At 69.6% G+C, this 49,588-nt stretch carries 40 protein-coding genes; 20 read left to right on the forward strand and 20 right to left on the reverse strand.

What is annotated here, in order from left to right:
- Nucleotides 1-92: 92 nt before the first annotated feature.
- The gene (locus ADL01_RS30360; protein ID WP_053745209.1) at nt 93-695 is read right to left on the reverse strand and encodes a hypothetical protein; all 603 of its coding nucleotides are present in this window, start codon (nt 693-695) and stop codon (nt 93-95) included.
- 133 nt (nt 696-828) lie between these two features.
- Between ADL01_RS30360 and ADL01_RS30365 the strand changes: the two genes are divergently transcribed.
- Genes ADL01_RS30365 through ADL01_RS30375 form a run of 3 tightly spaced genes read left to right on the forward strand, consistent with a single transcriptional unit; the run spans nt 829 to nt 2,929 of the window.
- Nucleotides 829-1,902 (forward strand): sialidase family protein, encoded by a 1,074-nt coding sequence (locus ADL01_RS30365; protein ID WP_053745210.1) that lies wholly within the window; start codon nt 829-831, stop codon nt 1,900-1,902.
- A gap of 37 nt (nt 1,903-1,939) precedes the next feature.
- Entirely contained in the window at nt 1,940-2,665 is a 726-nt protein-coding gene (gene npdG, locus ADL01_RS30370) for an NADPH-dependent F420 reductase (RefSeq protein ID WP_053745211.1), read from the forward strand.
- Nucleotides 2,666-2,722: 57 nt separating this feature from the next.
- Nucleotides 2,723-2,929 carry a hypothetical protein gene (locus ADL01_RS30375; protein WP_053745212.1) on the forward strand — a complete coding sequence of 69 codons (207 nt, stop codon included), beginning with the start codon at nt 2,723-2,725 and terminating at the stop codon, nt 2,927-2,929.
- Here the strand turns inward: ADL01_RS30375 and ADL01_RS30380 are convergent.
- Nucleotides 2,919-3,719 (reverse strand): site-2 protease family protein, encoded by an 801-nt coding sequence (locus tag ADL01_RS30380; protein ID WP_053745213.1) that lies wholly within the window; start codon nt 3,717-3,719, stop codon nt 2,919-2,921. The genes ADL01_RS30375 and ADL01_RS30380 overlap by 11 nt on opposite strands.
- Before the next feature lie 198 nt (nt 3,720-3,917).
- Between ADL01_RS30380 and ADL01_RS30385 the strand changes: the two genes are divergently transcribed.
- Nucleotides 3,918-7,307: an AfsR/SARP family transcriptional regulator gene (locus tag ADL01_RS30385; protein ID WP_053745214.1), complete on the forward strand. Its 3,390-nt coding sequence runs from the start codon at nt 3,918-3,920 to the stop codon at nt 7,305-7,307.
- Between the two features lie 10 nt (nt 7,308-7,317).
- On the opposite strand, the gene ADL01_RS30390 is transcribed toward ADL01_RS30385, so the two are convergent.
- From ADL01_RS30390 to panB, 3 genes are all read right to left on the reverse strand, one after another.
- Complete coding sequence (locus tag ADL01_RS30390; protein ID WP_053745215.1) at nt 7,318-8,145, reverse strand: ABC transporter permease; 828 nt, start codon at nt 8,143-8,145, stop codon at nt 7,318-7,320.
- The gene (locus tag ADL01_RS30395; protein WP_053745216.1) at nt 8,142-9,173 is read right to left on the reverse strand and encodes an ATP-binding cassette domain-containing protein; all 1,032 of its coding nucleotides are present in this window, start codon (nt 9,171-9,173) and stop codon (nt 8,142-8,144) included. Before ADL01_RS30395 ends, ADL01_RS30390 begins: the two co-directional genes overlap by 4 nt.
- A 252-nt stretch (nt 9,174-9,425) precedes the next feature.
- Nucleotides 9,426-10,301 carry a 3-methyl-2-oxobutanoate hydroxymethyltransferase gene (gene panB / locus ADL01_RS30400; protein ID WP_053745217.1) on the reverse strand — a complete coding sequence of 292 codons (876 nt, stop codon included), beginning with the start codon at nt 10,299-10,301 and terminating at the stop codon, nt 9,426-9,428.
- A gap of 201 nt (nt 10,302-10,502) precedes the next feature.
- Between panB and ADL01_RS30405 the strand changes: the two genes are divergently transcribed.
- From ADL01_RS30405 to ADL01_RS30420, 4 genes are all read left to right on the forward strand, one after another.
- Complete coding sequence (locus ADL01_RS30405; RefSeq protein WP_078960833.1) at nt 10,503-12,101, forward strand: MFS transporter; 1,599 nt, start codon at nt 10,503-10,505, stop codon at nt 12,099-12,101.
- Nucleotides 12,102-12,221: 120 nt separating this feature from the next.
- Entirely contained in the window at nt 12,222-12,869 is a 648-nt protein-coding gene (locus ADL01_RS30410) for a TetR/AcrR family transcriptional regulator (RefSeq protein WP_420719751.1), read from the forward strand.
- A gap of 217 nt (nt 12,870-13,086) precedes the next feature.
- Nucleotides 13,087-14,136 (forward strand): endonuclease/exonuclease/phosphatase family protein, encoded by a 1,050-nt coding sequence (locus tag ADL01_RS30415; RefSeq protein WP_053745219.1) that lies wholly within the window; start codon nt 13,087-13,089, stop codon nt 14,134-14,136.
- 120 nt (nt 14,137-14,256) lie between these two features.
- Nucleotides 14,257-15,525, forward strand: a complete 1,269-nt coding sequence (locus ADL01_RS30420; RefSeq protein ID WP_053745220.1) for an MFS transporter — start codon at nt 14,257-14,259, stop codon at nt 15,523-15,525.
- A 63-nt stretch (nt 15,526-15,588) separates the two neighbouring features.
- Here the strand turns inward: ADL01_RS30420 and ADL01_RS30425 are convergent, their stop codons facing one another.
- The 4 genes from ADL01_RS30425 to ADL01_RS30440 all read right to left on the reverse strand — a co-directional run bounded on the left by ADL01_RS30425 (nt 15,589) and on the right by ADL01_RS30440 (nt 20,763).
- Complete coding sequence (locus ADL01_RS30425) at nt 15,589-16,239, reverse strand: tetratricopeptide repeat protein (protein WP_053745221.1); 651 nt, start codon at nt 16,237-16,239, stop codon at nt 15,589-15,591.
- Between the two features lie 82 nt (nt 16,240-16,321).
- Nucleotides 16,322-17,821, reverse strand: coding sequence for an arabinofuranosidase catalytic domain-containing protein (locus ADL01_RS30430; RefSeq protein ID WP_053745222.1), 1,500 nt, complete (start codon nt 17,819-17,821; stop codon nt 16,322-16,324).
- Between the two features lie 439 nt (nt 17,822-18,260).
- The gene (locus ADL01_RS30435) at nt 18,261-18,854 is read right to left on the reverse strand and encodes a DinB family protein (protein WP_053745223.1); all 594 of its coding nucleotides are present in this window, start codon (nt 18,852-18,854) and stop codon (nt 18,261-18,263) included.
- A gap of 154 nt (nt 18,855-19,008) precedes the next feature.
- Nucleotides 19,009-20,763, reverse strand: coding sequence for an NAD+ synthase (locus ADL01_RS30440; protein ID WP_053745224.1), 1,755 nt, complete (start codon nt 20,761-20,763; stop codon nt 19,009-19,011).
- A 213-nt stretch (nt 20,764-20,976) separates the two neighbouring features.
- On the opposite strand from ADL01_RS30440, the gene ADL01_RS30445 reads away from it, so the two are divergent.
- On the forward strand, nt 20,977-21,393 hold the full coding sequence (locus ADL01_RS30445) for a hypothetical protein (protein ID WP_053745225.1): 417 nt from the start codon (nt 20,977-20,979) through the stop codon (nt 21,391-21,393).
- Between the two features lie 643 nt (nt 21,394-22,036).
- On the opposite strand, the gene ADL01_RS30450 is transcribed toward ADL01_RS30445, so the two are convergent.
- Nucleotides 22,037-22,867 carry a hypothetical protein gene (locus ADL01_RS30450; protein WP_053745226.1) on the reverse strand — a complete coding sequence of 277 codons (831 nt, stop codon included), beginning with the start codon at nt 22,865-22,867 and terminating at the stop codon, nt 22,037-22,039.
- Between ADL01_RS30450 and ADL01_RS30455 the strand changes: the two genes are divergently transcribed.
- A complete protein-coding gene (locus ADL01_RS30455; protein WP_053745227.1) occupies nt 22,866-23,087 on the forward strand; it encodes a hypothetical protein in 222 nt (73 codons plus the stop codon). The two genes, ADL01_RS30450 and ADL01_RS30455, sit on opposite strands and share 2 nt — an antisense overlap.
- Before the next feature lie 203 nt (nt 23,088-23,290).
- Here ADL01_RS30455 and ADL01_RS30460 read toward each other — a convergent pair whose 3' ends face one another.
- The 3 genes from ADL01_RS30460 to ADL01_RS30470 all read right to left on the reverse strand — a co-directional run bounded on the left by ADL01_RS30460 (nt 23,291) and on the right by ADL01_RS30470 (nt 26,738).
- Nucleotides 23,291-25,231: a S53 family peptidase gene (locus ADL01_RS30460; RefSeq protein WP_053745228.1), complete on the reverse strand. Its 1,941-nt coding sequence runs from the start codon at nt 25,229-25,231 to the stop codon at nt 23,291-23,293.
- Between the two features lie 209 nt (nt 25,232-25,440).
- Nucleotides 25,441-26,064, reverse strand: coding sequence for a DUF305 domain-containing protein (locus tag ADL01_RS30465; RefSeq protein WP_053745229.1), 624 nt, complete (start codon nt 26,062-26,064; stop codon nt 25,441-25,443).
- Entirely contained in the window at nt 26,061-26,738 is a 678-nt protein-coding gene (locus tag ADL01_RS30470) for a DUF3105 domain-containing protein (RefSeq protein ID WP_053745230.1), read from the reverse strand. The genes ADL01_RS30465 and ADL01_RS30470 overlap by 4 nt, the downstream gene beginning before the upstream one ends.
- Nucleotides 26,739-27,067: 329 nt before the next feature.
- Here ADL01_RS30470 and ADL01_RS30475 point away from each other — a divergent pair, with 329 nt between their 5' ends.
- On the forward strand, nt 27,068-28,429 hold the full coding sequence (locus ADL01_RS30475; RefSeq protein ID WP_053745245.1) for a glutamine synthetase family protein: 1,362 nt from the start codon (nt 27,068-27,070) through the stop codon (nt 28,427-28,429).
- Between the two features lie 199 nt (nt 28,430-28,628).
- Here the strand turns inward: ADL01_RS30475 and ADL01_RS30480 are convergent, their stop codons facing one another.
- A complete protein-coding gene (locus tag ADL01_RS30480; RefSeq protein ID WP_053745231.1) occupies nt 28,629-29,075 on the reverse strand; it encodes a VOC family protein in 447 nt (148 codons plus the stop codon).
- A 256-nt stretch (nt 29,076-29,331) separates the two neighbouring features.
- Here ADL01_RS30480 and ADL01_RS30485 point away from each other — a divergent pair, with 256 nt between their 5' ends.
- Nucleotides 29,332-32,340 carry a bifunctional [glutamine synthetase] adenylyltransferase/[glutamine synthetase]-adenylyl-L-tyrosine phosphorylase gene (locus ADL01_RS30485; protein ID WP_053745232.1) on the forward strand — a complete coding sequence of 1,003 codons (3,009 nt, stop codon included), beginning with the start codon at nt 29,332-29,334 and terminating at the stop codon, nt 32,338-32,340.
- Between the two features lie 19 nt (nt 32,341-32,359).
- Here ADL01_RS30485 and ADL01_RS30490 read toward each other — a convergent pair whose 3' ends face one another.
- Both ADL01_RS30490 and ADL01_RS30495 read right to left on the reverse strand, forming a co-directional pair.
- On the reverse strand, nt 32,360-33,241 hold the full coding sequence (locus tag ADL01_RS30490) for a phosphatase PAP2 family protein (protein ID WP_063783604.1): 882 nt from the start codon (nt 33,239-33,241) through the stop codon (nt 32,360-32,362).
- Between the two features lie 179 nt (nt 33,242-33,420).
- Nucleotides 33,421-34,455 carry a LacI family DNA-binding transcriptional regulator gene (locus tag ADL01_RS30495; protein ID WP_053745234.1) on the reverse strand — a complete coding sequence of 345 codons (1,035 nt, stop codon included), beginning with the start codon at nt 34,453-34,455 and terminating at the stop codon, nt 33,421-33,423.
- Between the two features lie 497 nt (nt 34,456-34,952).
- Here ADL01_RS30495 and ADL01_RS30500 point away from each other — a divergent pair, with 497 nt between their 5' ends.
- The 4 genes from ADL01_RS30500 to ADL01_RS30515 all read left to right on the forward strand — a co-directional run bounded on the left by ADL01_RS30500 (nt 34,953) and on the right by ADL01_RS30515 (nt 40,109).
- Nucleotides 34,953-36,227 (forward strand): extracellular solute-binding protein, encoded by a 1,275-nt coding sequence (locus ADL01_RS30500; protein WP_053745235.1) that lies wholly within the window; start codon nt 34,953-34,955, stop codon nt 36,225-36,227.
- Between the two features lie 112 nt (nt 36,228-36,339).
- The gene (locus ADL01_RS30505) at nt 36,340-37,344 is read left to right on the forward strand and encodes a carbohydrate ABC transporter permease (protein WP_053745236.1); all 1,005 of its coding nucleotides are present in this window, start codon (nt 36,340-36,342) and stop codon (nt 37,342-37,344) included.
- Between the two features lie 19 nt (nt 37,345-37,363).
- Complete coding sequence (locus ADL01_RS30510; RefSeq protein ID WP_053745237.1) at nt 37,364-38,278, forward strand: sugar ABC transporter permease; 915 nt, start codon at nt 37,364-37,366, stop codon at nt 38,276-38,278.
- Between the two features lie 157 nt (nt 38,279-38,435).
- On the forward strand, nt 38,436-40,109 hold the full coding sequence (locus ADL01_RS30515; protein ID WP_053745238.1) for a glycoside hydrolase family 13 protein: 1,674 nt from the start codon (nt 38,436-38,438) through the stop codon (nt 40,107-40,109).
- A gap of 67 nt (nt 40,110-40,176) precedes the next feature.
- Here ADL01_RS30515 and ADL01_RS30520 read toward each other — a convergent pair whose 3' ends face one another.
- From ADL01_RS30520 to ADL01_RS30535, 4 genes are read right to left on the reverse strand one after another with little or no spacing between them, the layout of a single operon-like run.
- Complete coding sequence (locus tag ADL01_RS30520) at nt 40,177-40,557, reverse strand: YrdB family protein (protein ID WP_053745239.1); 381 nt, start codon at nt 40,555-40,557, stop codon at nt 40,177-40,179.
- Between the two features lie 58 nt (nt 40,558-40,615).
- Entirely contained in the window at nt 40,616-41,470 is an 855-nt protein-coding gene (locus ADL01_RS30525; RefSeq protein ID WP_053745240.1) for a hypothetical protein, read from the reverse strand.
- Between the two features lie 31 nt (nt 41,471-41,501).
- Nucleotides 41,502-43,325 carry a GMC family oxidoreductase gene (locus ADL01_RS30530; protein ID WP_053745241.1) on the reverse strand — a complete coding sequence of 608 codons (1,824 nt, stop codon included), beginning with the start codon at nt 43,323-43,325 and terminating at the stop codon, nt 41,502-41,504.
- The gene (locus ADL01_RS30535) at nt 43,322-43,720 is read right to left on the reverse strand and encodes a hypothetical protein (protein WP_053745246.1); all 399 of its coding nucleotides are present in this window, start codon (nt 43,718-43,720) and stop codon (nt 43,322-43,324) included. Before ADL01_RS30535 ends, ADL01_RS30530 begins: the two co-directional genes overlap by 4 nt.
- 788 nt (nt 43,721-44,508) lie before the next feature.
- On the opposite strand from ADL01_RS30535, the gene ADL01_RS30540 reads away from it, so the two are divergent.
- The 4 genes from ADL01_RS30540 to ADL01_RS30555 all read left to right on the forward strand — a co-directional run.
- Nucleotides 44,509-45,525: a trypsin-like serine peptidase gene (locus ADL01_RS30540; protein WP_053745247.1), complete on the forward strand. Its 1,017-nt coding sequence runs from the start codon at nt 44,509-44,511 to the stop codon at nt 45,523-45,525.
- A gap of 31 nt (nt 45,526-45,556) precedes the next feature.
- Nucleotides 45,557-45,784, forward strand: a complete 228-nt coding sequence (locus ADL01_RS30545; RefSeq protein ID WP_053745242.1) for a hypothetical protein — start codon at nt 45,557-45,559, stop codon at nt 45,782-45,784.
- 383 nt (nt 45,785-46,167) lie between these two features.
- The gene (locus ADL01_RS30550; RefSeq protein WP_053745243.1) at nt 46,168-47,553 is read left to right on the forward strand and encodes an alpha-amylase; all 1,386 of its coding nucleotides are present in this window, start codon (nt 46,168-46,170) and stop codon (nt 47,551-47,553) included.
- Nucleotides 47,554-47,659: 106 nt separating this feature from the next.
- On the forward strand, nt 47,660-49,588 hold a 1,929-nt coding region (locus ADL01_RS30555), incomplete at its 3' end, for an alpha-amylase family glycosyl hydrolase (RefSeq protein WP_267889948.1).

The following is a 49,588-nucleotide window of genomic DNA, read 5'->3' on the forward strand; positions in this document are numbered from 1 at the left end:
GGGGCAACCGGTTTTCGCGGGGTGCCCTGTGTCGGGGGGTTCCGCCGGAGGCGGCGGAGATGCCGAGACGGGTGGGTTGGTGGGAAATGTTTCTACCAGCGGGAAGGGGGCGGCGCCGTCAGAACGTCCGCCAGCCTGGCCAGACGGTCACGGAAACGCCGGCGCCCCCGGGCAACAGGGACCCCGTTCTCGCCGGCCGCCGCGCTGACCAAGTGCTGGACGGTGTCCAGGTCCAGCTCCAACCCCTCCGGCACCGCCAGCGACTCATGCGCCATCGACACCAACTCCCCCTCACCCGACCCCAGCAGCAGCACCTTCGCCCCACCCCGCCGAGCGTCATGAACCCGCTCCAGCAGTGGCCCGCTCACCTCCTCCGGCGTCACCACCAGCAACGTCTCACCCCGGCGCGCCGCCTCGAGCCGGCCGAGACCGACCGGCAGCCGCCCGGGACCGGACGCCCGCGTGTCATGCCGTACGAGAGTTGGGGCCAGTTCCGGCGTCCCCGACCACGCCGCCTCGTCCACCAGATGCGCCGCCAGGTGCCACGGCTCGTACGCCGGCGTACCGACCAACAGCAAGCCGCCCCCGTACGACACCACGGACCCCCGTAACGCCCCCGCGAACCTCCGGGTCGCCCCCAACCACTCGGTCCCTGCGAGCACTTCGCGCAACAACGCGACCCGTACGGCGTCCATGACCGCGCATCCTGCCGCAACCGGCAACTCAGGGCGCTCCCTTCACCATGTTTTCGCCCAACATGGGTAAGGACACGAACCACTGCCCGTACGTGCAGTCCCCCCACTCACCGTTCTCGCCAAGGAGCCGTTCATGGCAGAGACAAGCATCCCCTTCAGGTCCGGCAAAGAGGGCTACGCCAGCTACCGCATCCCGGCCGTCGTCGCCACCCGCACCGGCACCCTGCTCGCCCTCTGCGAGGGCCGGCGCGCGTCGGCCTCGGACCACGGGCACATCGACATCGTGCTGAAACGGTCCACGGACGGCGGCCGCACCTGGGGCCCGCTCATCGTCGCCGCCGACAACGGCGTCAATCTCGCCGGCAACCCCGCCCCGGTCGTCCTCGACACCGGCCGCATCCTCCTCGTGCACATCCGCGCCGCGGCCACCGCCACCGAGAAGGACATCCTGTTGGGCAAGGTGCCGGCGGCCAAGGGGCGCCGCGTCTGGGTCAGCCACAGCGACGACGACGGCCTCACCTGGTCGTCCCTCGTGGAGATCACCGGGCAGGTGAAGAAACCGAACTGGCGCTGGTACGCCACCACCCCCGGCCACGCCGTCCAGCTGAGCACCGGCCGGGTCGTCGTCGCCGCCAACCACACGATCCCGCCCACCGGGAAAGACCTGGGCAACGAGGGCCAGTACAACAGCGGCCACTGCCTGCTCAGCGACGACCGCGGCAAGACCTGGCGCATCGGGTACATCGACGAGAACACCAACGGCTACATCAACGTCAACGAGACCACCGCCGCCGAACTCCCCGACGGGCGCGTCTACTTCAACACCCGCAACGACTCCCCGTCCCCCGGCAACCGCGCCGACGCCCACTCCACGGACGGCGGCCAGACCCTCACCAAGCCCTTCCGCCCCCAGGCCGGCCTGACCGCCCCCATCTGCCAGGGCAGCGTGCTCCAGCTCCGCGACCCCGACGTGCTCCTCTACTCCGGCCCCGCCGACCCGGAATTCCGCGCCCTGATGACCATCCGCGTCTCCACCGACGCCGGCACCACCTGGCGCCCGGCGCACACGGTGAACGGCCTGCCCGCCGCCTACTCCGACCTGGTCCGCGTCGACGCCGACACCGTCGGACTCCTGTACGAGACCGGCGACTTCAGTGCCTACGAGACGATCAGCTTCCGGCGGGTGCCCGTGACGGACCTCACCTGAGCCCATGGGTGCCCGGGCACGGACGTAAAGTCGGCCCATGACCTCTACCGACAGTGCACAGACCCCCGCCGAGACACCCGCGAAGGCTCCCGCCAAGGACCCCTGGGACCTTCCCGACGTCTCCGGGCTCGTCGTCGGCGTGCTCGGCGGGACCGGGCCGCAGGGCAAGGGCCTCGCCTACCGGCTCGCCAGGGCCGGACAGAAGGTGATCATCGGGTCGCGCGCCGCCGACCGCGCCCAGGCCGCCGCCGACGAACTCGGCCACGGTGTCGAGGGCGCCGACAACGCCGAGACCGCGCGCCGCAGCGACATCGTGATCGTCGCCGTGCCCTGGGACGGACACGGCAAGACCCTCGAATCGCTGCGCGAGGAACTGGCCGGCAAGCTCGTCGTCGACTGCGTGAACCCGCTCGGCTTCGACAAGAAGGGCGCGTACGCGCTGAAGCCGGAGGAGGGCAGCGCCGCCGAACAGGCCGCCGCCCTGCTGCCGGACTCCCGGGTCACGGCCGCCTTCCACCACCTGTCGGCCGTACTGCTCCAGGACCCGGCGATCGAGGAGATCGACACGGACGTGATGGTCCTCGGCGAGGAGCGCGCGGACGTGGAGATCGTGCAGGCCCTCGCCGGCCGCATCCCCGGCATGCGCGGCGTCTTCTCGGGCCGGCTGCGCAACGCCCACCAGGTCGAGTCGCTGGTCGCCAACCTGATCTCCGTGAACCGCCGCTACAAGGCCCACGCGGGCCTGCGCGTCACCGACATCTGAGCGGATGGGGGACACTGAACGGGTTTCCGGCAGTGTCCCCCGACAGGAGCCCACCCCATGCCCCGCCTTGCCGTCTATGCCCTGATCGTCTGCGTACTCGCCGTGGCCGCAGCCGTCGTGTCCTTCGTCCAGGGCAACTGGCTGGGGATCGTGTGGGTACTGCTGGCGGGCCTGGCGTCCAACATGGCCTGGTACTACCTCAAGCGGGGCAAGCAGGCCAAACGGGACGAGCGGGACGGGGCCCGGAACTCCGTCACCGGCTGATGGAGCAGAACTCGTTCGACCCCTGCCAGAAGCGGAACAGCTCCTGACCGCAGTACGTGTCGAACGAACCGATCCCCAGACCGCGCAGAATCGTGTCGATCACGTCGAAGAACACACTGTTCACCGGCCCGAGCCACAGCAGCGCGAACACGAACAGCAGCCCGAACGGCGCGAACGGCTCCACCTGACGCTTGATCTTGTACGACAGCCAGGGCTCGATGACCCCGTAACCGTCGAGGCCGGGCACCGGCAGGAAGTTCAGGATCGCCGCCGTGACCTGGAGCAGGGCCAGGAAAGCGAGCGCGAACCGGAAATCGCTGGGTACGCCGTCCAGCGCGTCCAGCCAGAACGGCGCCGTGCACACCGCCGCGAACAGGACGTTCGTCAACGGACCGGCGGCCGAGACCAGACTGTGCTTCCAGCGCCCCCGGATCCGGTCCCGCTCGATGAAGACGGCACCGCCGGGAAGCCCGATCCCGCCCATGATCACGAAGATCACCGGCAGCACGATGCTGAGCAGCGCGTGCGTGTAGGCGAGCGGGTTGAGGCTCAGATACCCCTTGGCCCCCACCGTGATGTCGCCCCCGTGCAACGCCGTGCGCGCGTGCGCGTACTCGTGCAGACACAGCGACACGATCCACGCGGCCGTCACGAACAGGAACACGGCGACACCGGGTTGCGCGGCGAACCCGGTCCAGGTGGCCCAGCCCGTGACCGCCGTGACGGCCAGGATCCCGACGAAGACGGGGCTGATCCGCCGGTCGCTGTTGCGGGTGGTGGCGGTGGTCATGGGGCAGGGCTCCTGAGGACTCGGCGGACAGTGCCGTATGCGACTGCGCGGGCGGGTCGACGCTACCCGTGCTCCGGAAAGAACGTCCCATCGAGGTCCGGAGGTTCCTGGAGGTTCCCGGAGATCCTGGACTTCTTCCAGTTCACACGCATGTAAACCCGCGCGCGCTCGGCGACCCTCGCCGGAGAGAATGGACCCGTGCGCTACCGCATCCTCGGCACCACCCAGGCACTCCGTCCCGACGGCACCTCCGTCCCGGTCGGCGGGGCGCGGCTGCGCGCCCTGTTGACCGTGTTCGCCCAGCGACCCGGCCGGAGCGTGCCCACGGGCGTCCTGGTGGAGGAGGTGTGGAACGGTGACGCGCCCGCCGACGCGCCGGCCGCGCTCCAGGCGCTGGTCGGCCGTTTGCGCCGGGCGCTCGGCCCCGACGCCATCGCCTCCGCCGACGGCGGCTACCGGCTGTGCGCCGTGCCCGACGACGTCGACCTGCACCGTTTCGAGCGGCTGGCCGGCGAGGGCACGCGCGCGCTGGCCGACGGTGACCCCGCCAAGGCCGCCGCCGTCCTCGACGACGCCCTGGCCCTCTGGCACGGCCCGGCCCTCGCCGACCTCCCCGACCGCACGGCGGAGGCCGCCCGCTGGGAGACCCGCCGGCTGGACGCGCGCCGCACCCGCCTCACCGCCGCCCTGGCCCTGGGCGCCGCGGAACAGTCGCTGCCCGAACTGACCGCCCTGTGCGACAGCCACCCCCTGGACGAACCCCTCCAGGCCCTCCGGCTGCGCGCCCTGCGCGACACGGGCCGCCCGGCCCAGGCGCTGGCCGCGTACGAGGACGTACGGCTGCTGCTGGCGGACCGGCTCGGCGTGGACCCGGGACCCGAACTGCGGGCACTGCACGCGGAGTTGCTGAGACCGGACGGCATACCCGAAGGCGCGCGGAGCACGGCCGCCGGCGCTGCGGGCGTGGCTTCCGCACGGGGTGGCCCGGCGCTCCGTGCGCACCGGCCCGTCGCGGCCTCCAGCACGTCCCGCACCCCACCCCAGACTCCGTCTCCACCTCCGCCCCCGGGCAACCTGCGGGCCCGCCTCACCTCCTTCGTCGGCCGGGAGGCGGACATCGAGGCCATCCGGGGTGACCTCGCGACGGCCCGGCTCGTGACGCTGCTCGGGCCCGGCGGGGCCGGGAAGACGCGCCTGTCCCAGGAGGCCGCCGAAGCCGTACGGGACGGGACGAGGGGCGTGGCACCGGACGGGGTGTGGCTGGCCGAACTCGCGCCCGTCGTCGACCCGGACGCCGTACCGGAGGCCGTGCTCACCGCCGTCGGCGCGCGCGAGACCGTGCTGCGCGGGGCGGGCGCCGAGGAGATGCGCGTCGCCTCCGCCGACCGCCACGACGACCCCCTCGTACGCCTCGCCGAGCACTGCGCGAACCGGCGGATGCTGATCCTCCTCGACAACTGCGAGCACGTCGTCGACGCCGCCGCGCATCTCGTCGCGGAGCTGCTGGTGCGCTGCCCGGGAGTCACCGTGCTCGCCACCAGCCGTGAACCCCTGGGCGTACCGGGGGAGTTGGTCCGTCCCGTCGAACCGCTGCCCGAGCCCGTCGCGCTACGCCTGCTCGCCGACCGGGGGGCCGCCGCCCGGCCCGGGTTCCGGGTCGAGGACGATCCGGAGGCCGCCGCCGAGATCTGCCGGCGGCTCGACGGGCTGCCGCTCGGCATCGAACTGGCCGCCGCCCGGCTGCGGATGCTGTCGCTGCGGCAGATCGCCGACCGGCTCGACGACCGGTTCCGGCTGCTCACCTCCGGCAGCCGTACCGTCCTGCCCCGCCAGCAGACCCTTCGAGCCGTCGTCGACTGGTCCTGGGACCTGCTCGACGCGGACGAACGGGACGTCCTGCGGCGGCTGTCCGTCTTCGCGGGCGGCTGCGACCTCGCCGCCGCCGAAGCGGTGTGCGGCCCCCTCGCGCTCGAAGTGCTCGGCTCCCTCGTCGACAAGTCCCTTGTCGTGGCGGCCCCTTCGGACGACGAGAACGGTGCGATGCGCTACCGCCTCCTGGAGACCGTCGCCGAGTACGCCGGTGAGCGCCTCGACGAGGCGGGCGTCCGCCCCGAAGCCGAGCGCGCGCACCTCACGTACTTCCGTGAACTCGCCCGGACCACCGACCCGTTGCTGCGCGGCCCCGGCCAACTCGCCGCGCTCGACGTGTTCCAGCGGGAGAGCGAGAACATCCGGGCCGCACTCCGGCACGCCGTCACCGCACGCCAGGAACAGGAAGCGCTCTGCCTCGTCCTGTCGAGCTCCTGGTACTGGCAGATGCGCGATCTGCGGCTCGCCGGCCGCAACTGGGCCCGCGAGGTCATGAACCTCGGCCCCGACCCCTTCGCCCTCCCGATCCGCCCCGCCCAGCCTGTGTGGGAGCGCTGCACGGACACCCCGCCGCCCTGGAGCGGAGAGCTCCTCGAAGAGGCCCGGCGTGGCGTCCACCTCATCCATCTCGCCTCCATGGACATGGAGTTGGAGGCCTGGCAGACACCCGAGGCCCGGCAGAAGCTGCGCGCCATCACCGAGGTCTACGAACCCGGCGCCCCGCAGACCTGCCGCTACCCCGGCCTCCTCTGGTTCTACGCCGTCATGCTCACCCGCGACATGGAGCGGCTCAGCGTCATCGTCGGTGAGTCCGTGCGCACCTGCCGCGAGGCGCAACCCGCCTACGAGTGGGAGCTCGCCGCCTGTCTCCAGATGCGCGCCAACGTCCTCGCCAACCGCAGTGACTGGGCCGGCGACGCGACCCGCGACGCCGACGAGGCGCTGGAGATCTTCCGCCGCCTCGGGGACGCCTGGGGCGCCGCCGAGGCGCTCTCCGCACGCGGCGAGGCCCATGAACGCAGGGCCGAGTACGACAGCGCCGCCGCCGACTTCCGGGACGCGATGGAACTGGCCGACCAACTCGGCGCCCGCGCCCAGAAGACCGTCCTCGCCGCCCGCCTCGGCAACGTGTTCCTGGAGGCGGGCCGCGTCGACGAGGGCGAACAGATGCTGCGCGACGTGATCGAGAAGGCCGCCGGGATGGTCAACGAAGCCATGCCCGCCGCCCGGCTCTTCCTCTCGGCCTGGCTCGGCATCACCGACCGGGTCCCCGAGGCGCGCGAGCAACTCCGGCTGCTGCGCGCGGAGTTCAGAGCCGCCTCGTTCGTCGTCTTCGACGCCTTCATCCTCGGCGCGCAGTCCTGGCTGGACGTCGCGGAAGGACGGTACGAGGACGCCCTCGGCACGACGCGACAGGCGGTGGCCCGCGCGGACGACGAGCTGTCCCGCGCCATCGCCCCCCATCTGCACTCCACCCTGCTGACCACCGGCGCCGCCGCCATCGTCGGCTTCGACCCCGTCCGTGCCCTCGACGCCGCCCGCTGCCTGGGCGCCGCCGACGGGCTGCTGCCGCCCGGCCATGTCTCCGGACGCGTGGAGCGCGAGGTCCGCACGCGTGCCGTCCGCGCGGTCCGTGCGGTGCTCGGCGACGAGGCGTACGAGGCCGCGTACGCCGAGGGCGGTCGCCTCTCCCCCGGGGAGGCGACCGCCCTCATCTGACAACCCACCGTCAGCTCTTCGTACGGAACTTGTGGATGGCGACCGGCGCCATCACCGCCGTGATGGCCACCGACCAGCCGATGGTCACCCACAGGGCGTGCGCCACCGGACCGCCCACCATCAGTCCGCGCGCCGCGTCCGCGAGCGTGGACAGCGGGTTGTAGTCGGTGAAGGTCTGGAGCCAGCCCGGCATCGACTGCGGCGGGGCGAAGATCGACGAACCGAACTGGAGCGGGAACAGCACCAGGAAGCCCATCGCCTGCACGGACTGCGCGCTCTTCATGATCACGCCCAGGGTGAGGAACACCCACATGATCGACGAGGCGAACAGCGTGGACAGGCCCACGGCCGCGAACAGGCCGACCCAGTGATGGATCTCGAAGCCGACCAGCACGGCGACGATCATCAGCACGGTGGTCGCCAGCAGCATCCGGATCAGCTCGACCGAGATCTTCGCGAACAGCACCGAGCCGCGCCCGATCGGCAGGGACCGGAAACGGTCCATGACACCGGAGTTGAAGTCCTGGCAGAACCCGGTGCCGACGCCCTGGGACAGCGTCATGCTCATCATCGCGATCATGCCGGGGATCACGTACTGCACATACCCGTCCTGCCCGCCGCCCAGAGCCTGCCCGATCGAGCCGCCGAAGACGAACACGAACAGCAGGGTGAAGATGATCGGCATCAGCAGGGCGTCGGCCATCGACTCCGGGTCCTGCCTGATCCACAGCAGGTTGCGGCGGACGAGGGCGCCGGTGTGGCGCAGATGCCCGCGCAGCGGGATACGTCCGTCGTCCTGGATGTCCTTCACGGGCGCGGTCACGGTCGCGGCGCTCATACGGCGACCTCCTCTCGGGTGTCGGTGGGCGCGGTGTCTTCCTGCGGGGCACTGGCGCGGTGGCCGGTGAGGGACAGGAACACCTCGTCCAGGCTGGGCAGTTCGGTGGAGATCGAGGCGATCGTGATTCCGCGCGCGATGACCGCGCCGGTCACGGCGGTGAGCTGCTCGTCGCTCAGGATCGGCACCAGGACGCTGCCCGTCTCGGCGTCCACGGCCGTGGTGGCGAGACCGGTGATGCCGAGGTCGTCCAAGTCCCGGGCCAGCGGACGCAGTTGCAGCGGATCGGCCGGGCGGATCCGCAGGGTACGGCCGCCGACCCTCGCCTTCAGCTCGTCGATCGCGCCGCCGGCGACGACCTTCCCCCGGTCGATCACGGCCAGCTCGGAGGCGAGTTGCTCGGCCTCCTCCATGTACTGGGTGGTGAGCAGCACCGTCACGCCGTCGCCGACCATGCGCTTGACCTCGCTCCACACCTCGTTGCGGGTGCGGGGGTCGAGACCGGTGGTGGGCTCGTCGAGAAAGAGGACGAGGGGCCGGCCGATCATCGAGGCCGCCAGGTCCAGCCGCCGCCGCATACCGCCGGAGTACGTGCTCGCCGGCCGCTTGGCCGCGTCGGTGAGCGAGAAGCGCTCCAGCAGCTCGTCGGCCCGGGCGCGGGCGTCCTTACGGGGCAGGTCGAGGAGCCGCCCGATCATGTACAGGTTCTCCCAGCCCGGGAGCTTCTCGTCCACGGAGGCGTACTGACCGGTGAGACCGATCACCCGGCGCAGCTGCCGGGGCTGGCGCAGTACGTCGTACCCGGCGACGGTCGCCTGCCCCGAGGTGGGCTGGATCAGGGTGGACAGGATGCGTACGAGGGTGGTCTTGCCGGCGCCATTGGGCCCGAGCACCCCGAGTACGGTGCCTTCCCGGACGTCCAGGTCGACGCCGTCCAGCGCCTTGGTCTCGCCGTAGTGCTTGACCAGCCCCCGCACGGAAACGGCACTCGTGGCCCCGGGTACGGGGTGGTTGTCGATTCGCGTCATGCCCCGACCCTGACACCCCCCACCGACAAACCACCGACAGCCCACCTACACCGGCACCCCCAGCCCGTCTGGCGTTTGAGGACGAGCGCTTTCGGCGCGAAGGGGGGTCTGGGGGCACAGCCCCCAGAAACAGGATGGGACGGGTAGGGGCGGCGGGGGCGAGAAACAAAGGCCGCAGCCCGCCGATGGGGGAGTCGACGGGCTGCTCTCGTGCCGCAGTGGCTCAGTGGGCTCCGTAAACCCAGTGGAACGTCAGTGCACCGAGTGCTCCTCCAGCGGGAACGCCCCGCTGGTCACATCCTCCGCGAACGCCTTCGCCGCGTTCCCCATGACCTCACGCAGATCCACGTACTGCTTGACGAACTTCGGCACCCGCCCCCCGGTGAGCCCCATCATGTCCGTCCACACCAACACCTGCGCGTCCGTCGACGCCCCCGCCCCGATCCCCACCGTGGGAATCTGCAGCGTCCGCGTGACCTCGGCTGCCAGCTCCGCCGGAACCAGCTCCAGCACCACCGCGAACGCCCCCGCGTCCTGCACGGCCTTCGCGTCCCGCAGCAACTGCTGGGCGGCCTCCTCGCCGCGCCCCTGCACGCGGTAGCCCATGGCGTTCACGGACTGGGGGGTCAGCCCGATGTGGGCCATCACGGGGATGCCGGACTCGACCAGCAGCTCGATCTGGCGGTGCGAACGCTCCCCGCCCTCCAACTTGACGGCCCCGACCCCGGCCTCCTTCACCAGCCGCGTCGCGGAGCGCAACGCCTGCACCGGACCCTCCTGGTAGGAACCGAAGGGCAGGTCGCCGACGATCAGCGCCCGGCTCGTACCCCGGACGACCGCCGCCGACAGCATGGTCATCTCGTCGAGGGTGACGGGTACGGTCGACTCGTAGCCCAGGTGGCAGTTGCCCGCCGAGTCGCCGACCAGCATGACCGGGATACCGGCCTCGTCGAAGACGGACGCGGTCATCGCGTCGTACGCGGTGAGCATGGGCCACTTCTCGCCGCGTTCCTTGGCGGCGGTGATGTCCCGGACGGTGATGCGGCGTGTGCCCTTGCCTCCGTACAGCGCGTTCGTCGCGTGGGTGCTGCCGGCGGAGGTCTGCTGGGCAGGCTGAAGCTGCGTCATCGCAACTGCTCCTTCACGTCATCTCGAGGCACCCTGACGGCGTCCCCGGATCACGTCCATGGTGGCACCTCTCGTCCGGGGACGGCTAGTGGACGGCCGTGGAGGGCTCCCTGTGTGCTGAAGATCTCCCGACCGTAAGGTCTGGGTAAAGAGATTCGATACGAGACGGTCTCGTATCGAAATAGGCTTAGGCTTGCCGGCATGACTACTCCTGCCGGCCCATCCACCCCCGGCCCCCGGATCCCCGAGGCCGTGCATCGGCGCCGCTGGGCGATCCTCGGTGTGCTCATGCTCAGCCTGCTGATCGTGGTGCTCGACAACTCCATCCTCAACGTCGCCATCAAGACCATCTCCACCCCCGCCCCGACCGGCCTGGGCGCCACCCAGAGCGAGCTGGAGTGGGCGATCAACGCCTACACCCTGGTCTTCGCCGGCCTGCTGTTCACCGCCGGCATCCTCGGCGACCGGCTCGGCCGCAAGAAGGTGCTGCTCGGCGGCCTCGCCGTGTTCGGCATCGGCTCCGCCCTCGCCGCCTCCGCCGGTTCGCCCACCGAGCTCATCGTCTTCCGGGCGCTGATGGGCCTCGGCTCCGCCTTCGTGATGCCCGCCACCCTCGCCGTCCTCATGAACGTCTTCGAGCGCGAGGAGCAGCCCAAGGCCATCGGCATCTGGGCCGGCGGTGTCGGCCTGGCCATCGCCATCGGACCGATCACCGGAGGCGTCCTCCTCGCCCACTTCTGGTGGGGCTCCGTCTTCCTCATCAACGTCCCGATCGTGATCATCGCGCTCGTGCTGATGACGGTCCTGGTGCCCGACTCCCGCGACCCGAGGCCCGGCCGTATCGACCCCGTGGGGGTCCTGCTGTCCGTCGTCGGGCTCGTGCTGCTGGTCTACGGCATCATCAGGGGCGGCCAGCTCGCCGACTTCACCGACCCGCAGGTGCTGGGGACCATCGGCGCCGGTCTCGCCGTACTCGTCGGCTTCGTGCTGTTCGAGAAGCGCAGCGACCATCCGTCGATCGACGTGACGTACTTCCGCGACAAGACCTTCTCGGCGGCGATGTCCGTCATCGCGCTCGTCTTCTTCGCGCTGATGGGCGTGACCTTCTTCTCGGTCTTCTACACCCAGAGCGTGCGCGGCTACTCGCCCCTCCAGACCGGTCTGCTGATGCTGCCGCTGGCCGCCGCCCAGCTGATCTTCGCGCCGCGCGCCCGGCTGGCCGTCGACCGTTTCGGCAACCGGGCCACGACCACCGCCGCCATGCTCCTGATCGCCGCGACGCTCGCCTCGTTCGCCTCGTTCGAGACCGACACCCCGATCTGGCTGCTGGAAGTCGTCTTCTTCCTCATGGGCACCGGCATGGCGCACATCATGACGCCGACCAGCGTCGTCATCATGCAGGCCCTGCCCCGCGAGAAGGCCGGCTCCGCCTCCGCGCTCAGCAACACCTTCCGCCAGGTCGGCGGCGCGCTCGGCATCGCCGTACTCGGCTCGGTCCTCTCGGCGGCCTACCGCAGCGACATCGAGGACAAGCTCGGCGCGCTGCCCGCCGACGTACGGCACACGGCGGGCGAGTCCATCGAGGCCACGCTCGGTGTCGCCGCCAGGCTCGGCCCCCGGGGCGACGCCCTGGTCGCCCCGGCCAACGACGCGTTCCTGCACGCGATGCACCTCACCGCGCTGTGCGGCGCGGGCGTCGCCGTCGTGGGCGCCCTGGTCGTCGCCCTGTGCCTCCCGGGCCGCCCGCCCGCACCCCAGGAGGGCGAGGAGAAGCCGCAGTTGGCGTCGGCCGACCGCTGAACGAAGGGGAGAATCGAGGCAGTAGGCAGTAAGCGTCGAGCAGCGCGTAGTACGCAGTACGAAGTACCCGACGCGTGGTACGTAGTACGCCGTACGTAGGACACGAGAGGAGCAGGTCGCGTGAACCTCGCGGACGACCTGGCCGACGGGACCGCCGTCGATCGGCCCGCCACCGATCGCGGCAGCGCCCGTGGCCGCCCCCGGAGCGAAGCCGTGGAGCGCTCCATCATCGAGGGCGTGATGCAACTCCTCGAGGAGGGCGTGCCGTTCGCGGACGTCTCCATCGAGCGGGTGGCCCGTACCGCCGGTGTCGGCAAGGCCACCATCTACCGCCGGTGGCCGGGCAAGGAGGAGCTCTTCGTCGACGTCATGCGCGTCATGGAGCCCGCCGACCCCGAGCTGCCCGGCACCTCGGTCCGCGACGACCTGGTCGTCCTGCTGGAGGCGCTGCGCCGGCGCGGGCTGGCCCACCGATCCTCGGCGTTCCTGCACAACGTCCAGGCCCAGATGAAGAGCAGCCCCAGGCTCTGGGCCGCCTACCACGCCACCGTCATCGAGCCGCGCCGGCTGCTCGGCGCGGAGATCCTGCGGCGCGGCCAGCGCAACGGCGAGGTGCGCCCGGACATCGACGTCACGATGATGTACGACCTCTTCCTCGGCCCCATGCTCCTGCGCGCCGTACTGCGCACCGACGCGGATCTGCCGGAGGGCCTCGCGGAGCAGATCGTCGACACGCTGCTGCAAGGTCTGCGGCCACTCGCCCCATAAGCGGGAATTCGTACGCCTGTCTGGTCGATTGGCGCGCGACTGTGCGTGTTTCGTCACAGAGGACCGTCTGCGGAGAACAACCGGAACTGGTCGCGCCGACTTGTTCGTCATCGTCCCCGTACGGCCGTCATGGGACGGCGAGATCGGAACCGATCATCCCCTAGGGTCTTAGGCGCGGGGGACGGACGGTGAGCACGGCAGGTTGTGAGGCGGCGGTATGGCCCAGCAGGCGTACATGACGGATTCGGACAACGGAGGCTCGGGACCCGAGCGCCGGGGACCCCGGCTCCGGCGCCTGACGAACCGACTGGCCGCGGGCTGGCGGGGTGATCCGAGAATCTGGCGGCGAGGCCTGATCACGGCGGCGCTGGCCATACTCCTCGCCCTGGTGATGGCGCTGCACGCGCAGATCCCCAACCGGATCGGCAACCTCGGCAGCCTCAGTGAGACGTTCCTGCCGTGGTTCGGCATCGTCGCCGTACCGCTGCTGCTGATCGTCGCGCTGGTCCGGCGCTCGGCGACCGCGCTGATCGCGGTGACGCTGCCCACGGTGGTCTGGTTCAACCTCTTCGGCGGGCTCCTCGGCAGCACCGCCGGGGCCGGCGGTGACCTGATGGTGGCCACCCACAACGTCAACGCGGAGAACCCGGACCCGTCCGGCACCGCGCGCGATGTGGCGGGCTCGGGCGCCGATGTCGTCGCCCTGGAGGAACTGACGCTCACGGCGGTCCCGATCTACGAGAAGGCGCTCGCGTCGACGTACAAGTACCACTCGGTGCAGGGCACGGTCGGCCTGTGGAGCAAGTATCCGATCAGTGCCTCCCACCCGGTGGACATCAAGCTGGGCTGGATCCGCGCGATGCGCGCCACCGTGGCGACCCCGGAGGGACCGGTCGCGGTGTACGTCGCCCACCTTCCGTCGGTGCGCGTGAAGATGGAGGCCGGGTTCACGGCCCGCCAGCGCGACAAGAGCGCGAACGCGCTGGGCGAGGCGCTCGACGACGAGAAGCTGACCCGCAAGATCCTCCTCGGCGATCTCAACGGCACGATGAACGACCGCGCGCTCAACGCCGTCACCGCCCAGATGCGTTCCACGCAGGGCGCCTCGGGCAGCGGGTTCGGGTTCAGCTGGCCGGCGTCGTTCCCGCTGGCGCGGATCGACCAGATCATGGTGCAGGGCGTGGAACCGGTCAGCTCCTGGTCACTGCCGCGCACGGCGAGCGACCACCTGCCGATCGCGGCGCGGGTGAGGATTCCGGCCGCGTGAGCGCATCGGCAACGGGTTCGTAACCCGGGGGAATAGGGGGCTGGGCACACTTTGTTCCGTACTTGAACATAAACTGTACGGACCTACGCCCCGCCGCACCCTTCGAGAGGCCCCGCTCTGATGTCCCGGCCCACGCCGACCTCCCTGTCCGCCCCCGCGCGCAGGGCCACGCCCCTGGCCCTGCTCGCCCTCGCCGTGGGTGCTTTCGGCATCGGCACGACCGAGTTCGTGATGATGGGCCTGCTGCCCGACGTCGCGGACGACCTGGGCGTCTCGATCCCGTCCGCCGGGCACCTGGTCTCGGCGTACGCGCTGGGCGTCGTCATCGGCGCCCCGCTCCTCGCCGCCCTCACGGCCCGGCTGCCGCGTCGCAAGGTCCTGATCGGCCTGATGGCCCTCTTCGTGGCGGGCAACGCGCTCTCCGCGTTCGCACCGGACTACGACTATCTCCTGGCCGCCCGCTTCCTGAGCGGACTGCCGCACGGCGCCTTCTTCGGGGTGGGCGCGGTGGTGGCCACGAACATGGCCGCCCCGGAGCGCAAGGCCCGCTCGGTGTCGCTGATGTTCCTGGGCCTGACGGTCGCGAACGTGCTCGGCGTCCCGGTGGCGACGGCGATGGGCCAGCAGCTGGGCTGGCGGGCGACCTTCCTCGGCGTGAGCGTGATCGGCGTGGCGGCGATAGCGGCCCTGGCACTGCTGATACCGCACGACCGCGCGGCGGCGCCGGTGGCGGGCCTGCGCGGCGAGCTGGCCGCCCTGCGTTCCCTGCCGGTCTGGCTGGCCCTCGGTACGACGGTGGCGGGCTTCGGCGCCCTCTTCTCCGCGTACAGCTACATCACTCCGATGCTCACCGACTCCGCCGGGTACGCCGACTCCAGCGTGACCCTGCTGCTGGCCCTGTTCGGGGTCGGCGCGACGATCGGCAACCTGGTGGGCGGCCGGCTCGCGGACCACGCGATGCGGGGCACCCTGTTCGGCGGCCTGGTGTCGCTGATCGTGGTCCTGGGCGCGTTCCCGCTGCTGATGAGTACGGCGTGGAGCGCGGCCCTGGCGGTCACACTGCTCGGCGTGGCGGCGTTCGTCACGGGCTCGCCCCTCAACCTGATGGTGATGGAGAGGGCCTCGGCGGCCCCGTCCCTGGCGTCCTCGGCGAACCAGGCGGCCTTCAACATGGCCAACGCGGGCGGAGCGTGGATCGGCGGCCTCGCCCTGGCGGCCGGCTTCGGCACGACGTCCCCGGCCCTCGTGGGCGCGGGTCTGGCGGCCCTGGGGCTGGGCGTCGCGGTGGTCGCGTACGTGGTCGACCGGCGCCGGGCGACTCCGTCGGCCGGGCGGGAGCGTGTGGTGGCGTCGCATGTGCCCGCGCGGGCGGAGCCGGTGCACCACTGAGGGGGCGAGCCCCTGGCCCCCTGTCCGCCCCCTGCCCGTTCGGTTACGGAGCGCCCTCGGACCTCACGGCAGGTCGAGCTCCTCGCGTGCTCCCGCCACCCACCGCAGCACACCGTGGGAGCCGGTGCTCTCGGCGACTTCCATCGCTTCCTTGAGCAGCGCCGCCGCGTCGTCCCGCCGCTCCTGCTGGGCGGCCAGGTAGGCAAGCCCGATCAGGTTCGCCGCCACCCCCGGCAGGAATCCCAGTTCCCTGCGCAGGCGGGTGGACTCCTCGAAGCGGGCGCGGGCCTCGTCCAGCCGGCCGCCCATGTGATCGACGAAACCGAGGTGCCGCAGGGCATAGGACGTCGTCAGCCGGTCGCCGGCCCGGGTGGCGAGGCCGAGAGCCCGTTCGAAGTGGGGGACGGCGGCCTCGTTGTCGTCGCGGACCACCTGGTGGAAGGTGCCGACCCAGAACACCGCCTCACCCTCGCCCCGTACATCCCCGAGCCGCCCGTACAGCTCCGCCGCGCGCTCGAAGAGCTCCAACTCCCGCGCGTCCTCCGCCCGTTCCTCCAGGAAGCGCGCGTGGATCACCTTGCCGCGGGCCAGTGCGAGGTCCGCCTCGGCCGCGTCGAGGTTCCGGTCGGCGGACGTCAGGGCACTACTCTCGCCGCCGAACACGGCACGCTCGTAGAGGAGTTCCGCTTGCTCTATGCGTTCGTCGGCAGTCATGCCGTGAGCGTACCGAGCGCGGCCGAAGGCCTGCCGGGGCTGTGGATGCCCGGCAGGCCTTCGACGTGGAGCCGATCGCGCCTCAGGGGGCGATGTCCCACTGCTGGCAGGTGTTGTCGAGCTGCTGCCACTGGCGGACCGCGGTGCCGTTGGCCTGTCCGCAGTTCGCCACGTCCAGCGTCATGCCGGTGTTGACGTTGGTGATCGTGTAGTGGCTGCCCACGTGGGTGACGTCCCACTGCTGGCAGCGGTTGTCGAGCGACGCCCACAGCTGGACGGCCGTGCCGTTGGACTGACCGCAGTTCTTGTCGTCCAGGACCGTGCCGCTGTTGACGTTGGTGATGGTGTAGTGGCCGTTGCCCGCACCGGCGAACTTCCACTGCTGGCAGGTGTTGCCGAGCGAGGACCAGATGTCGATCGACGTCCCGTTGGCGGTACCGCAGTTCACCGCGTCCAGGACCTTGCCCGAGTTGGTGTTGGTCAGCCGGTAGGCGGTGCCGGCGACGGGGAAGCCGGCGGCCGGGGTGGTGTAGCCGACGGAGGTGATGTTGGCCTGTACGGCGTTGTCGGCGGCGTCGGTCGGGTAGCCGGCGGTCATGACGCCCTCGAAGAAGGAGCCGTCGGAGCCGTTGCTGTTGTCACCGCCGGTGCCGAGGACGATGGCGCCCTCTTTCTGCATCGGCGTGTATCCGCCCAGGTTGGGCAGCGCACCGTCGTACCAGGTGGTCAGCGCCCCTGACTGCGCGTTGCCGCCCTTGATCGCATAGGTCGTCGTGCCGTTGTTCTTGAGCAGCGCCGTGACGAACTCACTGCTGTTGCCGGTGTTGCTCGGGTGGGACCCGTTCGCCCCGAAGAAGAGCCCGTTCTCGAGGTCGGCCTCGACCCAGGGGCCCGATCCGGCGCCGGAACACGAGAACCAGCACTCCGTACCGAAGTTGAGCGCGTCCATGTGACCGTTGCCGGTGTCGTTGCCCGACGTCTCGGCGTTGCCGTAGTCGAAGCAGCACCGGTTGTTCACATGGTGGCCGCTGGTCACCATGTACATGCCCTCAGGCTTGCTCCCGGTGGCGACGCCCGTCGTGCTGTTGTCGCGGTAGCCGACGCCGGCCGACACGAAGATCCCGTAGGCCGCGTGCCCGCCCACTGTCACCGGCAGCGCGTTGGCGATGGCGCCGACGTCCTGCCCGCCGTTGCCGCCGGGGCCCTCGACGGTGAGGTTGTTGTGCTGGGGGCTCTGGTCGTAGAGCTGCGTGATGACGCAGGTGGTCCCGGAACAGAAGGAGTCCTGCGCCGCCGCGTTGGCGTAGCCGCCCGCGGAGAGGGTGCCGATGTTGGTCGTCGCGGAGTCCGAGGCCCGCTTGACCTGGTAGAGGGCGCCGCTGTACGAGGCGTAGAGGGCGCGCGTGGTGCTGTGCGCGGCGACGCAGGGGGTGCCGGCGGCGGCGTAGATGTCGCACGGGAGCGAGGTGGCGGCCTGCGACGGACCGGCGCCGCCGACCAGAAGGCCGGCGAGCACCGCGACGGTCGCGCCGACCGAGAGAAGTATTCCTCTCAGGCGCTGACGACGTGAAAGAGAAATCATCGTTGATCTCCGTTTCTCAAGGGCAAGGCAAATAACCGAAGATGCCGCTGCCCGAATGATCTGAAGGGGGTGGAAACTTCGGCGAGGGCGGGGGGAATGCACCTCTGCCTGACGGTGGATCAGGATTGTGGGCGATAACAGTTGTGAAGCTCAGAAGGAGGCTGTGGTACGGGACTTCAGGGCGAGCCGGGCATATCTGGAGGTCAGGTGGTCGCCAGTATGGCTCCGGCGTGAAGTTGCGTCAACGTTTCCGGCGTGAGTCGTATGCGAGCGCTAACAACTCGTCAAGCGCGGACCAATAGGTCGTCAAATTTCCGCGCCGAAAAGGGGTGTGGGGAAATTCGGTCGAGATGTCGAACGGGTTGTGGTCGACATGCCGAACCGAATGAATTGCTCGATATTCCGAACGAGCAGGGGAGCGGGTGGTCGACAAGTTCTGTCAGGGCCTCTGAGTCTTGGCCGGCGCGGCCGATCTGGCGGCCTGTTCGATCTTCGCGCGGTAGGCCGCACGGGCTTCCTCGTCGATCTGCTGCTCGTGTTCGGCGCGCACCCCGGTCCGGCCGTCGAGGCCCTCGCGCAGGATGTCGGCGTGCCCGGCATGCCGGATGGACTCGCCGAGGACATGGACCATGATGGCGAACAGGTTCGTGTTGGGATACGGCTCCGGCCACCACGGCACGTGGCCGGGGGCGTCGAGGGGAAGCTCGTTGATCGTCGCGTCCGAGTGTTCCCATGTGCGCCGGTAGAACCCGATGATCTGATCGCGGGTCTCGTCCTCGGCTGCCCACAGATCGCTGCCGTCGGAGTCCTGCCACCGGGGCAGCGGTTCCGGGGAAGGTCGGTCGAAGACCTCGCCGAAGTACCTGGCCTCGACGGTGGCCACGTGTTTGACCAGGCCGAGGAGGTTGGTCCCGGTCGCTGTCAACGGCCGACGGGCGTCGTAATCGGACAAGCCGTCGAGCTTCCAGAGCAGCGCCTGGCGGTCCCGCCGCAGTCTCCCGTGCAGGTTGTCTTTCGCGAATTCGTCGATCATGCGGAATGAGCCTGCCATGGGCTGCTCGTGGTCCTCAAGATCGCGTACGTGGTCCGCAACGACTGGCAGAGCCGAGGTCTGCTCGCCAGTCAGGGAGGCGGGGAAGATCCGCCCCCCTGTAGCGCGGGCGTGACCGTCGCGCCCGGCGCAGCCCCTACACCGACTCCCGCCACCCATTCGTGATAGGCAGCCGCCGGTCCTTCCCGAAGCCCTTCGCCGAGATCTTCGTGCCCGGCGGGTACTGGCGCCGCTTGTACTCCGCCGTGTCCACCATCCGCAGCACCCGAGTCACCAACTCCGCGTCGTACCCGGCCGCCACGATCGCGTCGGCACCCGAGTCGCGGTCCACGTAGAGCTCCAGGATCCCGTCCAGTACCGGATAGTCCGGGAGGGAATCCGTGTCGATCTGCCCCGGGCGCAGCTCCGCGCTCGGCGGCTTCGTGATCGAGTTCTCCGGGATCGGCGGAGTCTGCCCCCGTTCCACGGCCGCGCGGTTGCGCCACTCGGCGAGGCGGAAGATCGACGTCTTGTACACGTCCTTGATCGGGCCGTACGCGCCCACCGAGTCGCCGTACAGAGTCGAGTAACCCACCGCCAGTTCCGACTTGTTGCCCGGCGCCAGCACGATGTGCCCCTCCTCGTTGGAGATCGCCATCAGCATCGTGCCTCGCAGGCGGGACTGGAGGTTCTCCTCGGCCAGGCCGGTGAGGCCCAGCGAGCCCATGTACGCGTCGAACATCGGCTCGATCGACACCGTACGGAAGTTGAGGCCCGTGCGCCGGGCCAGTTCCTCCGCGTCGCCGATCGAGTGGTCGGAGGAGTACTTCGACGGCATCGCCACGCCGTACACGTTCTCCGCGCCCACCGCGTCGCACGCGAGCGCCGCGACCAGCGCCGAGTCGATGCCGCCGGACAGGCCGATCAGCACCGACCTGAAGCCGTTCTTCGTGGCGTACGCGCGCAGGCCCACCACCAGCGCCGAGTACATCTCCTCGTCGTCGTCCAGACGCTCCGCGTACGCGCCCGTCAGCTCGGGCTCGTACGCCGGAAGCGCTTCCTCGGACAGGACCACGCGGTCGATGCGCAGGCCGTCGTCGACCACGCCCGTCGGGGCGTCGGCCAGGGCGGCCGGCAGCTCCAGGTCCAGGACCACGCAGCCCTCGGTGAACTGCGGGGCCCGTGCGATCACCTCGCCGTCCTTGTCGACGACGATCGAGTCCCCGTCGAACACCAGCTCGTCCTGGCCTCCGACCATCGCCAGGTAGGCGGTCGTGCAGCCCGCCTCCTGGGCGCGCTTGCGGACCAGTTCCAGCCGGGTGTCGTCCTTGTCGCGCTCGTACGGGGAGGCGTTGATCGAGAGCAGCAGGCCCGCCCTCGCGGAGCGCGCCGCCGGGACCCGGCCGCCGTCCTGCCAGAGGTCCTCGCAGATCGCGAGCGCCACGTCGACGCCGTGCACGCGCAGTACGGGCATGGTGTCGCCCGGCACGAAGTAGCGGAACTCGTCGAAGACGCCGTAGTTCGGGAGGTGGTGCTTGGCGTACGTCAGGAGCACCTCGCCGCCGTACAGGACCGCGCCCGCGTTGCGCGGGGAGCCGGCCGGGCGGCCGAACTTCGGCAGGTCGGTCTCGGACCGGTCGAGGTAGCCGAGGACCACCGGCAGCTCGCCGAAGCCCTCGTCGGCGAGGCGCGCGGCGAGAGAGCGCAGGGCCGCGCGGGACGCCTCCACGAAGGAGGAGCGCAGGGCGAGGTCCTCGACGGGATACCCGGTCAGCACCATCTCCGGGAACGCCACCAGGTGCGCTCCCTGCTCGGCGGAGTGCCGGGTCCAGCGGAGGACCGAGTCGGCGTTCGTGGCGAGGTCGCCGACGCGCGAGTCGATCTGGTTCAGGGCGAGACGTAGTTGAGGCACGCCGCCAAGTGTAATCGTCAATGCGACGCGATGGGGTGGGGTGGGGTGTGGGCCGCCCCACGCCGGCCCGGGGAATCGAGTGGTGATTTTCCGGTCACATGACACAAGTCGGGCTCGTCGTAAGGCGCTTGGGGTTATCTCTCCGCGAAGGTATGGCAATGGGATTTTGAAGTGCGTTGCCCGGATGTGATGGCTGCGTCTTCAATGAGGGATATGGCGTACAACAGGGCACAGGTGGACCGTGCGGGCCGCAGGTCGGACTGGGGATGGTTCCTGGCGTGGCTCGCGGTGGGCGTGTGCGTGGCCGCCGGACTCGCGGCCATCCTGTCGGTGGGGCTGGTCTTCCTCGTCCTGGCCGCCGGGGCCGCGGGGCTCCTGCTGTGGAAGGGGCCGCGGAACGCCGTCGTCGGGGCTCTCACCGGTCTGGCGCTGCCACTTTTCTATCTCGCCTACCTGAACCGGGGTGGCCCGGGAACAGTCTGCCGTTCGTCGTCGGGCGGGCAGACCTGCACCGACGAGTACACCCCCCTGCCGTTCCTCATCGGCGGCGCGCTCGTGTTCTTCGCGGGTTTCGTGATCTTCCTCATGATCGAGCGAAGGGGTCGAGGAGCCCGTCCGCCCCGCGTGTAGCCAAGCCTTGGCCCGTTGTACTCCTGATTTCCGGACCGCGCTCATGCGGTCCGGAAATCAGCAGCAGTTATTTTCTTTCTTACTTCGGGGTGGAACCAGGGTGTGCGGCTTTGTCAAACCCAGGGAAGCATACGTACCACTTTCCTGAGGTCTTGCACACGGACACATTGAAAGCCGGATCGGTGCTGTTCGGCTTTTTGTTCTCCACGCATTTCTCGTTCTGGTGGGGGCTTACTGTTGCCCCTTTCGGCACCGTTCCGGAGCTGCACATCCTCCCGGTGAGGACCACCGTCCCGGAGGTTGATTTCGTGTGCACCGCCCCGATGCCCAACCCGTCGGCCCGGACGGAGGACTGGGACATGCCGGCGAACAGAACCTTGAGAATTCCCCGGTCCGTCGGGCGTACGAAGGTCGCCGCCTGGTCGAAGTGTCCCGAGAAGAGGGCCGTCGAGTATGCCTGTGCCACCGGTCCCGGGGACGTGGCCGTCATGCCGGTGGCCGGCCCGGAGGGGTCAGGGGTGGCGGACGTCCCGGGCGAGCTGCACCCGGTTGCCGCGAGGACGAGGACGGCTGAGGCGACGCTCCAGGTGCCGACGCGCCTGCGACGCGGTGTGCGGGACGAGCCGGTTGTCGGGCGCATGGGTCAGGACGTCCATCCGAAGCCGTTGGAGGTGCGGTGGTGCACCAGGTTCGAGCAGCCGCCCGCCTTGCTGTCGCTCCACGTGGACTTGTAGCTGCCGTTGCGGTAGCCGTTGATGTGCACGTTGTGCTTGAACACGGCCGTGGCGGTGCTGAAGCCGCAGGCGGCATAGCCGGACGGGCCGAATATCCCGATCACGTACTGCTCGAAGTCGTTGTTCCTGAAGGTCTCGGAGCCGCCGGTACCCCAACCGCCGCTCACGGTGCCGATCCTCGGGGTGGGCGTGCCGGAGGTGGACCATCCGTCGTACTTGAACTTGTAGGCGTTGTTGCGGGCGTTGAGGCTGCCGCCGGCACCGTACAGAGGCCAGCGAAGATTGCTGGTCAGCGAAGTGATGGTGATGTTGACGGGATCGATCCAGGCCGTCTTGGTGTGCGCGTTGCTGTAGGAGGCGCTGTCCGGGGTCGCCGCCCCCGACTGGGCCGCCCCGGTGTTGTTGTAGGGCTGCGCCACCGGGCTGACGGCCGCGCTCGCGTCTCCGCTGAAGGTGGACGCCTGAGGCGTCTCCGCCACGTCGTTGGTGTCCGTGGGAGAGGTCAGCGAGGCTTCGTCGGCAGCGGAGATGGAGCCGGTGAGGACCCGCTCCTGACAGGTGGACGGGTTGTAGCCGAGCTCCTGCTGGTAGACGGGGGAGCTCGACGAACCGGTGAAGTCGTAGTCGAACTGGCAGGTGCCGTCGCTCTGCACGGTGCCGTTGATCGTGGTGACGGTGCCCGTCACGCCCAACCGGGACGTCTCCGAGTCCGAGTAGGTGATCCACCCGTCGCTTCCCATGCTCACCCCGGAAACGCCCGTCGACGAGGGGCTCGGCGAAGGCGAGGCGGCCGGGGTGGGCGTCGGGCTCGGACCGCCGCAACCGGGGCTCACGGTGTCGTGCGTGGCCGCGGTGCATGCCGCCTGCGCATTTCCGATGGTGCTGCCAGAAATGGTGAGCGTGGCGATAGGCAAGGTGAATGCGAACATGGCGGCGCGCGATCTCAGTCGTGTCACTTGATTCCTTTTTCGGTTTCCTGGGAGAAGGATTTCAGTGAAACGGTACGTTTGATCAACTGTGAAGATCAAGTTCGCATACCTTGAATATGGTAAAAAGGACTTCACGTTCTCTTGCGGATTACTTACCCGCCCCGACTTCGGACCACGAAAAAGCCCACCCCCGGACGTTGACGGTCCGGGGGCGGGCGGGAGCGCGTCGCTGACTCAGCGACGCCGGTACGACTCGATATAGCCACTCTTGGGACTGCCCACGCCGGTGACGTCGTCGTAGCCCCGGACCGCGGACAGTGAGCTGTCCTTGCCGAGGCTGCGCACCGAGGTGGTCAGGCCCTCGGCGGCGTCGAAGCCGTTGACGAAGTCGACGCGGGCCACGGCCAGGTCGGAGCCGGTCGGGTGGTCGGTGACGTCGTGGTAGGCCTCCGAGAGGCACTTGGCGTAGATCGCCGGGTTGGCGAAGCCGATCGGCGTGCCGCCGCGCGCCTCCTGGGCCAGCGCCTGGACAGCCGCGATGACCGGCGCGGCCAGTGAGGTGCCGCCGATGCGGTACTCGCTGTACTGCAACGATCCGTCCGGGAAGGTCTGCGTCTGGCCGACCTTGAAGCCGGTGTTCGGGTCGGCGATCGCCGCGATGTCGGGGACGACACGGTTGCCGGCCGCGCTGTTGGCCGTGGCCAGCGACTTCGGGACGACAGCCCGCTGGTAGAACGGCTCGGCGACCGTCGCGCTGGTGCCGCCGCCCGCACCCGAGTTGAAGGTGCCCGGGAAGTTCGTCCAGCTCTTGCCGTCGGCCGCCAGCGTGGCCTTCTGGGTGCCCCAGCCGGTCTCCCACAGGTACTTGTCGTTCTTGCCCACCGCCAGCGAGGTACCGCCGACCGCGGTCACCCACGCCGAGTTGGCCGGGCTGTCGACCTGCTTCTTTCCGGTGTTGGCGACCTCGTCGCCGTCGTCGCCGGAGGAGAAGTAGTAGCCGATGCCCTGGACCGCGCCGAGCTTGAACACCTGGTCGTAGGCGGCCGCGAGAGCGGGCGTCTGCGTGGCCTCGGTGCCGCCCCACGAGTTGGAGACGATGTCGGCGAGGTGGTTGTCGACGACCTTGCTCAGCGCGTCGAGCAGGTCGTCGTCGTTGCAGGACGTGGAGCCGACATACGTGATGTCGGCGCCCGGCGCGACCGCGTGCACGGCCTCGACGTCGAGGGTCTCCTCGCCGTACCAGCCGGCGGCGCCGCAGTCCTCGGTGTGCGTGTAGTTCTTCGGCAGGACCTGCTTGAACTGGCCGCTGCGGTAGGCGGCGTCGCCGTGCTTGGCCGCGTAGGTGGCGGCGTCACCGGCGATGTACGGCGAGGCGTAGGCGTCGGTGATGGCGACGCGCACCTTCTTGCCGGTCCAGCTGCCCGCGCCGTACGCGGCCCGCAACTGCTTGCCGGTGTAGCCCTCGACGGCGTACGGGATCTGGACGCCGTACGCCGTGGGCAGCGTGGCGGCGGTGTTCGAGCCGAAGTACGTGGAGAACGGCCCCGAGTTGCGGAACACCGCGTCCGGCGCCGGCAGCGTGTCGTCGTGGGTCGCCGTGTGCGGGGCGTTGTCCAGACCCGTGACGGTCAGGACGGCACCGTTCAGGCTCTCCGGCGCGGACGCGGCCTTCGCGGGCGCCCGGTACGTCCTCGTGCCCTTGGCGTAGTTGTGCAGTTGCGTGCTGAAGGCCTTCTCGGCGGCGGCCACGTCACCGGTGACCGTGACGTAGTGGGCCGTGACGCCGGTGACCTCGAGGCCCGCCGACTTCAGCCACGCCTTGACGGCGGCGACCTGGGCCGGGGAGGCCCCGAAACGCCGCTGGACCTGCGCGGCGGTGAGGTACTTGCCGTACGAGGCGGACCTGGGGTCGGAGACCGCGTTCGCGTACGCGGTCAGCCCGGCCGCGTTCCGGCCGGCCAGGTAGACCCGGGCGGAGACCTTGGAGCTGTCGGACGTGGCTCCCTTGTCCGCCTTGGCGGTGGCCCACGCGGGCCTGGTGCCGGCGAGCGTGTCCCGGCTCGGGGCGTCCGCGGCATGGGCCGCGGGAATGCCGAGCGCCAGCGCGCCGGCGAGCAGAGGCAGTGTCGCTGCCAGGCTCACACCGGCGCGCGCGATGGCGCGAGTGGATCTCATGGAACCCCCTGATGCGGTTCAACGCGAGCAAGACGAGTGATCACTCGCCGTTCGCAACTCTCGCGATGAACTGTTCATGCCAGGGGAATCCGAGGGGAATGGGTTTACCAAGAAGCCCCCAAGGGAACGTATGCGCAAGCGATTTGCGGCTTACGTCCGATGAACCCCGCGCGGCTCGGCCAAGAACCGGCCCTGCCGAGCCGCCGCCCCTACGAACTCGCCGTCGCGCCCCGCTCCTTCAGCATCCCCGCCATCAGGGAGATCTCCGACTCCTGCGCGTTGACCATGCCCTGCGCGAGCCGCTTCTCCACCCCGACCTCGCACCGCTCCACACACCCCTGCGCCATGTGGACACCGCCCTGGTGGTGCCTGGTCATCAGCTGGAGATAGAAGACCTCGGCCTGCTTGCCGCTCAGCTTGCCGAGCTTCGTCATCTCGGTGTTGGTGGCCATGCCCGGCATCAGCGCGCCGTCCTTGCCGTCGGCCATGCCCGCCATGTCCATCCAGCTCATGGGCGCGGCCGAGGACACCTTCGGCAGCTCCCACAGGTCGAGCCAGCCCAGCAGCATGCCGCGCTGGTTGGCCTGCGTCTGCGAGATGTCGTACGCGAGCCGCCGGATCTCCTCGTTGCCCGTCCGGTCGCGCACGATGTACGACATCTCGACGGCCTGCTGATGGTGGACCGCCATGTCCCGGGCGAAGCCCGCGTCCGCAGAGTCGGCGGCGGGCACCGTCGTCCCGTTGTCGTCGCTGTCGGCGAACGCGTAGGTGATCGCGCCGGTCGCGACGAGCGCCGTCGCGGCGGCAGCGGCGATCCAGGGCGCCCGCCTCACTGGGCCAGTCCGTTCGTGCAGGCGGCACCCGGCTCCGGGGTCTGCTTGCCCTGGACGAACTCCTCGAAGAACTTGTCCACGTTCGGGTCGGTGGCACTGCTCACCGTGCGCTGCTTGCCCCAGGCGGACAGCATGATCGGGTCCGCCTGCTTGTCGTCCGGGCTCATCAGCGAGTACGGCGTCTTCTTCACCTTGGCCGCGAGGGCGTCGATGTCGCTCTTCGACGCCTTGCTGTTGTACGTCACCCACACGGCGCCGTGCTCCAGCGAGTGCACGGCGTTCATGGGGTTGATCGCCTTGGTGTAGACGTCGCCGTTGCAGTTCATCCAGACCTGGTTGTGGTCACCGCCGACCGGGGGCTCCATCGGGTAGCGCACGGTCTTCGTGACGTGGTTCTGGGTGAGCTTCTTGTTCCAGGTCTTCACACCGTCCGCGCCCGTGACGAACTTGCCCGCGCCCTTGATGTCGGTCGCCGCGGTGTCCTTGTCGTCGGACTGCTTGCGCACGAGGAGGGTCGCGCCGACGACCAGGCCGGCCACTATGACGACACTCACACTGATGGTGAGGATCCGGTTCCGGAGCTCACGCGAGCGCTCGGCGCGCCGCATCTCCTCTATGCGCGCCTTGCGCGCCGCGCTGCCAGTGTCGTTGGCGCTCTTCTTGGCGGAACCCATGGGATCGATCCTTCTGGGGAAAGGGGCGGTCGGTCGGCCGGTCAGTCGTACCGGTCCCTGATCGTAATCCGTGGCCACTGATCGTAATCCGCGACGGTCCGCAACGGTTCCGGTCAGGAATCACCCATTACGGATGTCGCCGCGAACAGGCAAGATGAGGTGCAGGACGGGATACCTGCCGTACGCGGGGCGTTCACTCCGGCTTCGGCCGGACGATCAAGGTGCGCAACGCGCGCGAAATGCTTTTGTGGTGTCATGCTCAGGTGCCCGACCGCCTTCCGTGGTGCGGGAGACAGGCGGCCTGACCAGCAAGGATGGGGAAGCGGAAGATGGACAAGCAGCAGGAGTTCGTGCTCCGGACGTTGGAGGAGCGTGACATCCGGTTCGTCCGGCTGTGGTTCACGGACGTGCTGGGCTTCCTCAAGTCCGTGGCCGTGGCCCCGGCGGAGCTGGAGCAGGCCTTCGACGAGGGCATCGGATTCGACGGCTCCGCGATCGAGGGATTCGCTCGCGTATACGAGTCCGACATGATCGCCAAGCCGGACCCGTCGACGTTCCAGATCCTCCCGTGGCGCGCGGAGGCCCCCGGCACCGCCCGGATGTTCTGCGACATCCTCATGCCGGACGGCTCGCCGTCCTTCGCGGACCCGCGCTACGTCCTCAAGCGCGCCCTCACCCGCGGCTCCGACCTGGGCTTCACCTTCTACACCCACCCGGAGATCGAGTTCTTCCTCCTGAAGGACAAGCCGCTGGACGGCAGCCGCCCGACCCCGGCCGACAACTCCGGCTACTTCGACCACACCCCGACCCACGTCGGCCAGGACTTCCGCCGCCAGGCGATCACCATGCTGGAGTCCATGGGCATCTCGGTCGAGTTCTCGCACCACGAGGGCGCCCCAGGCCAGCAGGAGATCGACCTGCGGTACGCGGACGCGCTCTCCACGGCCGACAACATCATGACGTTCCGCCTGGTCATGAAGCAGGTGGCGCTGGAGCAGGGCGTCCACGCGACGTTCATGCCGAAGCCGTTCAGCGAGCACCCCGGCAGCGGCATGCACACCCACCTCTCGCTCTTCGAGGGCGACCGCAACGCGTTCTACGAGTCGGGCTCGGAGTACCAGCTCTCCAAGGTCGGCCGCTCCTTCATCGCGGGCCTGCTGAAGCACGCCGCGGAGATCGCGGCGGTCACCAACCAGTGGGTGAACTCCTACAAGCGCATCTGGGGCGGCTCGGAACGCACCGCGGGCGCCGGCGGCGAGGCCCCCTCGTACATCTGCTGGGGCCACAACAACCGCTCGGCCCTCGTCCGCGTCCCGATGTACAAGCCCGGCAAGACGGGCTCGGCGCGCGTCGAGGTCCGCTCCCTGGACTCGGGCGTGAACCCCTACCTGGCGTACGCCCTCCTGCTGGCCGCCGGCCTCAAGGGCATCGAGGAGGGCTACGAGCTCCCGCCGGGCGCCGACGACGACGTCTGGGCCCTCTCCGACGCGGAGCGCCGCGCGATGGGCATCGAGCCGCTTCCGCAGAACCTGGGCGAGGCGCTCACCCTCATGGAGCGCAGCGAACTGGTCGCCGAGACCCTCGGCGAGCACGTCTTCGACTTCTTCCTGCGCAACAAGCGCCAGGAGTGGGAGGAGTACCGCTCCGAGGTCACGGCGTTCGAGCTGCGCAAGAGCCTGCCGGTGCTGTAGGACCGGTGCTGTAGGCGCAGGTCAGAGGGCTTTTTCGAGACAACATCACGTAGGGCCGACGGTCGTGGACCGTCGGCCCTACGGTGTGCCGCACGGGGAGAGAAACGATGGCGGGCAAGGGGCGGGGTCTGGCCCGTCCGGCCCCGGGACGTCCCGGGGCCGCGGGCGCGGCCCCGGGAACAGCGGAACACGGGGAAAGCTATCCCGCGTCGGCCGCCAGGTCGCTCAGCAGCGCGTGCAGTGGCTGCGTGGCCCGCCGGCGGTACTCCTGGATCGCCCAGCCGTTGCCGTCCGGGTCCTTGAAGTACATGAACGTGGCGCCGTCGTCCGGTGAGAACTGCATCGGCTCCGACACCTCCAGGCCGCGTTCGACCAGCTCGGCGCGGGCCGCCTTGATGTCGGCGACGCACAGCTGGAGGCCCTGGTAGGAGCCCGGTGCGGGCGTCGGTCCGTCCACCATCTCCCAGATCCTGTCGCCGAGGGCGATCGAACAGCCCGAGCCCGGCGGCGTGAGCTGGACGATCCGCATCCCCGGCATCACCTCCTGGTCGATGTCGACGTGGAAACCGGCCTTGTCACGGTAGAAGTCCCGGGCCCGGTCGATGTCACTCACGGGCAGCGGGACGACTTCGAACGTGTACTGCATCGCTGGTCCTCCAGATCGCCATCACAACCCCTTGACGGGGACGTCAGACGAACCGCCGGCGCGTCCGGCCGCCGGTCCCCCCTTACCGAAGCCGAAAACCGTGCCCGCCGCCACCGAAACGGCCATGGTGACGGCGGAAGCCACCATTCCGACCAGCGAGGACATCGCTCCGGTCCGTCCGGCGCTTCCCACGGCCTCTCCGGTTACGCTCGTGGACGTACGACCTTGATCCGATGGTCCGACGGAAAGGCCCAGGATGATGGCGCCGGGGCGCAGGAGCAGTACCTTCACGCGGCTGCTGCGGCACGGCTTCACCGATCCCTCCGCCGCCGAGCGGCTCCTCGACAGCGCCGAGCTCGCGCCCCTGCGGGACGACCCGGTCCTGCTCGACGCGCTGGGCGCGACCGCCGATCCGGATCTCGCGCTGCACGGGCTCGTCCGGCTCGTCGAGGCGCAGGACGGCCGCACCGCCCGGCACGAGCTGCTCGACACGCTGATAGCCGCCAAACCCCTGCGCGACCGGCTGCTCGGCGTGCTCGGCGCCTCCGCCGCCCTCGGCGACCACCTGATCCGGCATCCACGCGACTGGCAGGCGCTCGCCATGTACGAGCCCCGGGATCTCCACCCCGGGGTGGAGGAGTTCGAGCGCGGGCTCGCCGAGGCCACCGACCCCGTGTCACTGCGCGTCGCCTACCGGCGCTGCCTGCTGTCCATCGCCGCCCGCGACGTGTGCGGCACCACCGACCTCGCCCAGACCGCCGCCGAACTCGCCGACCTCGCCACCGCGACCCTGCGCGCCGCCCTCGCCCTCGCCAGGGCCGCCGCGCCCGACGACGCCGCACTGTGCCGGCTGGCCGTCATCGCCATGGGCAAGTGCGGTGGCCACGAGCTCAACTACGTGTCCGACGTCGATGTCATCTTCGTCGGTGAGGCCGCCGACGGGGCCGACGAGGGCAAGGCGCTGCAGGCCGCCACCCGCCTCGCCTCGCACCTCATGCGGATCTGCTCCGAGACCACGATCGAGGGGAGCATCTGGCCCGTCGACGCCAATCTGCGCCCCGAGGGCCGCAACGGGCCACTGGTGCGCACCCTCAGCAGCCACCTCGCCTATTACCAGCGCTGGGCCAAGACCTGGGAGTTCCAGGCGCTGCTGAAGGCCCGCCCGGTCGCCGGTGACGTCGAACTGGGGGAGGCGTACGTCGCCGCGCTCGCCCCGCTCGTGTGGCACGCCGCCGAGCGCGACAACTTCGTCGTCGACGTGCAGAAGATGCGCCGCCGCGTCGTCGAGAACATCCCCCTCGCCGAGGTGGAGAGGGAACTGAAACTCGGGCCGGGCGGCCTGCGCGACGTCGAATTCGCCGTGCAGCTCCTCCAGTTGGTGCACGGGCGCGCCGACACCTCCCTGCGCAGCGGCACCACCCTGGACGCGCTGGGCGCCCTCGCCGCCGGCGGATACGTCGGGCGCTCGGACGCCGTGCAACTCGACGACGCCTACCGGTTCCTGCGCTCCATGGAGCACCGGATCCAGCTGTTCCGGCTGCGGCGCACCCACCTCGTCCCCGAGGACCAGGCAGATCTACGACGCATCGGGCGCTCCCTCGGCCTGCGCACCGATCCGGTGGCCGAGCTGAACCGGGAGTGGAAACGGCACGCGTCCGTCGTACGACGGCTGCACGAGAAGCTCTTCTACCGGCCGCTGCTCGACGCCGTCGCCCAACTCGCCCCCGGCGAGACCAGGTTGAGCACCGTCGCCGCGCGGGAACGGCTCGTCGCCCTCGGGTACGCCGATCCGGCCGCCGCACTCAGGCACCTGGAGGCGCTGGCCAGCGGGGTGAGCCGGAAGGCGGCCATCCAACGGACGTTGCTGCCCGTCCTGTTGGGCTGGTTCGCCGACTCCGCCGACCCGGACGCCGGACTGCTCAACTTCCGCAAGGTGTCGGACGCGCTGGGCCGAACCCCTTGGTATCTACGGCTGTTGAGGGACGAAGGGGCCGCCGCCGAGAACCTGGCCCGTGTCCTGTCCGCCGGGCGCCTCGCCCCCGACCTGCTGATGCGGGCCCCGGAGGCCGTCTCACTGCTCGGCGACGGCGACGGGGCGGGTGGGCTGGAGCCACGCGAACGCGCCCACCTGGAGCAGGAGATACTGGCCGCCGTCGGCCGCGCCGAAACCGGCGAACAGGGCGTGTACGCGGCGCGCGGGGTCCGGCGGCGCGAGCTGTTCCGTACGGCCGCCGCCGACATCGTCGGCTCCTACGGCACCGAACAGTCGCCCGCCGAGGCCGACCAGGGCGCCCTGGTGGACCAGGTCGGCGGTGCGATCTCCGACCTCACGGCGGCGACCCTGTCCGGGACGCTCCGAGCGGTCGTGCGGGACGGCTGGGGGGACACCCTGCCCACCCGGTTCACGGTGATCGGCATGGGCCGCTTCGGCGGACACGAGCTGGGCTACGGCTCCGACGCCGACGTCCTGTTCGTGCACGAACCCCGGGAGGGCGTCGACGAGCACGAGGCCGCCAAGGCCGCGAACGCCGTGGTGTCCGAGATGCGGCGGCTGCTCCAAATGCCCAGCTCCGACCCGCCGTTGCTCATCGACGCGGATCTGCGCCCGGAGGGCAAGTCGGGGCCGATGGTCCGGACCCTGACGTCGTACGAGGCGTACTACCGCCGCTGGTCCCTCGGCTGGGAGTCCCAGGCGCTGCTGCGGGCCGAAGTCGTCGCCGGAGACCCTGAGTTGGGCAGCCGCTTCATCGACCTGATCGCTCCGCTGCGCTACCCGGCGGAGGGGCTGGGCGACGAGGCGGTACGGGAGATCCGGCGCCTGAAGGCGCGTATGGAGTCGGAGCGGATGCCTCGCGGCGCCGATCCCACCCTGCACACCAAGCTCGGGCGGGGCGGCCTCTCGGACGTGGAGTGGACCGTCCAGTTGCTGCAGCTCCAGCACGGGTGGGCCGAACCGGGGCTGCGGACGACCCGTACCCGCGAGGCCCTCGCCGCCGCCTGCGCCGCCGAACTGATCTCGGTCGAGGACGCGGCGATACTCGACGAGGCGTGGGTCCTGGCCACCCGGGTGCGCAACGCCGTGATGCTGGTGCGCGGCCGGGCCGGGGACACCTTCCCCTCGGACGGGCGTGAGCTGGGCGCGGTGGGACGGTACCTGGGGTACGGGCCGGGTCATGTCGGCGACATGATCGACGCGTACCGGCGGACCACACGGCGGGCTCGTGGCGTCGTGGAGACGCTGTTCTACGGGGCGGCCTCGGTGTAGGAAGCCGGGCCCAGTCCCCTTATGGCTTGAGCGGGAGCAGCGGGCCGCCCCGTCCCCGCGCCGGGACCAGTTTCGGGAGGGCGTACGGGAGCGTGCCGTACCAGAGGCGGGCGACCAGGAAGCCGAAGGCCAGGCACATGAGGCCGCCCACCGCGTCCAGCCAGAAGTGGTTGGCGGTGGCGACGATCACCACGAGGGTGGCCACCGGGTAGAGCAGCCCCAGCACACGCACCCAGGGGACGCTCGCCAGGGCGAAGATCGTCAGACCGCACCAGGTCGACCAGCCGATGTGCATCGACGGCATCGCCGCGTACTGGTTCGACATGTGCTTGAGGTCACCGGAGGCCATCGAACCCCAGGTGTGGTGGACCAGCACCGTGTCGACGAAGTCGCCGCCGTTCATCAGGCGGGGTGGAGCCAGCGGGTACAGGTAGTAACCGACCAGGGCCACCGCCGTAGTCGCGAAAAGGGTCAGACGTGTCGCCGCGTAGCGGCCCGGGTGACTACGGTACAGCCACACCAGGACACAGAGAGTGACGATGAAGTGCAGTGTGGCGTAGTAGTAGTTCATGCCCACGATCAGCCATGTCACCGAATTGACCGTGTGGTTGACCGATTCCTCGACGGCGATGCCCAGGGTGTGCTCGAGCTTCCAGAGCCAGTCCGCGTTGCGCAGCGCCTCCGCCTTCTGCTCCGGCACGGCGTTGCGGATCAGCGAGTACGTCCAGTAACTGATCGCGATCAAAAGGATTTCGAACCAGAGTCGCGGCCGACGTGGCGTACGCGCCCGGCGCAGGAGTCCCTTGACCACGCGGTCGTTCCCCTCCGCCGTTTCGTCCGTGACGGAATGTGGAGCGGCCCGGTCGTGGCCTGCCCTGGTTGTCACGGTCGTCTCACCCATGGACACAGAGTCTGCCAGATACGGTCCCCTCCCAGATCATCCCCTGGTCCTGTCCGGCCCGCACGTCCTACGTAGGGGGAGGCGGCCCGGAGTGCTACCAGGGCACTGGCCGAACCGGGGGCATTCTCCGCCCTGGGGATGAGCGGAGATACAGGAGATACGGGAGATGCAGGGGGGCCTCAGGGGCGGGTACGGTCCCCGGGCGCCGAGGCCGTCGAACCCCGGACCACCAGTTCCGGCATGAACACGAACTCGCTGTGCGGGGCAGGCGTACCGCCGATCTCCTCGAGCAGGGTGCGTACGGCGGCCTGGCCCATCGCCGGGACCGGCTTGCGGACCGTGGTGAGGGGCGGGTCGGTGAAGGCGATGAGGGGGGAGTCGTCGAAGCCCACGACCGAGACGTCCCGGGGGACCTCCAGGCCGCGCTGGCGGGCCGCCCGTATCGCGCCCAGCGCCATCATGTCGCTCGCGCACACCACCGCCGTACAGTCACGGTCGATGAGCGCCGTGGCCGCCGCCTGACCGCCCTCCAGGGTGTACAGCGAGTGCTGCACGAACCGCGTCTCGACGTCCTGTGCCGTCAGGCCCAGCAGATCCTGCATCGTCCGCGTGAAGCCCTCGATCTTGCGTTGCACCGGCACGAAACGCTTCGGGCCGAGGGCCAGGCCGATACGGGTGTGGCCGAGGGAGACGAGGTGGGTGACCGCGAGATGCATCGCCGCGCGGTCGTCGGGGGAGATGAACGGCGCCTGCACCTTGGGCGAGAAGCCGTCCACGAGGACGAACGGCACGCCCTGGGCGCGCAGTTGCTCGTAGCGCTGCATGTCGGCGGAGGTGTCGGCGTGCAGACCGGAGACGAAGATGATGCCGGCCACGCCCCGGTCGACGAGCATCTCCGTCAGCTCGTCCTCCGTGGAGCCGCCGGGCGTCTGGGTGGCCAGGACCGGGGTGTAGCCCTGCCGGGTCAGGGCCTGGCCGATGACCTGCGCCAGCGCCGGGAAGATCGGGTTCTCCAGCTCCGGGGTGATGAGGCCCACCAGGCCCTCGCTGCGCTGGCGCAGCCTGACCGGGCGCTCGTAGCCCAGTACGTCGAGGGCGGCGAGGACGGTCTGGCGGGTGGTGGCGGCGACGCCCGGCTTCCCGTTCAGGACCCGGCTGACTGTCGCTTCGCTCACCCCCGCCTGGGCGGCGATGTCCGCAAGCCGTGTGGTCACAGGGCTGGACTGTACCGGCCGGCCCTCGCCTTGCCCACCGAACGGGCGCCGGGGACGGGCCGTCGAACGGCCCGCCGACCGGCCGGGACGGCCGCTCGCCGCTGCGGGTTGCTGCGTCATCGCGCTCCCTCGTGGGTCTGGCGTGGGTCTGACCTCTAGGTCCGACGTGGGTCTGGCGGGCGCCTGATGTACCCCAGGCGGGCGCCTGAACGGGCGTGTCTGGCAAGGACTTGCAGAGTCTTGCACAAGTGCCCCCGATCCCGCTGGGGAGTGGCGGAACAGGGGATCGAGTGAACGTCGGGCAGGATTCGGCGGGTCACGGGACGGTAACCGGCGTTGGTTCTTGCATTTTTTTGCTGCAAGGTCTTTCGTCGCGCTTACATCGCTGTTACGTTCACGTCGCCCGGCGGCGGCAACGGAGCGGCCGACAACTCGGCGGAAACGGTGGACGGGCCCGTTTCCGCCCGTACACGGGCTTTCACCCTCAAGGAGAACTCATGCGGCGTGGCATAGCGGCCACCGCGCTGGTGGCGTCATTCGCCCTCGCGGCGACGGCCTGCGGCGGAGACGACAGCGGCAGTGACAAGGCCGACGGTCCGGTCACCATCACCTGGTGGGACACCTCCAACGCCACCAACGAGGCGCCGACCTACCAGGCCCTGGTCAAGGAGTTCGAGGCCGCCAACAAGGACGTCAAGGTCACGTACGTCAACGTGCCCTTCGACCAGGCGCAGAACAAGTTCGACACCGCCGCCGGAGCCTCCGGCGCCCCGGACGTCCTGCGCTCCGAGGTCGGCTGGACCCCCGCCTTCGCCAAGAAGGGCTTCCTGCTGCCGCTCGACGGCACCGACGCCCTGACCGACAAGGCCAAGTTCCAGCCCAGCCTGATCGAACAGGCCACGTACGAAGGCAAGACGTACGGCGTCCCGATCGTCACCGACACCCTCGCGCTCGTCTACAACAAGGCGCTCTTCGCGAAGGCCGGCCTCACCGGGGCGCCGAAGACCTGGGCCGACCTGAAGACGGCCGCCGCCACCATCAAGGCGAAGACCGGCGTCGATGGCTACTGGGGCTCCACCCAGGCCTACTACGCGCAGAGCTTCCTCTACGGCGAGGGCACCGACACCGTCGACGCCGCCGCCAAGAAGATCACCGTCGACTCGGCCCCCGCCGAGAAGGCCTACGGCACCTGGCTCGGCCTCTTCGACGGCAAGGGCCTGCACAAGGCGGACACCACCGCCGACGCCTACGCCCACATCCAGGACGCGTTCGTCACCGGCAAGGTCGCCGCGATCGTCCAGGGCCCGTGGGAGATCACCAACTTCTACAAGGGCACCGCGTTCAAGGACAAGGCCAACCTCGGTGTCGCCCCCGTGCCGGCCGGTTCCAGCGGCAAGGCGGGCGCCCCGACCGGCGGCCACAACCTCTCCGTGTACGCGGGCTCGGACGCCGCGCACCAGAAGGCGGCCCTGAAGTTCGTCAACTTCATGACCTCCGCGAAGTCCCAGACGCAGATCGCCCTGAAGAACTCCACGCTGCCCACCCGCGACGACGCCTACACCGCCGAGATCAAGGCCGACCCGGGCCTCGCCGGCTACCAGAGCGTCCTCCCCGCCGCCCAGCCGCGCCCGGCGCTGCCCGAGTACAGCTCCCTGTGGGCTCCGCTCGACACCGAGCTGGCGCAGATCGCGGGCGGCAAGGAGTCCCTCGACAAGGGCCTCGGCAACGCGGAGACCGCGATCGCCAAGCTGGTCCCGGACTTCAGCAAATGACCCCGACCGGCCGTCGGAACTGCCCAGTCGCATCCGGGGGACAGTTCCGGCGGTCGTCGGCCCGTCCGCCGTACTCCCTGGTCTTCCAGGACCTTCCAGAAGGTGTCGAACCATGACAGTCGCCATCGACCGCGCGACCGGCAAGCGCCGGGGCGAGCCCGGGCAGCGTCCCGGACGGCTCGATCGCCTCAAGCACGCCTACCAGAAGTACTGGTACGCGTACGCGATGATCGCGCCCGTGGTCGTCGTGCTCGGCGGACTCGTGCTCTACCCGCTCGTGCGCGGCCTCTATCTGACGCTCACGGACGCCAACAGCCTCAACTCGGCCCGCACGATCGGCGTCAACCACATCGACGCCACCTACAAGTTCATCGGTTTCGACAACTACGCCGACATCCTGTGGGGCGACACCGCGTACGACCGCTTCTGGTCGCACTTCATCTGGACGATCGCCTGGACCGCGCTCTGCGTGGCCCTGCACTACACGATCGGCCTCGGTCTGGCGCTCCTGCTCAACCAGAAGCTGCGCGGGCGCACCTTCTACCGGCTGATCCTGGTCCTGCCGTGGGCCGTACCCACCTTCGTCACCGTCTTCGGCTGGCGGTTCATGCTCGCCGACGGCGGCATCATCAACACGATGCTCGACGCCGCGCACCTGCCCGCGCCGCTGTGGCTGGAGGACACCTTCTGGCAGCGGTTCGCCGCGATCATGGTCAACACATGGTGCGGGGTGCCGTTCATGATGGTCTCGCTGCTCGGCGGCCTCCAGTCCATCGACGCCACGCTGTACGAGGCGGCGGACATGGACGGTGCGAACGCCTGGCAGCGGTTCTGGTACGTCACCCTGCCGGGCCTGCGCTCGGTCAGCTCCACCGTCGTACTCCTCGGCGTCATCTGGACGTTCAACCAGTTCGCCGTCATCTTCCTGCTGTTCGGCAGCACCGCCCCGGACGCGCAGATCCTCGTCACCTGGGCCTACTACCTCGGCTTCGGCCAACAGCCGCGCGACTTCGCCCAGTCGGCGGCCTACGGCATGCTGCTGCTGGCCATCCTGATCGTCTTCACCTCCTTCTACCGCCGCTGGCTGAACCGCGATGAGCAGCAGCTCGCGTTCTGAGGCAGGAGTGCCAACCCCCATGAGTGCCACGACAGTTCAGAAGTCCGCGCAGCCGGACCCGGCAGACCCGGCCGATCCGGTCGCCGCTCCGCAGCTCGTACGACGCGGCCGGCGCGGCCTCGCCGCAACCCTCGCCTCCCACGGCATCCTGACCGTCGCAAGCCTGATCGCGCTCTTCCCGATCGCCTGGCTGCTCTTCCTGTCCCTCGGCCCGGACAAGGACGACTACCTCCACCCCGGGCGCATCTGGGACAAGAGGACGTTCGACAACTACGCGTTCGTCCTCCAGCACACCAACTTCTTCGACTGGATGAAGAGTTCGCTGATCGTCTCGCTCGGGACGACGGTCATCGGGGTGATGGTCGCGGCGACCACTGGATACGCGGTCTCGCGGATGCGCTTCCCCGGCTACCGCAAGTTCATGTGGGTGCTGCTGGTCACCCAGATGTTCCCGATCGCCGTACTCATCGTGCCGATGTACGAGATCCTCTCGGACCTCCGACTCATCGACAGCTATCTCGGTCTGGTCCTCGTCTACTGCTCGACGGCCGTGCCCTACTGCGCGTGGCTGCTCAAGGGATACTTCGACACGATCCCCTTCGAGATCGACGAGGCGGGACGCGTCGACGGGCTGACCCCCTTCGGCACCTTCGCGCGGCTGATCCTGCCGCTGGCCAAACCGGGCCTGGCGGTCGCCGCGTTCTACAGCTTCATCACCGCTTTCGGCGAGGTCGCGTTCGCCTCGACGTTCATGCTGTCGGACACGAAGTACACCTTCGCGGTCGGCCTGCAGAGCTTCGTGAGTGAGCACGACGCCCAGCGCAACCTGATGGCCGCCACCGCGGTACTGGTCGCGATACCCGTCTCGGCCTTCTTCTACCTGGTCCAGAAAAACCTGGTGGCAGGCCTCACGGCGGGCGGCACCAAGGGCTGACCCCCCGTCCCGCGTAAAACTCCCGAGCCCCGAAGGGGCGCGGGGGCTGTGTCGATCTGCGGCTCCGCCGCGGGGCGCGACCAGCCACAGCGCACCCGCAGCGCACACACCGCAGAAACGCCCGATGCCCCGAACTCCGTTACACATCAAGGACGCTATGAGCCAGCACTCCACCGCTCCGGCCCCGACTTCCACCCCCGTCGCCGCCACCCCCGACTGGTGGCGCGACGCCGTGATCTACCAGGTGTACCCCCGCAGCTTCGCCGACAGCAACGGCGACGGCATGGGCGATCTGGAAGGCGTACGATCCCGGCTGCCCTACCTGCGCGACCTGGGCGTCGACGCCGTCTGGCTCAGCCCGTTCTACGCCTCCCCGCAGGCCGACGCCGGCTACGACGTCGCCGACTACCGGGCCGTGGACCCCATGTTCGGCACCCTCCTGGACGCCGACGCGCTGATCCGGTACGCCCACGGACTGAACCTGAGGATCATCGTCGACCTGGTCCCCAACCACTCCTCCGACCAGCACGAGTGGTTCAAGCGGGCGGTCGAGGAAGGCCCCGGCTCACCCCTGCGGGACCGCTACCACTTCCACCCCGGCAAGGGCGAGCGCGGCGAACTCCCGCCCAACGACTGGGAGTCCGTCTTCGGCGGCCCGGCGTGGACGCGGATCACGGAACCCGACGGCACGCCCGGTGACTGGTACCTGCACCTCTTCGCGCCGGAGCAGCCCGACTTCAACTGGGAACACCCGGCCGTCGGGGACGAGTTCCGCTCGGTCCTGCGGTTCTGGCTCGACATGGGCGTCGACGGATTCCGTATCGACGTCGCACACGGCCTGGTGAAGGCGGAGGGCCTCCCGGACCTGGGAACCCACGACCAGGTCAAGCTGCTGGGCAACGATGTCATGCCGTTCTTCGACCAGGACGGCGTCCACGCGATCTACCGGCAGTGGCGCGTGATCCTCGACGAGTACGCGGGGGAGAGGATCTTCGTCGCGGAGGCGTGGACCCCCACCATCGAGCGCACGGCGAACTACGTCCGCCCGGACGAACTCCACCAGGCCTTCAACTTCCAGTACCTGGCCACCTATTGGGACGCGGCCGAGCTGAAGGCCGTCATCGACCGCACCCTGGACGCCATGCGCCCGGTCGGCGCCCCCGCCACCTGGGTCCTCTCCAACCACGACGTCACCCGCCACGCCACCCGCTTCGCCAACGAGCCCGGACTCGGCACACAGATCCGCCTCGCCGGAGACCGCGCGCTGGGCCTGCGCAGGGCCCGCGCGGCCACCCTCCTCATGCTGGCGCTGCCCGGTTCGGCGTACGTCTACCAGGGCGAGGAGCTGGGCCTCCCGGACGTCGTCGACCTCCCGGACGAGGTCCGCCAGGACCCCGCGTACTTCCGTGGCGCCGGCCAGGACGGCTTCCGCGACGGCTGCCGGGTGCCGATCCCGTGGACCCGCGAGGGCGCCTCGTACGGGTTCGGCGCGGGCGGCTCCTGGCTTCCGCAGCCGGGGGAGTGGGCCGAGCTGAGTGTGGAGGCGCAGACCGGGACACCTGGCTCGACCCTGGAGCTGTACCGCGCCGCGCTCACGGCCCGGCGCGAACACCCCGGCCTCGGTGCGGGCGACTGTGTCGAGTGGCTGAGGGCGCCGCAGGGCGTCCTGGCCTTCCGGCGCGGCGACTTCGTGTGCGTCGCGAACACCGGCGGCGAGGCGGTCACGATCCCGGCGTACGGCGAGATCCTGGTCGCCAGCGCCGAGGTGACGGTCGCGGAGGACGAGGCGAAGCTGCCGGCGGACACGACGGTGTGGTGGACGACGGTCTGATGTGAGCGACTCGGGCCCACCGTGCGGACGGTGGGCCCGAGCGTGTTCAGGGGCGCGGTGCGCGGTCTCAGTGCTTGAGCAACCACAACACCCGGTCCCACGACAGAACGTGGTACACCACCAGTACCCCGGCCAGCACAGCCGCAGGGACGCGTACTCCAGCCGCGTAAAGCGCCGCCGCACCGCCGAAGAAGACGGCCAGCTCCAGCAGGAACCGCAGCGGCCCGGGGGTCGCGATCACTGTCTCTCCGGACCGGGACGCGTCACCCGGGGTGGCGAACACCCCCCACAGCGCGGCAACGGCCAGCGGAACGGCGACCGCGGCGACGTACCGCAGAGCGGCGGGCGACACATGCCAAGCCCAGATCCCGAAGCACACCAGGGCCATCAACTCCAGGATGAACCGCACGCCGAGAGCGACTGGGTGAAAGCCGAATCGGGATGTCATGTGCTCGAAATTCTCCTCCGTAGCCCTTCCATCCCTTGATCCTCGCAGAGAGGCTTCGTCAGCGCTGGGGGCCCAGGTAGTAGGGCCGGTTGTGGGCGGCCACCGGGGGTGACTGGTACGTCCAGGCGCCGGCGGCGGGGGTGTCGCCGAGCAGTTGGTGGATGTCGCGGCCGAGGTCGCTGTCGGGGGCGTGGACGGTCAGCCGTACGCGGTCGGCGTGCTGCGGGGCGTCGAGGTCGTACCAGCGGTAGGGCTGGTAGACGTTCATGGGGCCCGCGAGGGCCCGGCCGGTGGCGTCGGTGCCGTAGCCGGTGATGGGGGTGTTGTTGGCGGGAGTGGCCGTCAGGCCGTCCAACTCGGCTCGGAGGGAGACCAGTTGGCTGTCCTCACGTACCAGGGCGTCGCCTCGCCCCACCTCGGCCGCCTTGCAGTGCACAGTCCAGGTCTCGCCCGCCGGACCGTTCAGGGAGGGCAGGTCGACCTCGAACCAGCCCGGGAACTTCGGCTCGGCGTACAGCTCGCGTCCGGCCGTGATGGCGTACGGGTTGTCGCACACGACGTGGATGCGGGCGATGCCGAGCAGCTTCGTCTGGTCCCAGCCCTGCGCGTACTGCGCGTACGTCAGCTCGGGGATCCGGTCCGCCTGGGCGGTGGGGAAGGCGACGACGTTGTACTCGATCTCCTGGGTGACGCCCCCGCCGAACGCGTACTGCGCGAAGTAGAGCTGGTAGTTGAACGAGACCAGGGCCCGGCCGTCGAAAGTGGCGGCCGTCAGGGCGGGGTGGTGCTTGGCGAGCAGATCCCGGACCGGTTCCGCGTCGGTGAGCCAGTCGACGCCGACGTTGTGCAACGCGCCGTAGTGGAAGGGGAGTTGGAAGGGCTCGGCGACGGGCGGCAGGGACAGCGGGCTCATGCGGGCACTCCTGGGGTCCTGGTACGCGTACTCATGCGGGATCTTCTGAGGTGAGGGTGACGGGGCGGTCCCGTTCGGCCAGGTCGGCCTCGATGCGCCGGGCGCTGCGCAGGGCGAGGGCGGCCATGGTCAGGGTCGGGTTGGAGGTGGCGACGGAGGGCATGCTGCCGCAGCCCACCGCGTACAGGCCGGGATGGTCCCAGCATCGCTGCCACGAGTCGACCACCGACGCGTCCGGCGAGTCGCCCATGATGTGGGTGCCGGCGGCATGGCCGGCCCCGCGGTAGCCGTAGAGGCGGCCCTGGTGCTCGAAGCGGCCGGGCCACGCCGCCGCCGGCTCGTAGTCGGTGTGGTCCTCGGCGCCGACCAGGGCGAAGATCTGGTCGGACACGCGCTTGGCGGCGGCCATGCCCTCCTTGACGTGGTCCGACAGGTCGTAGGTGACCAGGGGCGTGGGCAGGCCGAGCTGGTCGCGGGCGTCCGGGTGGAGGGTGACGCGGTTGGCGGGGTCGGCGCCCTGCTCCATCTCGAACTGCAAGGCGAACTGGCGGCGCACCCGGTCACCGACCGCGTGTCGCAGCTCGGCTCCGAACAGGCCCTTGTCGTGCAGGAGTTGGGCGACATCGCCGTCGACCGCCCCCGTGGCCCACACCCACCCCCAGTTGCCGACCTCGATACGGAAGGGTGCCCGCGCGCGCCGCTGCGGCCCGCCACGGAAACCCTCGAAGCCAGAGGTGGACCCGGGTCCCCGGTAGGGGCCGACCGCGTCCGGCATGAGGCCCCAGGTGAGCAGCACCGGGTGGTCCATCAGATTGCGGCCGACCTGGCCGCTGCGGTTGGCGAGCCGGGACAGCAGGAGCAGGCGGGCGTTCTCGACGGCGTGTGCGGCGAGCACGACCACATCGGCGTGCACCCGGGTGGCCTCCCCTTGATACGAGAGGTACTCCACGCCCGTGGCGCGACCGTTCCCGTCGACGAGCACCCGGCTGACCACGGCCCGGTCCACCAGCCTGACCGAACTTCCCCACTGTCCCTGCGTCTTGAGCGGGGTGTACTTCGCGTACGAGGGGCAGTGCGGGATGCACGTCGCGTTGCCCACGCACCGGCTGGCCGGGTCGGGTCGCCCCTGGGCGCCGCGCGGAACGTAGCCGCGCCCGCCGTCGTAGTCCGGGTTCGGCACGCTGTTACGGGCCTGCGGGGTGCCGACGACCCGCAGTTCGACCTCGTCCAGGGTCACCGGGTCCTTGACGCGTCGTGCGTCGAGGCTCTCCGCGAGGAGGCGGTCCAGGTGACTGGCGGGCAGGGCGCGCATGGGGAAGGTGTAGCCGTCGGGGAAACCGAGCCCGACGTGCGCGCGCTGCTCGTCGGCGTCGGCGGCCACCCCCAACTCCCCTTCCGCCGCGCGGTAGTCAGGCTCCAGGTCGGCATAGGTGAGCGGCCAGCGGCGCCCGTACCCGAAGGCTTCGGTGTCGAAGTCCTCCGGCAGCATGCGCGGGGCGAGGCCGGTCCAGACGTTGCCGGTGCCGCCGTTGGCCCGGACGTAGCCGCTGGCGTACGGGAGCGGGCCGTCCTGCAGCATATGGCCGGCCGCCCGGAATCCCGGGACGCCGTCCGTGCCCGTCAGGTCGGTGACCTCGGGCCAGCCGACGGCGGGGTGGGGCCGGTGGGTGGAGCCCGGCACCTTCGCGGATGCCGTGGCGTACCGGTCGAGGGCCTCACGGTGGCCCCGCGCGGGGTCGGTGGCGCGCTCCCCGGCCTCCAGGACCAGGACGCGGCGACCCTGACGGCTCAGCTCCTTCGCCACGAGTGAGCCCGCGATTCCGGCGCCCACGACGATCACGTCGTAGTGGCTCACCGGGAGCCCTTCCGGGAGTGGGAAGTCGACGGGGAGTCGGCCCAACTCCCGTACCCGCCCGGTGCGGTGGCGGGAGCGGTGAGCCCGGCCGCCTTCCAGACCAGCCCCTCGGCGTAGGCGCGCGCCGACACCACGAAGGGTGACGGTCCCGGCCAACTGCCCGTGTACCACAGGTGGGTGAGAGCGCGGGCGGCGTCACGCAGGTCGTCGTCCAGCTCGCCGAGCGGGCCTCCGGTCGCCTCCAGCAGCCGCCGTAATCGGTCCGGGCCCAGTTGCTCGGCGGCCACGGCCAGGTAGGTCCCGGTGAGTCCCGTGCCCCGCAGCGTCGCCTCGTCGAACCCGGTCAACTCCTGGGAGAGTGCCGTGAAGTCGGCCGTCTCGTCTGTTGTCTGCACGAGGGCAACGGTGCCCCTGGGGCTGGTGGGCCATGCTGCGCCGTCCGCGTATGGCCAAAAACGTACGCGGGTGGGAGCGCTGACGCCGGAGTGCGGCTCGGACGTGCGCCACGGACGGGCGGTCTGCCGGGGAGACGACGTCGGCATCAGGCCGTTGCCGGCCATTGCGATCAGTTACGCCGAGCCCGCACCCCACGGGTCACAGTAATCCCAGATCTGACGTGTGGTCACTCGACAAGCCCAGAAACAGGCCCCTGACCAGCAGGAACAGCGGATCGGTTGCCGAATTTGCAGGATGGCCGACCGAACGCCTCTCCCCCCACTCCGGCCCGCATTCCCGCCCTGTCACCGTGAACACCCCCGGTACTCCCGGCAGCCCGCTCCCTTCGTGCAAGGCCTGGACCAGCCAGAAATGCCTGCCATATCTGCCTGGAGCACCGCTTTTTCCGGCCGGTGCACGGTAGTCCGGCATGCCACGGCAGCGTCGTCACCGGGGTCGGCCGAGACCCGGAGCGGGCCCTTTCGCCTGCCCACTCGTCGCGGAGAGCGCGACCGACACCGGGGTGGTGTCCATGACAGAGAGGCCCGCGAAACAAAAGCGGTATTCCGGACCGGCCGAAAACAAAGTTCCCGCAAAGCAAAGAACAGAGCGGCTGATCTGAGGCTGTTTCGCACACACCCGGCCCACCTAGATTCGCCGTGCTCAGCCCGCTGATCGGTCATGGCGTCGGAAATACGGATCATGCCGTCAGAAGTACGCACTCCAACGACAATTGAAGGAGACGTTCGTGCGCAGTCTCAGACACGCGATAATCCCGCTGGCCGCGGCCACGGTACTGGCACTGATCGGGGTGGGAACCGCCGAGGCGGCACCCGCCCCGACTGAAGCCCTCGCCACCGGTGTTGTCGCCGCCGGCGCGAACGGCGCGACCAGCGTCGGCCACACCGCACGGCTGTCGGGCGGGGCTCCCGTCGACTCGGCGAGCGACGCCGGCGCCCTGGCGCGCTTCTGGACGCCGGAGCGGATGGCGCATGCCGTCTCGCTCGACAAAGTGGCCACCTCCACGCGGCCCGACGCCGCCAAGGCACTCGCGCCCACCGGAAAGCCGGGCACGACTCCGGCCGCCCGCGCGCGCTCCGGCACCGCTGGGCTGCGCATCAACGAATCCGCGGCAGTGGGCAGGGTGTTCTTCACCAACCCCAGTAACGGCGGCTCCTACGCGTGTTCGGCGAGTGCTCTCAACAGTGACTCAAAACAGATGGTGGTCACCGCGGGGCACTGCGTACACGGCGGCAGCGGCGGCACGTGGATGACAAACTGGGTGTATGTGCCGCGTTACCGCTCCGGAGCCCGTCCATTCGGCACCTTCGCCGCCAAGCAGATGCGCACGTTCAACTCCTGGATCAGCAGCAGCGACCTCAAGCGGGACGTGGCCATGGTGACCACGTGGCCGCTCAACGGAAACAAGATCGTCAATGTCACTGGCGGTCACGGAATGAGCTGGAACTTCTCGCGTACGCAGCCCATCACCATTTTCGGCTACCCCGGGAATTTCAACAACGGGGAAAGCCAGTGGGTGTGTACGGGCACGACGCGCGCGGCCAGTGACAACGGCCTCGAGCTTCAGTGCAACTTCGGTGGCGGCTCCAGCGGTGGGCCGTGGCTGCGTGAGTTCAACGACTCCAACGGTCTCGGATCCGTCAACGGGGTGATGAGCACCGTCACTTCGGCCGGCTGGAACGAGGCCGCCTACTTCGATGACGCGGTCAAGGGGATGTTCGACGCCCAGGGCGGCGTCACCTGACAGGTCGCACACCCGACAAGGAGACAGTCCTATGCGTCGCAGCAGTCCGGTCCGGTGGACAGCAGTCGTGGCCCTCGTCGCCGCGGTGGCCGCGATGGTCGCCTGGCGGGCCTCGGCCTCTGCCGCGGAATCCGAGTCGCAGCCGGAATCGGGGACCACGGCCCACGACGTACGGCAGGCCCCGGAGAAGGCCCAGGACTACTGGACGCCTGAGCGGATGGAGCAAGCACAGGACGCCCCGATGCCCAAGCGCGACTGAGCGAGACAAACGGTAGAACGACACGCGAGACCGTAAGGCGAGGCGCCGGGGGCTTTCCCCGGCGCCTTCCGCGTTCTGGGGCGGCCCCGACCGCACTAGCTGCTGCCCTGGTCCCTCTCGCCGGATACGCGGTGCTCGGAGGGATCTTCTTCCTCGTCTCGGCGTTGCGTCTGCCGCGTGCGTCCCGTGGCCAATGACCGGCTGCGGCTGAGGGAGTGGCCCTGCCATGAAAGGGATCTCCCGCACCTGAAGAGGGTGGGTCTCAAGGGTTGACCACCTGACAGGCGGACTCGTACCTTCTGGTCGGCTGAAATATTTCAGCCATTTTGCAGCAAGAACCAGCAAGGGATCTTGCCCGGACCTTCAACGGAGAAGGACCCCATATGGCACCCAGCAGAACCCTCTCCGGCGCGCTCGCCCTCGTAGCGGGCGCGTCCATCGCGCTCGCCGTCCCCACGGGCGCCGCCCACGCCTCCCCGCCCGGTGCCAAGGACGTCACCGCCGTCCTGTTCGAGTGGAAGTTCGCCTCGGTGGCCAAGGAGTGCACCAACACCCTGGGTCCCGCCGGCTACGGCTTCGTGCAGGTCTCCCCGCCCGCCGAGCACATACAGGGCTCGCAGTGGTGGACGTCGTACCAGCCGGTGAGTTACCGGATCGCGGGCCGTCTCGGTGACGCAACTGCCTTCAAGGGCATGGTCGATACGTGTCATGCCGCCGGCGTCAAGGTCGTCGTCGACACCGTCGTCAACCACATGTCGGCGGGCAGCGGCACCGGCACCGGCGGTTCGTCGTACGGCAAGTACAACTACCCCGGCCTGTACTCCTCGTCCGACTTCGACGACTGCACCTCGACGATCAGCAACTACCAGGACCGCTGGAACGTCCAGCACTGCGAACTCGTCGAGCTCGCCGACCTGGACACGGGCGAGGAGTACGTCCGTTCCGCCATCGCCGGGTACATGAACACACTTCTCGGCTACGGCGTCGACGGCTTCCGTATCGACGCGGCGAAGCACATGGCCGCAGCTGACCTCGCCGACATCAAGTCCCGGCTCAGCAACCCGTCGGTGTACTGGAAGCAGGAGGCCATCTACGGCAGCGGCGAGGCCGTCCAGCCCACCGAGTACACGGGCAACGGCGATGTGCAGGAGTTCCGTTACGCCTTCGACCTCAAGCGGGTCTTCAACAACGAGAACCTCGCCTACCTGAAGAACTACGGCGAGGGCTGGGGCTACATGAACAGCTCGGTCGCGGGTGTCTTCGTCGACAACCACGACACCGAGCGCAACGGCTCCACCCTCAGCTACAAGGACAACGCCAACTACACGCTCGCCAACGTCTTCATGCTCGCCCACCCGTACGGCGCCCCGGACATCAACTCCGGCTACGAGTTCTCCGACACGGACGCCGGGCCGCCCAACGGCGGTACCGTCAACGCCTGTTGGCGGGACGGCTGGAAGTGTCAGCACACCTGGCCGGAGATCCTGCGCATGGTCGCCTTCCGCAACGCCGTACGCGGTGAGGCCGTCACCAACTGGTGGGACAACGGGGGTGACGCGATCGCTTTCGGGCGGGGCGCCAAGGGCTTCGTCGCCATCAACCACGAGTCGAGCGGTCCGAGTCGGACGTACCAGACCTCGCTGCCCGCCGGAACGTACTGCGACGTGCAGAGCAACACGTCGGTGGCCGTGAATGCGAACGGCCGGTTCACCGCGACGCTGGGCGCGAACACGGCTCTGGCGATCTACGCGGGCAAGTCCAGCTGCTGAAATTTCTTTCTAGTGGTTTCAGGACTCTTGCTGCAAGCGTTTCCTCGGCGATACGGTCGCGCGGGGTCGGACCCGCAAGAGCCGCGATCGCAAGGAGCCCACGTCCGTGATACCGAGATGGCCGGCGCCGCCGAGGCGCCGTACTACCCGTGCAGGCCGGGTCGCCGCAGTCACCGTGACCGCGTTGGCCGCAGCGCTCGTCCAGCCCCTGGCGGCGGGGGCGGACACCCCGCCTCCGCCGCCGTCCGACCGGAAGCTCGCCGCCGAACCGGCCCGGCACGACGCCACCCGCGAGCAGTTCTACTTCGTTCTCCCGGACCGCTTCGCCAACGGCGACAAGGCCAACGACAAGGGCGGACTCACCGGTTCACGCCTCTCCACCGGGTACGACCCCACCGACAGGGGCTTCTACCAGGGCGGTGACCTCAAGGGCCTCACCAGCAAGCTCGACTACATCAAGGGCCTCGGCACCACCGCCATCTGGCTGGCCCCGATCTTCAAGAACGCGCCCGTCCAGGGGACCGGGTCGGACGCCTCCGCCGGTTACCACGGCTACTGGATCACCGACTTCACCCGGGTCGACCCGCACTTCGGCACCAACCAGGACCTCGAAACCCTCATCTCCAAGGCCCACACCAAGGGCATGAAGGTCTTCTTCGACGTCATCACCAACCACACCGCCGACGTCGTCGACTACGAGCAGAAGTCCTACGACTACCTCTCCAAGGGTGCCTTCCCGTACCTCACCAAGGACGGTGAGCCTTTCGACGACGCCGACTACTCGGACGGGAGGAAGGGCTTCCCGTCCGTCGACGCCGACTCCTTCCCGCGCACGCCGGTTGTCCCCGCCGCGAAGAAGCACGCCAAGGTCCCGTCCTGGCTCAACGACCCGACGATGTACCACAACCGGGGCGACTCCACCTGGGCCGGCGAGTCCGCCACCTACGGCGACTTCGTCGGGCTCGACGACCTGTGGACCGAGCGTCCCGAGGTCGTCTCCGGGATGGAGAAGATCTACGAGCGCTGGGTCAGGGACTTCGACATCGACGGGTTCCGGATCGACACTGTGAAGCACGTCAACACGGAGTTCTGGACCCAGTGGGCCACGGCACTCGACCAGTACGCGGCCCGGCACGGCCGCGACGACTTCTTCATGTTCGGCGAGGTGTACTCGGCCGACACGTCCGTGACCTCCCCGTACGTCACCCAGGGCCGCCTGGACGCCACGCTCGACTTCCCCTTCCAGGACGCGGCGCGCTCGTACGCCTCCCAGGGCGGCAGTGCCCGGAAGCTCGCCTCGGTGTTCGGCGACGACTACAAGTACACGACCGACAAGGCGAACGCGTACGAGCAGGTCACCTTCCTCGGCAACCACGACATGGGCCGGATCGGGACCTTCCTGCGGCAGGACGACCCGACGGCCACCGATACCGAACTCCTCGCCAAGGACCGGCTCGCCAACGAGCTGATGTTCCTCAGCCGTGGCAACCCGGTCGTCTACTACGGCGACGAGCAGGGCTTCACGGGCGCGGGCGGCGACAAGGACGCCCGCCAGACGATGTTCGCCTCGCGGGTCTCCGACTACCTCGACGACGACGAACTCGGCACGGACCGCACGCACGCGAGCGACTCGTACGACACGAGAGCACCGCTCTACCAGCAGATCAGGGCTCTCGCCAAGCTCCGCAAGGCCAACCCCGCCCTCACCGACGGCGTCCAGACCGAGCGGTACGCGACCGACGGCGCCGGCGTCTACGCCTTCTCCCGCACCGACGCCACATTCGGCACCGAGTACGTCGTGGCCGTCAACAACGCGAGCGAGCCGAATACGGCGACCTTCGCCACCGGCTCGGGCGGCGCCATGGACTTCATGGGCATCTACGGCACCCACGCCAAGGTGACGAGCGGCACCGACAAGAAGATCACCGTCACCGTCCCGCCCGGCACCGCGATCGTCCTCAAGGCCACCGGCAAGCCCCCCACCCCCGCCACCCGGCCGGCCCTCACCCTCACCGCCCCGCCCACCGGCGCCACC

The organism is Streptomyces sp. NRRL WC-3618 (assembly GCF_001280005.1).
In the GTDB taxonomy this organism is placed as follows: Bacteria; Actinomycetota; Actinomycetes; order Streptomycetales; family Streptomycetaceae; genus Streptomyces.

Excerpts from the sequence above, each read along its gene's own strand:
- ADL01_RS30360 (WP_053745209.1), bottom strand. The coding sequence starts at position 695 with ATGGACGCCGTACGGGTCGCGTTGTTGCGCGAAGTGCTCGCAGGGACC.
- ADL01_RS30365 (WP_053745210.1), top strand. The coding sequence starts at position 829 with ATGGCAGAGACAAGCATCCCCTTCAGGTCCGGCAAAGAGGGCTACGCC.
- npdG (WP_053745211.1), top strand. The coding sequence starts at position 1,940 with ATGACCTCTACCGACAGTGCACAGACCCCCGCCGAGACACCCGCGAAG.
- ADL01_RS30375 (WP_053745212.1), top strand. The coding sequence starts at position 2,723 with ATGCCCCGCCTTGCCGTCTATGCCCTGATCGTCTGCGTACTCGCCGTG.
- ADL01_RS30380 (WP_053745213.1), bottom strand. The coding sequence starts at position 3,719 with ATGACCACCGCCACCACCCGCAACAGCGACCGGCGGATCAGCCCCGTC.
- ADL01_RS30390 (WP_053745215.1), bottom strand. The coding sequence starts at position 8,145 with ATGAGCGCCGCGACCGTGACCGCGCCCGTGAAGGACATCCAGGACGAC.
- ADL01_RS30395 (WP_053745216.1), bottom strand. The coding sequence starts at position 9,173 with ATGACGCGAATCGACAACCACCCCGTACCCGGGGCCACGAGTGCCGTT.
- panB (WP_053745217.1), bottom strand. The coding sequence starts at position 10,301 with ATGACGCAGCTTCAGCCTGCCCAGCAGACCTCCGCCGGCAGCACCCAC.
- ADL01_RS30405 (WP_078960833.1), top strand. The coding sequence starts at position 10,503 with ATGACTACTCCTGCCGGCCCATCCACCCCCGGCCCCCGGATCCCCGAG.
- ADL01_RS30415 (WP_053745219.1), top strand. The coding sequence starts at position 13,087 with ATGGCCCAGCAGGCGTACATGACGGATTCGGACAACGGAGGCTCGGGA.
- ADL01_RS30420 (WP_053745220.1), top strand. The coding sequence starts at position 14,257 with ATGTCCCGGCCCACGCCGACCTCCCTGTCCGCCCCCGCGCGCAGGGCC.
- ADL01_RS30425 (WP_053745221.1), bottom strand. The coding sequence starts at position 16,239 with ATGACTGCCGACGAACGCATAGAGCAAGCGGAACTCCTCTACGAGCGT.
- ADL01_RS30430 (WP_053745222.1), bottom strand. The coding sequence starts at position 17,821 with ATGATTTCTCTTTCACGTCGTCAGCGCCTGAGAGGAATACTTCTCTCG.
- ADL01_RS30435 (WP_053745223.1), bottom strand. The coding sequence starts at position 18,854 with ATGATCGACGAATTCGCGAAAGACAACCTGCACGGGAGACTGCGGCGG.
- ADL01_RS30445 (WP_053745225.1), top strand. The coding sequence starts at position 20,977 with ATGGCGTACAACAGGGCACAGGTGGACCGTGCGGGCCGCAGGTCGGAC.
- ADL01_RS30455 (WP_053745227.1), top strand. The coding sequence starts at position 22,866 with ATGCTCACCCCGGAAACGCCCGTCGACGAGGGGCTCGGCGAAGGCGAG.
- ADL01_RS30450 (WP_053745226.1), bottom strand. The coding sequence starts at position 22,867 with ATGGGAAGCGACGGGTGGATCACCTACTCGGACTCGGAGACGTCCCGG.
- ADL01_RS30460 (WP_053745228.1), bottom strand. The coding sequence starts at position 25,231 with ATGAGATCCACTCGCGCCATCGCGCGCGCCGGTGTGAGCCTGGCAGCG.
- ADL01_RS30470 (WP_053745230.1), bottom strand. The coding sequence starts at position 26,738 with ATGGGTTCCGCCAAGAAGAGCGCCAACGACACTGGCAGCGCGGCGCGC.
- ADL01_RS30475 (WP_053745245.1), top strand. The coding sequence starts at position 27,068 with ATGGACAAGCAGCAGGAGTTCGTGCTCCGGACGTTGGAGGAGCGTGAC.
- ADL01_RS30480 (WP_053745231.1), bottom strand. The coding sequence starts at position 29,075 with ATGCAGTACACGTTCGAAGTCGTCCCGCTGCCCGTGAGTGACATCGAC.
- ADL01_RS30485 (WP_053745232.1), top strand. The coding sequence starts at position 29,332 with ATGATGGCGCCGGGGCGCAGGAGCAGTACCTTCACGCGGCTGCTGCGG.
- ADL01_RS30490 (WP_063783604.1), bottom strand. The coding sequence starts at position 33,241 with ATGGGTGAGACGACCGTGACAACCAGGGCAGGCCACGACCGGGCCGCT.
- ADL01_RS30500 (WP_053745235.1), top strand. The coding sequence starts at position 34,953 with ATGCGGCGTGGCATAGCGGCCACCGCGCTGGTGGCGTCATTCGCCCTC.
- ADL01_RS30505 (WP_053745236.1), top strand. The coding sequence starts at position 36,340 with ATGACAGTCGCCATCGACCGCGCGACCGGCAAGCGCCGGGGCGAGCCC.
- ADL01_RS30510 (WP_053745237.1), top strand. The coding sequence starts at position 37,364 with ATGAGTGCCACGACAGTTCAGAAGTCCGCGCAGCCGGACCCGGCAGAC.
- ADL01_RS30515 (WP_053745238.1), top strand. The coding sequence starts at position 38,436 with ATGAGCCAGCACTCCACCGCTCCGGCCCCGACTTCCACCCCCGTCGCC.
- ADL01_RS30520 (WP_053745239.1), bottom strand. The coding sequence starts at position 40,557 with ATGACATCCCGATTCGGCTTTCACCCAGTCGCTCTCGGCGTGCGGTTC.
- ADL01_RS30525 (WP_053745240.1), bottom strand. The coding sequence starts at position 41,470 with ATGAGCCCGCTGTCCCTGCCGCCCGTCGCCGAGCCCTTCCAACTCCCC.
- ADL01_RS30545 (WP_053745242.1), top strand. The coding sequence starts at position 45,557 with ATGCGTCGCAGCAGTCCGGTCCGGTGGACAGCAGTCGTGGCCCTCGTC.
- ADL01_RS30550 (WP_053745243.1), top strand. The coding sequence starts at position 46,168 with ATGGCACCCAGCAGAACCCTCTCCGGCGCGCTCGCCCTCGTAGCGGGC.